Source organism: Rhodopirellula europaea 6C (genome assembly GCF_000338295.1).
GTDB lineage: Bacteria > Planctomycetota > Planctomycetia > Pirellulales > Pirellulaceae > Rhodopirellula > Rhodopirellula europaea.
Genome location: NZ_ANMO01000133.1, coordinates 1 through 57,671 on the forward strand (window position 1 = coordinate 1; position 57,671 = coordinate 57,671).

Annotated in this window: 45 protein-coding genes and 1 tRNA gene (1 of these 46 running past the window's edge); 23 read left to right on the top strand and 23 right to left on the bottom strand. The window is 55.6% G+C overall.

Features of this window, described 5'->3' with window-relative positions:
• Window positions 1–404, top strand: a 404-nt coding sequence (locus tag RE6C_RS14730; protein WP_008657738.1) for a CPBP family intramembrane glutamic endopeptidase, incomplete at its 5' end; no start/stop codon positions are given.
• Here the strand turns inward: RE6C_RS14730 and RE6C_RS14735 are convergent.
• Window positions 323–1,519, bottom strand: a complete 1,197-nt coding sequence (locus RE6C_RS14735) for an amidohydrolase family protein (protein ID WP_039962142.1) — start codon at window positions 1,517–1,519, stop codon at window positions 323–325. The two genes, RE6C_RS14730 and RE6C_RS14735, sit on opposite strands and share 82 nt — an antisense overlap.
• 29 nt (window positions 1,520–1,548) lie before the next feature.
• On the opposite strand from RE6C_RS14735, the gene RE6C_RS14740 reads away from it, so the two are divergent.
• Window positions 1,549–2,247, top strand: coding sequence for a DNA-3-methyladenine glycosylase (locus RE6C_RS14740; protein WP_008657740.1), 699 nt, complete (start codon window positions 1,549–1,551; stop codon window positions 2,245–2,247).
• A 95-nt stretch (window positions 2,248–2,342) separates the two neighbouring features.
• Complete coding sequence (locus RE6C_RS14745; RefSeq protein ID WP_008657741.1) at window positions 2,343–2,975, top strand: hypothetical protein; 633 nt, start codon at window positions 2,343–2,345, stop codon at window positions 2,973–2,975.
• Between the two features lie 84 nt (window positions 2,976–3,059).
• On the opposite strand, the gene RE6C_RS14750 is transcribed toward RE6C_RS14745, so the two are convergent.
• The 3 genes from RE6C_RS14750 to RE6C_RS14760 form a co-directional block, all read right to left on the bottom strand.
• On the bottom strand, window positions 3,060–4,295 hold the full coding sequence (locus RE6C_RS14750) for a DUF1559 domain-containing protein (protein WP_008657742.1): 1,236 nt from the start codon (window positions 4,293–4,295) through the stop codon (window positions 3,060–3,062).
• 258 nt (window positions 4,296–4,553) lie between these two features.
• A complete protein-coding gene (locus RE6C_RS14755; RefSeq protein WP_236618224.1) occupies window positions 4,554–4,730 on the bottom strand; it encodes a hypothetical protein in 177 nt (58 codons plus the stop codon).
• Window positions 4,731–4,839: 109 nt separating this feature from the next.
• Window positions 4,840–6,072, bottom strand: coding sequence for a DUF1559 domain-containing protein (locus RE6C_RS14760; protein ID WP_008657744.1), 1,233 nt, complete (start codon window positions 6,070–6,072; stop codon window positions 4,840–4,842).
• A gap of 756 nt (window positions 6,073–6,828) precedes the next feature.
• Between RE6C_RS14760 and RE6C_RS14775 the strand changes: the two genes are divergently transcribed.
• Window positions 6,829–9,384, top strand: coding sequence for a DEAD/DEAH box helicase (locus RE6C_RS14775; protein WP_008657745.1), 2,556 nt, complete (start codon window positions 6,829–6,831; stop codon window positions 9,382–9,384).
• Here the strand turns inward: RE6C_RS14775 and RE6C_RS14780 are convergent.
• The 9 genes from RE6C_RS14780 to RE6C_RS14820 form a co-directional block, all read right to left on the bottom strand.
• Entirely contained in the window at window positions 9,371–10,150 is a 780-nt protein-coding gene (locus tag RE6C_RS14780; RefSeq protein ID WP_008657746.1) for a hydroxypyruvate isomerase family protein, read from the bottom strand. The two genes, RE6C_RS14775 and RE6C_RS14780, sit on opposite strands and share 14 nt — an antisense overlap.
• Entirely contained in the window at window positions 10,147–11,244 is a 1,098-nt protein-coding gene (locus RE6C_RS14785; protein ID WP_144054776.1) for a hypothetical protein, read from the bottom strand. Before RE6C_RS14785 ends, RE6C_RS14780 begins: the two co-directional genes overlap by 4 nt.
• Window positions 11,241–13,664, bottom strand: a complete 2,424-nt coding sequence (locus RE6C_RS14790; protein ID WP_008657748.1) for an Ig-like domain-containing protein — start codon at window positions 13,662–13,664, stop codon at window positions 11,241–11,243. The genes RE6C_RS14785 and RE6C_RS14790 overlap by 4 nt, the downstream gene beginning before the upstream one ends.
• The gene (locus tag RE6C_RS14795; RefSeq protein WP_008657749.1) at window positions 13,661–17,692 is read right to left on the bottom strand and encodes a membrane protein; all 4,032 of its coding nucleotides are present in this window, start codon (window positions 17,690–17,692) and stop codon (window positions 13,661–13,663) included. The genes RE6C_RS14790 and RE6C_RS14795 overlap by 4 nt, the downstream gene beginning before the upstream one ends.
• The gene (locus RE6C_RS14800; protein WP_008657750.1) at window positions 17,673–19,787 is read right to left on the bottom strand and encodes a BatA domain-containing protein; all 2,115 of its coding nucleotides are present in this window, start codon (window positions 19,785–19,787) and stop codon (window positions 17,673–17,675) included. Before RE6C_RS14800 ends, RE6C_RS14795 begins: the two co-directional genes overlap by 20 nt.
• Complete coding sequence (locus tag RE6C_RS14805) at window positions 19,784–20,842, bottom strand: DUF58 domain-containing protein (RefSeq protein WP_039962136.1); 1,059 nt, start codon at window positions 20,840–20,842, stop codon at window positions 19,784–19,786. The genes RE6C_RS14800 and RE6C_RS14805 overlap by 4 nt, the downstream gene beginning before the upstream one ends.
• A gap of 1 nt (window position 20,843) precedes the next feature.
• A complete protein-coding gene (locus tag RE6C_RS14810; protein WP_008657753.1) occupies window positions 20,844–21,839 on the bottom strand; it encodes an AAA family ATPase in 996 nt (331 codons plus the stop codon).
• A gap of 74 nt (window positions 21,840–21,913) precedes the next feature.
• Window positions 21,914–22,951 carry a DUF4159 domain-containing protein gene (locus RE6C_RS14815; protein WP_008657755.1) on the bottom strand — a complete coding sequence of 346 codons (1,038 nt, stop codon included), beginning with the start codon at window positions 22,949–22,951 and terminating at the stop codon, window positions 21,914–21,916.
• A 143-nt stretch (window positions 22,952–23,094) separates the two neighbouring features.
• A complete protein-coding gene (locus tag RE6C_RS14820) occupies window positions 23,095–25,821 on the bottom strand; it encodes a tetratricopeptide repeat protein (RefSeq protein WP_236618226.1) in 2,727 nt (908 codons plus the stop codon).
• A 238-nt stretch (window positions 25,822–26,059) separates the two neighbouring features.
• Between RE6C_RS14820 and RE6C_RS14825 the strand changes: the two genes are divergently transcribed.
• From RE6C_RS14825 to RE6C_RS14845, 5 genes are read left to right on the top strand one after another with little or no spacing between them, the layout of a single operon-like run.
• Complete coding sequence (locus RE6C_RS14825) at window positions 26,060–26,758, top strand: AIM24 family protein (protein ID WP_173401794.1); 699 nt, start codon at window positions 26,060–26,062, stop codon at window positions 26,756–26,758.
• A gap of 8 nt (window positions 26,759–26,766) precedes the next feature.
• On the top strand, window positions 26,767–27,525 hold the full coding sequence (locus RE6C_RS14830; protein ID WP_236618227.1) for an exodeoxyribonuclease III: 759 nt from the start codon (window positions 26,767–26,769) through the stop codon (window positions 27,523–27,525).
• Between the two features lie 17 nt (window positions 27,526–27,542).
• A complete protein-coding gene (locus RE6C_RS14835) occupies window positions 27,543–28,223 on the top strand; it encodes a hypothetical protein (protein ID WP_236618228.1) in 681 nt (226 codons plus the stop codon).
• Between the two features lie 38 nt (window positions 28,224–28,261).
• The gene (locus RE6C_RS14840; RefSeq protein WP_008657760.1) at window positions 28,262–29,356 is read left to right on the top strand and encodes an AAA family ATPase; all 1,095 of its coding nucleotides are present in this window, start codon (window positions 28,262–28,264) and stop codon (window positions 29,354–29,356) included.
• Complete coding sequence (locus RE6C_RS14845; protein ID WP_008657762.1) at window positions 29,353–30,810, top strand: DUF2201 family putative metallopeptidase; 1,458 nt, start codon at window positions 29,353–29,355, stop codon at window positions 30,808–30,810. The genes RE6C_RS14840 and RE6C_RS14845 overlap by 4 nt, the downstream gene beginning before the upstream one ends.
• A 61-nt stretch (window positions 30,811–30,871) precedes the next feature.
• On the opposite strand, the gene RE6C_RS14850 is transcribed toward RE6C_RS14845, so the two are convergent.
• Window positions 30,872–31,291: an RrF2 family transcriptional regulator gene (locus RE6C_RS14850; protein WP_007327055.1), complete on the bottom strand. Its 420-nt coding sequence runs from the start codon at window positions 31,289–31,291 to the stop codon at window positions 30,872–30,874.
• A gap of 111 nt (window positions 31,292–31,402) precedes the next feature.
• Here RE6C_RS14850 and RE6C_RS14855 point away from each other — a divergent pair, with 111 nt between their 5' ends.
• Window positions 31,403–32,740, top strand: a complete 1,338-nt coding sequence (locus RE6C_RS14855) for a hypothetical protein (protein ID WP_008657765.1) — start codon at window positions 31,403–31,405, stop codon at window positions 32,738–32,740.
• Between the two features lie 136 nt (window positions 32,741–32,876).
• Here RE6C_RS14855 and RE6C_RS14860 read toward each other — a convergent pair.
• A tRNA-Glu gene (locus RE6C_RS14860) sits at window positions 32,877–32,949 on the bottom strand.
• 164 nt (window positions 32,950–33,113) lie between these two features.
• Window positions 33,114–33,326 carry a carbon storage regulator CsrA gene (csrA, locus tag RE6C_RS14865; protein WP_007327053.1) on the bottom strand — a complete coding sequence of 71 codons (213 nt, stop codon included), beginning with the start codon at window positions 33,324–33,326 and terminating at the stop codon, window positions 33,114–33,116.
• Between the two features lie 281 nt (window positions 33,327–33,607).
• Here csrA and RE6C_RS14870 point away from each other — a divergent pair, with 281 nt between their 5' ends.
• The 4 genes from RE6C_RS14870 to RE6C_RS14890 all read left to right on the top strand — a co-directional run bounded on the left by RE6C_RS14870 (window position 33,608) and on the right by RE6C_RS14890 (window position 36,777).
• The gene (locus RE6C_RS14870) at window positions 33,608–33,997 is read left to right on the top strand and encodes a hypothetical protein (protein WP_236618229.1); all 390 of its coding nucleotides are present in this window, start codon (window positions 33,608–33,610) and stop codon (window positions 33,995–33,997) included.
• A 260-nt stretch (window positions 33,998–34,257) separates the two neighbouring features.
• Window positions 34,258–34,473, top strand: coding sequence for a hypothetical protein (locus tag RE6C_RS14880; protein WP_008657771.1), 216 nt, complete (start codon window positions 34,258–34,260; stop codon window positions 34,471–34,473).
• A 257-nt stretch (window positions 34,474–34,730) separates the two neighbouring features.
• Entirely contained in the window at window positions 34,731–36,470 is a 1,740-nt protein-coding gene (locus tag RE6C_RS14885; RefSeq protein WP_008657772.1) for a TlpA family protein disulfide reductase, read from the top strand.
• Between the two features lie 79 nt (window positions 36,471–36,549).
• A complete protein-coding gene (locus RE6C_RS14890) occupies window positions 36,550–36,777 on the top strand; it encodes a hypothetical protein (protein WP_007327047.1) in 228 nt (75 codons plus the stop codon).
• Window positions 36,778–36,864: 87 nt separating this feature from the next.
• On the opposite strand, the gene RE6C_RS14895 is transcribed toward RE6C_RS14890, so the two are convergent.
• Window positions 36,865–38,184 (bottom strand): replication-associated recombination protein A, encoded by a 1,320-nt coding sequence (locus RE6C_RS14895; RefSeq protein WP_008657773.1) that lies wholly within the window; start codon window positions 38,182–38,184, stop codon window positions 36,865–36,867.
• Between the two features lie 64 nt (window positions 38,185–38,248).
• On the opposite strand from RE6C_RS14895, the gene RE6C_RS14900 reads away from it, so the two are divergent.
• On the top strand, window positions 38,249–38,716 hold the full coding sequence (locus RE6C_RS14900) for a DUF1499 domain-containing protein (RefSeq protein ID WP_008657774.1): 468 nt from the start codon (window positions 38,249–38,251) through the stop codon (window positions 38,714–38,716).
• A 182-nt stretch (window positions 38,717–38,898) separates the two neighbouring features.
• Here RE6C_RS14900 and ilvE read toward each other — a convergent pair whose 3' ends face one another.
• The 4 genes from ilvE to RE6C_RS14920 all read right to left on the bottom strand — a co-directional run bounded on the left by ilvE (window position 38,899) and on the right by RE6C_RS14920 (window position 43,120).
• Complete coding sequence (gene ilvE / locus RE6C_RS14905; protein WP_008657775.1) at window positions 38,899–39,756, bottom strand: branched-chain-amino-acid transaminase; 858 nt, start codon at window positions 39,754–39,756, stop codon at window positions 38,899–38,901.
• 79 nt (window positions 39,757–39,835) lie between these two features.
• On the bottom strand, window positions 39,836–40,669 hold the full coding sequence (locus RE6C_RS14910) for an enoyl-ACP reductase (RefSeq protein ID WP_008657776.1): 834 nt from the start codon (window positions 40,667–40,669) through the stop codon (window positions 39,836–39,838).
• Window positions 40,666–41,181, bottom strand: a complete 516-nt coding sequence (locus RE6C_RS14915; protein ID WP_008657777.1) for a 3-hydroxyacyl-ACP dehydratase FabZ family protein — start codon at window positions 41,179–41,181, stop codon at window positions 40,666–40,668. The genes RE6C_RS14910 and RE6C_RS14915 overlap by 4 nt, the downstream gene beginning before the upstream one ends.
• A 361-nt stretch (window positions 41,182–41,542) precedes the next feature.
• Complete coding sequence (locus tag RE6C_RS14920; RefSeq protein WP_008657779.1) at window positions 41,543–43,120, bottom strand: lipopolysaccharide biosynthesis protein; 1,578 nt, start codon at window positions 43,118–43,120, stop codon at window positions 41,543–41,545.
• Window positions 43,121–43,419: 299 nt separating this feature from the next.
• Between RE6C_RS14920 and RE6C_RS14925 the strand changes: the two genes are divergently transcribed.
• From RE6C_RS14925 to RE6C_RS14935, 3 genes are all read left to right on the top strand, one after another.
• Window positions 43,420–43,875 carry a GntR family transcriptional regulator gene (locus RE6C_RS14925; protein ID WP_008657781.1) on the top strand — a complete coding sequence of 152 codons (456 nt, stop codon included), beginning with the start codon at window positions 43,420–43,422 and terminating at the stop codon, window positions 43,873–43,875.
• A gap of 127 nt (window positions 43,876–44,002) precedes the next feature.
• Window positions 44,003–44,920, top strand: coding sequence for an ABC transporter ATP-binding protein (locus RE6C_RS14930; protein WP_039962148.1), 918 nt, complete (start codon window positions 44,003–44,005; stop codon window positions 44,918–44,920).
• Between the two features lie 70 nt (window positions 44,921–44,990).
• Window positions 44,991–47,645: an ABC transporter permease gene (locus RE6C_RS14935; protein WP_236618232.1), complete on the top strand. Its 2,655-nt coding sequence runs from the start codon at window positions 44,991–44,993 to the stop codon at window positions 47,643–47,645.
• Between the two features lie 138 nt (window positions 47,646–47,783).
• On the opposite strand, the gene RE6C_RS14940 is transcribed toward RE6C_RS14935, so the two are convergent.
• The gene (locus RE6C_RS14940) at window positions 47,784–48,731 is read right to left on the bottom strand and encodes a DUF6263 family protein (protein WP_008657785.1); all 948 of its coding nucleotides are present in this window, start codon (window positions 48,729–48,731) and stop codon (window positions 47,784–47,786) included.
• A gap of 279 nt (window positions 48,732–49,010) precedes the next feature.
• On the opposite strand from RE6C_RS14940, the gene RE6C_RS14945 reads away from it, so the two are divergent.
• The 5 genes from RE6C_RS14945 to RE6C_RS14965 all read left to right on the top strand — a co-directional run bounded on the left by RE6C_RS14945 (window position 49,011) and on the right by RE6C_RS14965 (window position 56,300).
• Window positions 49,011–50,177, top strand: a complete 1,167-nt coding sequence (locus RE6C_RS14945; RefSeq protein WP_008657787.1) for a DUF1559 family PulG-like putative transporter — start codon at window positions 49,011–49,013, stop codon at window positions 50,175–50,177.
• Between the two features lie 522 nt (window positions 50,178–50,699).
• Complete coding sequence (locus RE6C_RS14950; RefSeq protein ID WP_008657790.1) at window positions 50,700–51,971, top strand: DUF1559 domain-containing protein; 1,272 nt, start codon at window positions 50,700–50,702, stop codon at window positions 51,969–51,971.
• A gap of 211 nt (window positions 51,972–52,182) precedes the next feature.
• Window positions 52,183–53,370, top strand: a complete 1,188-nt coding sequence (locus tag RE6C_RS14955; RefSeq protein ID WP_008657792.1) for a DUF1573 domain-containing protein — start codon at window positions 52,183–52,185, stop codon at window positions 53,368–53,370.
• Window positions 53,363–55,567, top strand: coding sequence for a DUF1559 domain-containing protein (locus RE6C_RS14960; protein ID WP_008657794.1), 2,205 nt, complete (start codon window positions 53,363–53,365; stop codon window positions 55,565–55,567). The genes RE6C_RS14955 and RE6C_RS14960 overlap by 8 nt, the downstream gene beginning before the upstream one ends.
• Window positions 55,548–56,300 carry a PEP-CTERM sorting domain-containing protein gene (locus tag RE6C_RS14965; protein WP_236618233.1) on the top strand — a complete coding sequence of 251 codons (753 nt, stop codon included), beginning with the start codon at window positions 55,548–55,550 and terminating at the stop codon, window positions 56,298–56,300. Before RE6C_RS14960 ends, RE6C_RS14965 begins: the two co-directional genes overlap by 20 nt.
• Window positions 56,301–56,366: 66 nt before the next feature.
• Here the strand turns inward: RE6C_RS14965 and RE6C_RS14970 are convergent, their stop codons facing one another.
• Window positions 56,367–57,671 carry the 3' portion of a PQQ-binding-like beta-propeller repeat protein gene (locus tag RE6C_RS14970; RefSeq protein WP_236618234.1) on the bottom strand. 72 nt of this gene lie beyond the right edge of the window, so only the last 1,305 of its 1,377 coding nucleotides appear in the window; its start codon lies beyond the right edge, outside the window — the gene reads right to left on this strand; its stop codon occupies window positions 56,367–56,369.

The following is a 57,671-nucleotide window of genomic DNA, read 5'->3' on the forward strand; positions in this document are numbered from 1 at the left end:
CCGGAGACGCCGCGTCGCTCGCCCCCGATTTAGAAGCCCCGTCGCGATGGTGGGCGTATGGCGGATGGCTGGGAAGTTTGCCCAACTCGGTCACCGAATTCGCTTGGCCGGACGAAGGTCTGATGGCTTGGTGGTCTCGCGTCGGTGGATGGGAGTTGACCGCCGCCTGGCTGGTCTCCTCGTTCGCATTTGGGATGTTCCATCCGATCACCAAACTGTACATCGTCGTCACCGCATTGATGGGTTTGTACTTTGGTGCCTTGTTGATCGTGACCGGCAATCTGCTGATCCCGATCACCGCTCACGCTCTTTATGACGCGGTTCAACTCTGGGGTGCTGGCCGAGCGGCGGAAGACACCGAAGACGTCGTCACGGATGAGGATGAGAAGTCCGACCAAAGCTGATCGACTCGGTTTGCTTTAGTTGCGACGGTGATGAAGTTGGCTGGCATTCCAGCGGCCAACCGTCCCTGAGTCGCGGATCGTCCCAAAGCGTCGGCACCGTTGGCGGTCGCCATGCGAAGCACGTCTGTTGGGTTCAAGTCAGGCCGATGCTTGAGTAGGTGCTGAACCTCGCCCCAAAGATCCAGATCAGGATTGCTGGCACGTGAATCGGTCCCGATCGCGACGTTGATTCCTGCGGCTAGCAATTCTGCAACGGGATGCTTGGAATGTTGGAAGAAATGATGCGTTCTCGGGCAGTACACGATGCTGCAGTTCGGGTGCGATTTGACTTGCTCGATTTCGGACTCGGTCAAATCATTTCCGTGCACAATCAACGCTCGAGGTGAGTCGGCGAGCAACTGAATCAGGTGCGAGATTGGATTCGCTTCCGTCCAGGGAAAGAACGCTTCGACCGGCAATCCCAGTGTTCGCAATGACTCGGCAAACGGGCCGGACCCGTTGCTCAGTAACTCCCGTTCGGCAGGTGATTCCGCGACGTGCATGGCGAGTGTCGTGTTGAGCTGCTTTGCAATTTCTACGCACCGCTCGATCAACGGCAGCGGTGTCGAGTACGGAGCATGCGGGCTGATGGCAACGACGTCGCATCGCGAATCAGGCGATGTGTTGTTGGCGAGATGTTGTTCGGCCTGCGCCATTCGTTCATCGCCTCGTTCCTGGCTGAGTCCCAGGACTTCCGCGAATGCGATCGTGTTGGGTGGGATTGTTTCCATCGGCGTGGTCACGATGTCTGCGATCAGTTGCGTGCCTGAGGCAATTGCTTCTCCGTGTCCTCTGAGAACGCTTTGTTGTCGCGTTTGGTGATCGACCATCCCTCGGGTCGTGATGACTTCGCGAATCCAGTCGGCCAATTCCATGCCGGCGTGTCCGACGGGTTTCGCAAGGTCGCTGAACTCCAGGTGCGTGTGAGCGTTGACCAAACCCGGCAGAATAGCGACGTCTCCAAGGTCGATCAGCTCTCCTTCGATCTTCGAATCCTGAAAGGATCCAATCGAAGCGATCACGCCCGAGTCAACGATCATCATCCCGTTGGGGATCGGAGCCTTATCGATGGGCATCAACCAACGCGCGCGATAAGTTTGTTTTGATGAATGATGCAAAACGAAATCAGTTCCGTGTGGATGACGAAGGAGATCGGCGGATCGATTGGGAATCGACGCAGTCGTTGCTGCCGCAGTTTTTTGACCGTCGACCTGCTGTCGTCGCTCGCCAGTTGTTGGGTTGCGGTTTCGCTCGACGAATCGAAGGAGTCTGGGTTGGGGGTTGGATCGTGGAAACTGAAGCCTACCTGTCCAGTCGCGACGCTGCGAGTCACAGTGCGCGAGGTGAGAAACCCGGGAATGCATCGATGTTCGGACGGCCGAGCACATTGTATGTCTATCCGATTCATGCCAAGCACTGCGTGAATCTGGTCGCCGAATCGGTCGGGCGCGGTTCGGCGGTTTTGATCCGGGCTCTTCAGCCGGTTTGGGGTATCGACCGAATGATCCACCATCGAGGCTTCGATCCATCGGAAACAACCGACGGCAGATCGCTGACGACGGGCCCCGGACGTTTGTGCCAATCCCTCGTGATTGACCGGTCGTGCGACGGAGTGGATCCGATTCTCGATCGGAACTGGCGTGTTTTCGCGGGGCCCAAAATTTTGCGCAGCCGTGTAACCACCACGACTCGGATCGGAATTTCCCAGTCCGCTGAATTGCCACTGCGTTTTTTCGTGGATGGGAATCGCTTCGTTAGCGGTTTGGTTCGGCAGCATCGCCGGCCTCGACGGGATTCGCTCTGACGAGAATTCGTTACACTGCCAGCGACCAATCGGGAGTCGATTCACGGCCTCGGTTGGTTTGAAACCTCCAGCTTGTCCACGACTTCGATTGCAGAATGTCCTCCAACGCCACCACCGAAGAACACGTCCTCGTCATTCCCGCGACCTTGATCGAAGCGATTGGGCACCTGGAAGGGTTTGACCGCAATGTGGACCGATTTCTGCAACCTATTCTTGCCAGCGACGAATTGTCTTATCGTCCGCGCGGTGCGATGGAGCTCGATCCAAGCTTCAAGCAATTGATTCCCTACGTGGTGATGCAGTGGACAGACCCGGCTGACGGGGAGGTCAAATGGTTTCAATACACTCGCGGTGGCGGTTCGGGTGAAAAACGTCTGCACGCCAAACGCAGCATCGGTGTCGGCGGCCACATCAGTCAGGAAGACGCCGGCGGCGAAGAAGACCCGTACACCGTCGGCATGCGTCGTGAATTAGAAGAGGAAGTCACGATTGGAGCACCCTATGTGGATCAGCGAGAAGGTTTGCTATATGACCCGAGCAACGAAGTTGGCCGAGTGCACCTAGGAGTCGTCCACCGCTTCATATTGGAACAACCGCTCGTTTCCAGCAACGAACCCGAACTCGCCGAAGGCCAGTTCGTGTCCGTGAAACAACTTCGCGAAGAACGCGAACACCTGGAAACCTGGAGCCAGCTCACATTGGACGCCCTGTTTCCTGAGTCGGTTTGAATCGAACGTTCCAAAAAAACTGCCGCCATGAGTGACTCACAGCGGCAGTTAGCTAATCTTGCAACGGAACTGAACGAGAATTGATTAGAACTCGCCGTCGATCACTTCTTTCGCAGCGCGTGAGCCAAGCGATCCCCATAGTCCGTAAGGACTGGGGCTACCCGGTGGTGGCGACCCAGCTCGGTTCGATACTTGCGGTGCATTTTTGTTACCAGCTTCAATCGAATCGGTGACGAATTTGACTGCTCCGTCTCCCATCAACACATGCACTCCACCCTGGTGTTGGCTCGAAGGAGGTGTAACGACATCGCGGTGGTCTCGGCCGTCGGAACAGAGTTCGCGGTTGGGCGATAGCACAGTGGTCATCTGCGAATATGGTGGCATATAATCATGCCAGCGAAAGCCTCGGCCCCAAACGGCCTGTTTGGTCAGCCCATCCGGCGACCAGAATTGCGGACGCTCTGGATCAACATATGGCTCGGCGTAGGACGGATCCAGTCGACACTGGTTTTTTTCGTTTGGCGCCGCGTGAGCTCCAGTGTTGGTCGGAACCGTCGTGCGTTTATCATTGTTGCCTAAATCGGTAGTGATTTCCCCGCACATAATCGTGTTGGAGAGGCCATCAAGTGTATCTCGGAATTGAACCGCTCGGCCATTAACGAACATTCCACGCTGGGCTGAATTGGATGCATTCACATGCGCCGTGTCAGCTTGGTACGGCAATGTCGCTCCAGATGCTACCTCGTCCACGTCGAGGTATGAGTCTCGGGAATAGACCGCTGAGTCTCCCATGCAAGCCGCGTAGTTTGTGCGTCCAAGTGATGGCAAGCCGCGACCTGGGTCACTTGGGCAGCGGAATGATGGTATTTCGGTAGCCCATGGTGGATACTGAACGCGGTCTGGGTGAGGCCCCATGGGTTGCCAAGGTGGATTCTTGGTGGAACCATCCGAATTCACGCTGAGAGGATTGGATATCTGTTCCCAGAGGCCCTGCTGTTCCAAAAACGGCAAGGTGCCAACCAGGAATGACAATCGCTTGTTAGACGAGATTTCGCGACCTGGATTAGTGTCCCACGGGTCTCGCCCGCCCACGGCATAGGTTCCTGATGCATGGACAGGGAGATTGTTGTAAGCCGAATGATAGTTGTGGATAGCCAGGCCGATTTGCTTGAAATTATTGCTGCAGCTCATGCGCCTGGCGGCTTCACGAGCAGCTTGTACAGCGGGCAATAAGAGGCCCACGAGCACGCCGATAATCGCAATCACGACGAGGAGTTCCACCAATGTGAAACCTCGTCTCTGTTGTCTGTTCCTGCGCATCTTTGCCTTCCTAATTTGGGTGGCGAGAAATATAGAACTGCGGTCCAGCAAGCGAATTGCCGCTGGACTGCATGGTTGTGTTGCAGGTGCTGATTGTCACTCTGCACGGATAAGTCCAGTGAAGTCGATGGTCTTTGTGATTCTCGTCCGTTCGATCGCCAAATCTGCTTTGGACTGGCAGGTATGGCATTCGAACCGGAGCGTTTGAATACAAGACGAGCGGCCAGATAATGCTGGCTGCTCGTTTCCGTCTCATCGCTACTTCGTTCCTTCATATCCTTCTGACATTGCGTCGGCCTCCGCGAGTGCGGCTTCGTATTCCGCCAACTTTTCCGCGTCCGTGTTGTCGACAATGTTGCTGTTGCTCCCAGAGTCGCATCCGAGTGGTGCGACGAACAAGCAAAACATTCCGAAGGTAAGCATCCAGGTCTTCATTAATTCATCCAATGGTAAGAAATTAGTCAAAACAAAAGGAAAAACTGCACTCCCTTCGAAAACGAAAGGAATGCAGTTGAAAGGTCAGTCATATTGCAAAAGTGCGAAATCAGAATTCGCCGTCAATCACTTCCTTCGCTGAACGCGATCCGAGGGCTCCCCAAATACCGTATGGGCTTTTACTTCCGGCGGCAGGTGAGCCAGCGCGGTCCGACACCTGAGGTGCGTTCTTGTTGCCTGCTTCGATTGAATCGGTAATGAACTTGACAGCACCATCACCCATCAAAACGTGAACACCGCCTTGGTGGCGACTTGAAGGTGGCGACACCACATCGCGGTGGTCGGTTCCTTCTGAACAAAGTTGTGCGTTGGGGGCCAAGATCGTCGTCATCTGGCTGTACGGAGGCATGTAATCGTGCCAACGGTAGCCACGTCCCCACACCACTTGCTTCGTTACCGCACTGGTCCAAAACTGAGGGCGTTCTGGATCAATGTAGGGTTCAGCATAAGACGGATTGAGTCGACACTGATTCTTTTCGTTTGGTGCAGCGTGCGCGCCTACGTTGGTGGCAACTGTGGTTCGTTTGTCATTGTCACCAAGGTCAGTGGCAATTTCGCCGCACATGATTGTGTTGGACAAGCCGTCCAGTGTGTCGCGAAACTTCATGTGACGTCCTGTGACAAACATCCCTCGGTGTGATGCGCTGGACGCAGAGGCATGAGCAGTGTCTGAGATGTACGGTAGCCTGCCGCCTTCACTCACTTCGTCGACGTCAAGGTACGAGTCGCGAGAGTAGACAGCCGAGTCACCATGGCAAGCGGCGTAGTTCGTTCGTCCGAGCGACGGCAAACCGGAGCCCGGATCGCTTGGGCATCGCAATGTTGGAAGTTCGGTCGCCCATGGTGGATATTGCACCCGGTCGGGGTGAGGTCCCATGGCCTGCCAAGCTGGACTTCGAACGGTTCCGTCCGAGTTGATGCTCAAGGGGTTCGAGATCTGCTCCCAAAGGCCCTGTTGTTCCAGGAATGGCAACATGCCAACTAGGTACGACAGACGGTAGTTGGAGGAGACGTCTCCATTTGGGTTGCCATCCCAAGGATCACGTCCGCCGACGGCATACGTTCCTGAACCCTGCACTGGCAGGTTGTTGTAAGCTGAGTGGTAGTTGTGAGCAGCCAAGCCAATTTGCTTGAAATTATTACTGCAACTCATCCGACGGGCTGCTTCACGGGCGGCCTGCACTGCGGGAAGCAATAATCCGACGAGCACGCCGATGATTGCGATGACCACAAGCAATTCCACCAAGGTGAAACCGCGAGACGGCGAGAAACGTTTGTGCATCAGTACCTCAATTGAGTCTTAAATGAACCTCTTTGCCCGTAATAGCCAAACTCGACATGAGATCTGGGCGGGCTGCAACTTGGGCGTTTCGGTGCGTTGGACCGCGTCTTTCATCTTCGATTGCGACGAATTCCGAGTCTTATCTCCGATTATCGGTTCCGAAATCCACGAAAAAAGCTCCAAGTCCATTGATTAACACACGCTCAAAATGAAAGTATCGCGATAAATTGAAATACCAAGATTATTTCCAATCGGATGGGTGGATGCCGACGCTGGCGAGAGGCTGCCGTCGCTCGTTATGGTGCTGTTGGCGGTTGAGGGGATCAGAAGCAACGTTCGCGGAAACCGGATAGAGATTCTGGTTTTCCTCCTATTGCAAAATCTGCAATTCAATTACTCTTCTGGGCCACAGAAGTCGGCGGCGTGCAAATTGACGTCGCGAATCGGCTTTTCTGCGACAGGTCTTCAGTGTGATCCGCTCGGTATCGACCCGAGTGGCTACCCAGTCCGTTGAGCGTCTTGATTGATCGCTTGAGACGGATTCTTTCTGGTGAATGAGAAGCGGCGTCGTGGTTGTGTCGGAATGCAAAGGTTCGAGAGTCCAGGAGGACTGAATTGAACCGCAGACAACCAGGTACAGGGCTCTGAACGAGTCCTCTGGTTTGGCATTCCATCCTTACCAATTCTGCCGCGACCATGACCGCCTGCGATACGCAGCGTGAGTGCGGCTACCTTTTTAACCGCACGAGTTTTTTGATGTCTGATCATCCCGCTTCTAACGAAACGTTGGTCGATCCCACGTCCGAGTCGAATTCGCAAGAACAAGCGCAGGACACATTTGAAATGTCGACAACCGAGTCGGTTGTTGATCCAACGGCACAGTGGGCAGCTCACTATGCCAACCCAGTGATTGACCCAAGCGAAATTCCATCGCCGGCTGTCGACGAATCTTTGCTGTTCTACCAAGCCGACTGCACCGATGAAGCTGCCGACGTGGCGGTCGAGACGCAACCAGAACCAGTCGCTGAGCAGGTTATCTCGGAAGTGAACGCCGTGGCCGCTCCTGAAGTGCCCGCTGAGCCCGCACAGGTTGTTCCCGAGCAGTCCGCACCCGAAGAGCAACCAGTCGAACCCAATCCAGTCGCTCCGCCAGTCGAAATGGTTGCTGAGCTTGTGAGCGAACCGGCACCGGCCAAAGAATTAGCTCCCTCTTCGAAGCCTGAAGTGATCGCCGAAGCACAGCCAGTCGCTCAACCAGAGTCAGCTGTCCAACCTGAGCCAGTTGTGAGCGAAGAGCCTGTCTCACAACGAGTGGTTGCGGAGCAAGCTGAACCCGTTCGCGAACAACCCGCCAAGTCCGCTCAAGATCAATCAGCCCAAGCGGCTGAGCCAGCGAAGGCGGCTCCGGAATCGAACGAACCGGCGGAGCCTTTGTTCCGAGACCTGGATCTGCGAGAAGAAGTTCAAAAAGCGGTTGCCGCATCGGGATACGACAAACCAACTCCGATCCAAGCCGAAATCATTCCATATATGTTGGATGGTCGCGACGTTCTTGCTCAGTCACAAACTGGCACCGGCAAAACAGCAGCCTTCGCGTTGCCGATCTTGTCGCGAGTCGATGTTCGCAACCGTCGCCCGCAAGTCCTGGTGCTGGCACCGACTCGTGAATTGGCGATCCAAGTGGCTCGATCATTCACCAAGTACGGTGCTGATCTGAGTGGTTTTCAGGTCGCTGCTATCTACGGCGGTCAAGACTACGAACCCCAACTGAAGCAGCTCCGTCGTGGCGTTCAAGTCGTTGTCGGAACACCCGGCCGAGTGATCGATCACGTCAAACGCGGTACCTTGGACCTCGGTTCGCTCGATTGCCTCGTGCTCGACGAAGCCGATGAAATGCTCAACATGGGATTCTTGGAGGACGTTCAGTTTGTCCTCGAAAAGACGCCAGAAGGACGTCAGGTAGCGTTGTTCTCGGCAACGTTGCCAAAGCCAATTCGCAAGATCGCTGACGAGTACCTGAACGACCCAGCTCGGATCACGATCAAATCAAAAACGATCACCGCTGCTTCAGTTCGCCAGCGTGCGTTGTTTGTTTCGCCTCGCGACAAGATTGACGCGTTGACTCGTATCCTGGAAGTGGAAGAAACCGATGGAGTGATTGTCTTCACCAAGACAAAGGACTCCACGCTGAGCGTTGCCGAAAAACTGAGCCAGCAAGGGTTTTCCGCCATCGCTCTAAACGGCGACATGCCACAAAAAGTTCGCGAGCGGACAATCGACCAACTGAAACGCGGGCAACTCGACGTTTTGGTTGCGACTGATGTGGCGGCTCGAGGTTTGGACGTGCCACGGATCAGTCACGTGTTCAACTTTGATTTGCCGCACGACAGCGAATCGTATGTGCACCGCATCGGTCGTACCGGCCGGGCAGGACGCAGCGGGCAAGCGATCATCTTCTTGACCAACGCTCAGCGTCGTCAGCTTCGCTTCATTGAGAACACGACCAAGCAGCCTATCGAAATCATCGATATTCCAACGGTTGCCGACATCAACGAGGCTCGCGTGCGGCGTTTCAAGCAACGCATCACTGATGTTTCCGCTGATCAAGACCTGACCATCTACAAGGACATGATCGCTCAATATGCCGAAGAATCCGGCAAACCGATGGAGATGATCGCAGCCGCATTGGCCGAAATGAGCCAGAACGGACGTCCGTTCTTGTTGAAGGAACGTCCGAAGAAGCAACGCGAACGTTCCGAGCGAGATAATTCTCGTGGGCGTGATTCGTTCGGTTCGAACGATCGCGGTAACCGTGGATCCTTCGGTGATGATCGACCTCGTCGCCCCAAAGGTCGTCCACTCACACCCGTCAAAGAAGGCATGACTCGCTATCGCCTCGATGTTGGTTGGCAAGACGGAGTCAAACCCGGCAACATTGTTGGTGCGGTTGCCAATGAAGCTGGTATCGATGGCGAATACATCGGGCCAATCAACATTCGCGATTCGCACACCTTGATCGACCTGCCCGAAGGCATGCCCTCGGACATCTATCAAACGCTTCGCAAGACTTGGGTTGCCGGCAAACGGTTGAACCTTGAAGAAGCCGGTGACGTCGTCGATGACTTCGAAGGCGATGGCCGTCGCGGTAACTTCCGCAAGGAAGGTTTCCGCAAAGGCAAGTTCTCCGGCAACGGTGGTTCGGGCGGCAAGAGCTTCAGTGGCGGAAAGCGTTCGTTCGGCAACAAGTCTCGCAACAACGGAAGCACCGCACCAACCGCGAAACGTGGCAAGAAGAAGTTCAAACCTTCTTGATCCACGACGCCGCTTCGCGAAGCCCCGCGGCGGCATCGTTGACCGGCCAATACTCCAGCCCAACGTGGCCGGAGTAGCCGGTGTCGGCGATCGCCGCGAAGATGGACGGGTAATGCAATTCGCCTCGATCGAGTTCATGCCGACCGGGGTTGCCGGCGGCATGACAGTGAGCGATCGCATCAACGTTCTTCGTCAAATTGGCGATCACATGGCCTTCGCTGATCTGCTGGTGATAGATGTCAAACGTCACCTTCACGTTGGGACTGTTGACCTCTTGGATGATTGAGAACGCTTCGTCACTGCGGACCAAGTAGTAGCCAGCATGATCGATCAGCTCGTTGAGAGGTTCGATTGCCAGCACAACGCCGGAATCTTCCAGCATTGGTGCGGCTTCTTTCAAACCCGCCACCATGCAATCTCGTTGCTCGGCCCGGTCGACACCCGGTCGCGCATCGCCGACTTGCGAGATCAGCACGGGGCAATTCAGTTGCCCGGCCGCGGTGATGGATTCCTTCAAGCCAGCCAGGTATTCAGCTCGCACGTCGGGATCCACCAGACTGATGAACTTCGTGCAGACGGCGGCGACTTGAAGCTGCAACTCTTCGCGTGCTTGATTGATAGCGTCCAGGTCTTTGTCCCACCACTTCCAAAATTCGAAGGCGGGATAGCCACACTCAGCGACCAGCTTCATCGCATCAACGGTGGACAGGTTTTCGAGAACAGCGTCGACGCAGACAGAAGCTTTCAATCGAGCGGGTGAATTCATGGAGGCGAGTTGCTTTCAACTTCGTGGTAGAGTTCGGCGAGCGGGACCAAGATTTTCTCGAGGTGGTCCGCCCATTGGTTGTCAGGAAACGCGGCGGGATCAGAAAGCCGTTGCATACGAAGCGTATCCAGCTGGTCTTCCAATTCATCGCGGCGTTTGAGTTGATCGTCGGTCCAATTCAATGAGTTGGCAACCGGGGCGATCGTCATTCGGCCCGCCTGTTTCCCATCGAGCTTTGCCAACTGTTCCGGTGTGAGTACTTTCCTGCGAAGGTCGTCCGCCTTCGTGCCCAAGCCATCGCCGTTGTCATCCATCAACGCGTGTTCCGTCGCGATCCGGTCTTCCGTTTCGTAGAAAAGCTCGACATCCTTGCTGGCTCTGACAAACGCTTCGCGAATCGAAACAGCGTCATCGTGATCGAGATCGGAATCAATCGCCGCAAGAGCTTCTGCGAAGTACTGGCCGAACCTCGCGAAATTTTGTTCGTTGCCGCTCTTGGTTGCGGTGACGATGATTCGGTTGGGGCCGGACAATGCGTTGATGAACGGACCGCTCGATGAAGCGTTGTTGACGACCACAACGGGACGCTTGAAACCGGCCAACCAGTTCTTCATTTGGCCCGCGGAAACATCCGGACCTCGCAGGTTGAACTTGGCGACGCTACGGGCAAAGGTTCCGTGACCAATGAGCGAAATCCAAAGCGGTCGAGGGGAATCCGTTTCCAAATCTTGCAAGGCTTGCTCCAGCAATTGCAAATCACTCTGTTCGTTGTTCGAAGACGCCTCGCCAATTCGAATCGTGTTCAGCTTTGCCGTTTTCCCAAGTTTCGTCCACGTGTCGGACCACTCACGGAAGACGGGCTCATACGATTCTTCGCCCGCCGCGCCGACAACGACAATCAAATCGCCGCGAATGAGTTCGCTTTCTTTTGAATCAGCCGATTCGGGTTGTTGGCTTGCTTCGGATGAGGCGGTTACTTCGGCTGACGATGTGTCTTGTCCCCAGCCCAAAGTTGACGTGGGCAAGCACAATGCGGTCGCAATGCCAAGTTTGGCCCAGTGTTTTCCACGAAGCATATTTGATCGGTTGCTCATGCGAGTCCCTTCCATCTTCGAAGTCCCCATTCGCCGCACAGGCAGGCCATCGCGAGTAGCATCACCCATGTTTGGTGCCAAAGAGGATAGACCCAAGTCTCGGTCACCGGTATTTCTCGATTGGGAAGGTCGCTGACAAAGTCACCCAGGTTCGACACTCGCAGGACTTCACCACCGGTGGATTCAGCCAAGTTGTCCAGCCAGCTTATGTTCCACGACAATCGCTGGGTTTCTTCCATGCCGGGATCGCTGACCCAGCCGCCTTCGTCGTTTCCGATGAAGCTTTGGTCGGCTGCTTTCGCATCGGCTGAAACCGTGAACCGACCGGAGTCACGCGAGACAAACGTTGCGGCGTAGGTTCCAAGTTCGTTTGCATCGGGACGAGCGGTAAGCGGGATTGAAACGCCATCTTCACCAGTCACGTTGAGCGTCACCGTTGCATTTTCCATCGGCAGATACGATTCGTCTCGCACCAAGACTCGCAGGTTGGTGGATCCGGTCGAGCCATCTGGTTCGATGGTCAGTTCCACGCGGCGAGGGACTTCGCCCACCAACCAACGTGCCATTTGACGCCATGCCTGAGCAGGATCGTCGCTGACTTCGCTCGTGTTGTCGTATTGGTTTTTCCGCATCGACCATCGCCAGTAGTCGCCGATTGGCATGGCCGCCGTTCGGCCCTTTCCGAATCGCTGGGTGATGAATGCGGGTGCGGGGCGGCCAGAACTTGTTTCCAATTGAGCCAGTTCGATGGCTCCGGGTTTGATGTCGCCGACTTCATGAGTCACGCGGAAAGGTGGCATCTTCGACAGTCGCAGCTTTTCAGCGGCTTCCGTCTCGCGTAGTCGTTGCCAAGGCTGCAGCATGCCTTCGCGGGTGATGGACCATTTGCCACCGGGAGCTGGTCGGTCGGACCGATTGCGTGGTGCGTAGACGGGGGACAGTTCGCCCAGAGGTGTCTTCCCGAAGGAATCATCGTTGAATGATTCTTGGCCGCCCAACATCAGCAACCCGCCGCCTCGCAGACTCACGAATTGTCGCAGAAGCAACATTTGATCTTGTGTGAAAAACTCTGGTTCGATGTCGTCCAGAATGATTCCGTGATAGGCGAACAATTCCTCCGACGTTTCGGGAAATCCTTGGCTGAGCTCTTCGGATTCTTTGACGCCCAATCGGATCATGACCGCTTCATCGTATTGCTCTCGGGTCTCTTCCTCGTCCTCGCCCAAGCCAGCGAACAACGGATTGCTGCTGTTGACGCCTTTGTCACGGAAACTGAATTTTGGCTCCTTGTCCGCGATTCGAAGCAGTCCCACGAGTTGCGTTTCAGCGTCGCTCTGCAGTGCACGCCGAAGGAATTTGAATTCCCAGTTGGGACGTCCGGCCAGGTAAAGGATTCGGAACGGGCCACGCCGAGGTTGAACGTCGATCCAACGTTGGTTGTTTCGCAACGTGGCTTCATCGCCCGAAGACCCTTCCAGCCACGCGCTGCCTTCGTCGATTTGAGAACGGATGGATTTACGTTGAGACGGAGTGAAGGCCAACACTCGATAGAATTGGGTTCCTGATTGTTCGGGGCGGAAACGAAACGTAACCGATTGCAGTTCGCCTTCCTTTTCAATCGTGACGGTCTTCTCTTCGACGGAAGTCCCTGATGCGTTGAGCAACTGAACGACTACCTCTTGGTCTTTCAGTCCAGTCGCCATCACATCAGCGCGAACGGTCATCGGCGACGTCTCAAAATCGCTTTGAGTCACGCTGACTCGTTCCAATCGCAAGTCGGTCGGTGTGGTCGGAGCATCCGGCAGCACGGGGAAGATCGGGAACGGGAAATCGGTGCTGGCGATTTGTTCCACCGAGGGATCGGTGAGATTGCCGTCGCTGAACAGCAACGCACCAGCCACAGGACGTCCTTTCAGTCGTTGCGACAGAGCATCGATTGATGTTTGCATGGATGATTGCATGCCATTGAACTCGATCGTGTCGATGTCGGCCAAGCGGCTCAATCGTGAATCTGCACCGAACAAGCGGACGTCAAAAGTCTGTTCCAATTGAACTCGCCAGTCGGAGTCGGCGGCCAATGTGTTGGCAAAGTTCTGGCCTCGTGAAAGCTCTTCGTCCGCGTCTTGAAGCTGCATGCTCTGGCTGGTGTCAACCAAGATCGGAAACAAGTTGGCCTGCGGTCGAGGACGTTCGCCTCGCCACATTGGCTGAAGCAAACACAGCAGCATCAATGCAACCGCGATCAGCTTCAGCGTTGCCGCGAGCACGCGAATTGGGGTGGATGCGCGAGATCGGGTGTAGGACCAGCCAATCGCAGCGGCGAGCACGACCGCGAGGATCGCGGCGGGGACGATCCACTCCGGTGCACCCCACACCAAATGCTGGGTCCAGTTGTCAGATGAATCCAAAGCGTCGTTCAAAGCCCGCTCCCGATTCGTTCGTAGTAACGTCGCACGGCTTCGGAGTATTGATCCGGAACCGGATCACGATCGATCGGAACGAGCGATTGTTTCTTGGCACTGCGACGCATGTATTCTTCGGCGAGATCGCGTTTGAGTTCTCGCATCGGCTCAACAATCATTTCCTCGACCAAATCCCATTGAGGCGGTTTGGATTCGCGGCGAATCTCTTCACGCATGTCGCGGGCTCGTTCCCGAATCCGTGTGGCTCGAGAACGCAGTTCGGGATCGGAAACCATCTGTTCGATGTCTCTCAAACCATCGGACCATTCACGAAACCCTTCGCCGGTCAGCGGTGAAGTGAAGTTGCTGGGAGAGGACGATGGAGCTTCGGCGGCCGTCGGATTGGCACCGCCGGATTGACCCGCGGTGGGCGACATGGAGGGAGACTGTGACTGGCCTTCTTGTGGTTGGCCTTGCTGCGGTTGTGAGGCGGGGCGAAGACCGGGAGGTCCTTGCGGACGCTCGGTGGATTCTTGCGGTTCGGTGTTCTCGGATGGTTCACCTGGAGTCGGCTCGGACGAAGATTCTCCATCTTGAGCTTGTCCGCCCTGCCCTGCCCCACCCTGCCCCGGCGAGGTGGACTGGGAAGGCGAATTTGATGGTTGGCCACCTTCCGATTCGCCAGGCGATTGCTCTCCTGGTGATTGGTTGCTTGGTGTTTCTGAGTTACTTGCTTCTCCACCGGCAGTTGGCTCGCCTGGCTCTTGTTCATCCTGCGGCTGACCGGGGCCACCTCGGCCCGGTTGGCCTTCCTCGCTGGTTTGTTGTTGTCCGGGTTGTTGCTGGCCGGATTGCCCTGGCTCTTGACCTTGGCCTGGCTGGTTCTCAGCGCGTTGTCCCTGCTGGGGTTCTTCTTCTCCGGGCTGGCGTTCCGATGGCTCTGAGGTTCCGCCCTGCCCTTCCCCGTTGGGATCATCCCCGCGTGCTTGCTGGATTTCGTCTTCCACGGCGGATTCCAATTGCTCGGCCAAATTCGCCGCGCGTTGCAAGCCTTCCGCTTCGTTGCCCAGCACGCTTTCGGCGGCGGATTCGATTTTCTCGCTCAATTCCTCGATCGCTTCGCCCGCTTGTCCCGCCATTTGCTGAGACTGCGCATCAAAGCCACGCTGGAGAAGTTGGCTGGCGGCATCGAGTCGTTCTTGCGTCCGGCGTTGTTGTGTTTCGCGAAACGCGTCGTACAAGTTTTGCGCGAGCAACGACTCGGACTCTTCGGCTTCTTGGACGACCTCTTCGATGTCCTCCATCAATTCACCCAGTGACTCACGCTGCGCGGTCAGAGCGTCCTTGAGTTCTTCGCGGTTGCCGCTGGATCGCAAACCGGGCGATTCGCTGGGAGCGTCCATCTCCGACAACTGTTCCTCGAGTTCCTCTTGTTCCGTGTTCAATTCGCGAGCGCGGTCCCGCATTGACTGCATCGCTTCGTTGAACTGGCCGGCGGCCTGTTCGCGAATTTCTTCGCGGACGGATTCGAGTTCGCGCTCGGCACGTTTGCCGCTGGACAAAGCCGTAGCCGCATCTTGCTGTTCCATCGCTTCGCCAGCCTCGCGAATGTTTTCACGTGTCTGTTCGAGTTGTTCGCTGGCTTCCTGCATGTTGGATGCGTTCTCGGGTGAGTTCATGCGTTCCATCAGTTCATCAGTTTGACGAAGCATGTCCTGCTGTTGCTCGCGAAGACGTTCGAGTTGCCGGCGGAGTTCTTCCTTTTCTTCTTCGTCGTCCGCCAATTGCATCGCGGATTGAAGCTGAGCCAGTTCCTCATTGAGGTCTTGTTGGCGACGGGCGAGTTCACTCAACCGGCTAAGGACTTGACGCGTCTCACGTTGAGCTTGCTGCTCCGGCGTCATCTGAGCTTGCTGCTGCGTTTCGTAGCGGTCCTCTTCTTGGTCCAGTTCCAATTCGTCGAGTTGTTGTTGTTTGCTTTGTTGTCCCGCGGAGCCTTGGCTGGGTTGCTGCTGTTGTGAACGCGTGACTTCGAATTCACTGGCTCGCATCCGAAGCAGACCGGCGTAAGCGGATTGTTCCGCGACCACGGCAGCAGACAATGGTTCACGGTCGCTTGTCTCGATCGCTCTGTTCAATTCCGTAACGGCGGACTGCATCGATCGTCGGACGTTGGCTGCATGCTGCTTGGCTTCGTCTTCGGTGAGCTCTTGAGCCAGTTCGTCCAATTGAGCGATGAGGTCTTGTTGCGAGTCAGCGATCACACGAACGTCCGCTGTCGTTTGCTCGTTCCAGCGAACGGTCGATTGCAGTAGTTTCCAGGTGGCCTGGATGATTTGCTTTTGCGTTTCAATCAGCTCTTCGGCTTGTTGTTCTTGTTCGCTTGGCTCAGACGGTTCGGAAGGTTGGCTGGCTTGGGGATCGCCCTCACGAAAGATATCTTCGAAACGTCGGACTTCGGCAAAGTACAGATCACTCTGTGTGCGACGGACTTCGGTCTCAGAGGATTCACCAGCGACCTTGTCCTCGGCCCAAAAGGAATACGACAGCAGATCGTCGGGTTTGGCCTCGAGCGATTCCATGTCGACCATGTGCTGGATCGTTTGCTTTTGATTGGCAGCGATGTTTTCGGCCAACACAATGTCCTGCGGCGGTTTGCCGGCGAACGTCAGCGAAACGCCCGCGCGGGAGAGCCCGTGGTCGTCTCGGACTTCCGCGGCGATGAGAAACTCTTCCAATGCCGAGACGGAGACGTCGCCGCCAACCGTGGGGCGAATCTTTGCCGACTGATTGGGCAGCATTCGGACAATGAACTGAGTCGATAGCTGATTCGACCGGTCTTTGTCGTCCTTCAGTTCCACGTCGAATCGTTGGCTTTCCTCCACTTGGATTGCGACCGACCACCACAAAGGACGCTCAGTATCTTGGGTCAACTCCAACGGAGATGCGTCTTCGTAGTGCTCTTCGTTTTTCTTGTATGGCTTGGGCAAGAGTCGGGCTGACGTGATTGGTTTGTTGACTCGAACCCACCATGTGACTTCGCTGCCCTTGGCCACCGAGACTCGCACGGTGTCTTCGATGCGGCGGTTCTCGAGCCCGGTGAACTCGGGGTAGTCGATCTCTGCATCGCTTCGCGTGACGGCCGGATATTCGAACACTTCGACCCGGTATTCTTCGCTTGACCAGTGAGGCAGTGCGACTCGGTAGGTGAAGGACTCATCGACTTCAGGAACCAAACCGCCCCAGATCGGGTCAGCCATGCTTCGCCGCATTGGCAGTCGTGCAACACGCGGTTCAGCTTGGTCCTCTGCGATCGTTTCGGCGTCTGTCGCATTCGCGACTGGTTGATTGTCGATTGCCGTGAGGACGAGTTCGGGTTCCACCGCGGATTGACGATCGATCCAATCGGCTTGGAATTCCGCCGTCACCAATAAGTTCGTGCCGCGTTCAATTTCGGTGCTGCCGGGTTGGATCACCACGTCAGGTTTGGGTAGCACAACGGATGACGCTTTGGCCGATGAGTCTGGTTCGGCCAGGAGAAAGAAAGCCGCCAAGGTGAGCGTCGCCAGCGTTCCCGACAATCCAAACAGTCGGTTGACCCACAGCCAACGTGACGACACGACATCTGGCCAATCGTTGCGACGGGCGTGTTCGCGTGCCTCTCGCATCACACGTTGATTCAGATAGTTGTCGGGCTGCTTGGCAACCGAATCATCGACGGCGGTGATCAGACGCTGGTCCAGATCCGGGTATCGGTTTTCGATCTTTCGAGCGACGGATTGGACGTTTCGAATGCGCAAGCGAGCGGCAATCAAGCAAACCAACATCGCGATCACCAACGTCGACACGATCGCGACAGACGTGGAAAGCGATGAGGTCGAGAGCGTCATCGACGATAGGAATGCAAACGTTCGCTGTGTCCACACCAGCCAAAGGAGGACGATCAGCGCGATGGCCCACGCCAGCCAGCCGAGTGATTGCCAAAAACGCAGTCGTCGCATTCGACGGATCACGGGATCGATGCAATCAAGCAATTCGTTTCGCATAGCGTCCTCCCCAGAGGGTTTCGATCACCAACATTCCAATCGCAGCGAGCAACAACCATTGCCACAAACGTTGGTTGCTTTCCAATTCGCGATCTCGAAGTTGCAGAGTCGCTTGAGTCAGTTTTTCTGCCGTGGCGGCTTCACCCAGTCCGATGCCCAAACGTTCGAGCGTGTCTTCGTCCATCGCGTCGGTTTGGCTCTCGGACTCGGCCAGGTTGCTCGCGAATGTGATGAGTTCTTCGCCCGGCATTTTTAATTGATGAACGCCGGGACGATCGATGAAGTCAGCGTCAGAGGCTTGTTCGTAAGGCGATGACGCACCGTCCGAGCGAACCAGTTCAGCATCTTCGGTTGGCGGCCACGGAAGCGGCGTTCCCACCACGTGTCCGGCCACGTACCTCGCCGTTCCTTCGTTGCCAGAGAACATCTGAGCGATCAACGGAATGAACTTGGTCGACAACGCCAATTGGCTCGACGATGGTTGCCAACCCGTAGTCAGCAACCAAACGTTGCCTGATTGGGCCAGTGCCGGAGCTCCTGAATCGAACGTTGCCAGGATGTTCCAACCGGCTTCTTCGAGTCCGGAAACGTTTTGGTAATTCCAAAATTGGATTTTGCTGAAATCGTTGAATTGTGGGTCTGCCATCGACGCGAATAGGGGCGATGAGAAATCAACTCGCGACCACATGGCGTAGTCGTCGACGGATGCTTCTTTGGCAGAGAGCGACTTGTCGTTGGTGATGGTTTCAATGCAGGCCAATACATCGGACGCATCGTCGGAAGCATCCATCACGAACAACACCCGGCCACCCGCTTCCGTGTAGGTTTGAATCGCGTTCGTGAACGCATCGTTGTTGGCGACGTCGCTGACCACAACCAACGGGCATTCACGCGGATCCAAGTCCGTTGGCAACTGAGCGACCGTGACGGTTTCCATCGAGACCGTTCGGGTTGCGTTGTCCAGAGGAACGCGTTCCAGATAATAAAACAAACTTTCGCGAGGATCGTCTGGAGTGCCGCCGACATGTAGCAGTCGATACGAGCGTTTCTCGGGAGCGACCCAGTGGATGGTGTTGTCAAAGGGCGAGTTGTCACCGGACAGCACCATCGCGGTGACTGAATCCGCCGGTTGATCGAGACGGACAATCTGGGTCGCGTCGGCTTCGACCTGAATCGTCTGATTGTCACTCGCGTCCTTCCATTGCAACTTCAGATCGAACTGGGAAGCGAGTTTGGAATTAACGACACGGACCGGCAGTTTACGATTGGCATCGGAGGCGGATGATTCTTGCAAGTTCTCCAGGGTTTGATCATTCATCATGATCGCGGTGGCATTGCCTTGTTCTTTCGGCACCACACGCCGGATGTCCAAGGTGACTTGTTCCGGCCAGGTGTTTTGCTGCAGTGCCTCGATTTTGGATCCGTCTTGCAGATCGGAAATCAAAACGATGCTGGCGGGACCGGGTAGCTGCCCTCGTGTGATCGCTTCACCATCGGCTGATCCGTCTTCACCCGGCGTCCGTGACTCGGTTGGCCACTGTGCCCAATCGGCGGCTTCGCGAAGCGCGGATCCGAGATCGGTGGCTCGCCATGTGGGTTGGATTTCCGTGAGAGCTTGCAGAGCGAGAGCGTTTTGGCGTTCATCGGACGTTGCCGCGAGCGACGTTTCCCAGATGCGATCGACTTTGTTGTCGAAGACAAACACCGCGAATTGATCTTGCGCCGAAAGGTCGGTGAGGACCGCTTCAGCCTTTTTGATCGCTTGTTCCCACAGGTCTTCTCGTTGCATGCTGGCACTGCGGTCAACCAACACCGCGATTCGCCGGACGGGTGTGTTATTGAACTGGTCGTCGGCACCACGCAGAAACGGTCGAGCAAAGGCGGCAGCCAACAATAGCAACGACAGTGCTCGAAGGAGCAGCAATGGCCACTGGTCCAAGCGGCTGCGACGGGTCAGTCGCGGCGGGACTTCTCGCAGGAACATCACCGAGCTGAATGGCACGGCGCCCTTGGGATGCTGCCGAATCAGGTGGAACAGGATTGGCGCGGCGACGGCCAGTGCACCGGCCAGGAAAAACGGGGCGAGCATGCTCATCCGGAGGTTCCTCCTGAACTCAGCATGCCTGATCGACTAGCACCTACCGCTCGCCTTTGATGAGCGGAAACGAAATCAGACAACGCTTCCTGCAGCGGTCGATCGGTCGTGCTGGTGTAGATCGCGGCTCCGACGGCGTTGCAAATCGATTCGATCTGCTCGGCGTGTTCTTGGAAGGCGGACTGATAGGCTTTGCGAGTCGCATCGGGATCAACTTGGATCTTGCGTCCCGTTTCCATGTCCACCATGACCTTGGATTCGTCCACCGAAAGATTCACTTCGTTTGGATCCAGAATTCTCAGCACGATCACTTCATGTTGTCGCGAACGCAGCAGTGCGAGTGAACGTTGCAGGTCCTCGGTCGGCGATAGCATGTCGCTGATCAGCACCACCAAACCGCGGCGGCGCGTGATTGCGGCAATTTGAGAGATCGGTCCGTTGACGTCGGTTCCGGATCCCGAGGTTGGGCGAGCCAAGCAGGCGAGGATCTGACGCAGGTGGCCGGCTCGACTGCGAGCCGGAACAACATCCGCGATCGCTTCGTCGAACGTCATCAGTCCAACATGGTCGCGTTGCAAGGTAAGGAAGTAAGCAAGTGTCGCAGCCAACGTTCTCGCGTATTCCATTTTGGTGTATTCGAGCGACCCGTAACCCATCGACTGGCTTTGGTCGACCAACAAGTAGCAGCGTCGGTTGGTTTCGTCCTCGAACTTCTTGATGTAATAGCGGTCCGTGCGAGCGAACAGTTTCCAGTCCAGTCCTCGTGGATCATCACCAGGCGAATAGGCTCGGTATTCGCTGAATTCGACCGAGGCCCCGTGAAGAGGACTTCGGTGCAGTCCGCCAAAGAAACCTTCCACGACGAGCTTGGATCGTAGTTGCAGGTTCTTGATCCGCATCAGCGCATGCGGGTCCATGGAGGCAGCGGTTTCACCGGTGCCGTCCGCCGACGAAGCGGTCGCTCGCGAGGGCTTGGATAAGTTGCCCTGGAAAGTGCCCGTGCTGCCGTTGGTAGCTTTGCCCGACGAGCGAGATTGACGTTGAAACCAGCTCAAATCAGACTTCCGTGGGGATTTCTTGAAGAAGTCGTGTGACCAAGTTCTCAACGTTGAAACCTTCGGCCTCGGCTCGATAACTCAGCAGGACTCGGTGTCGAAGCGTTGGGTGAGCAAGAGCCTGGATGTCTTCGGTTCGGACGTGAGCGTGGCCGTTGAGCAATGCTCTCGCCTTGGCACCGAGCACCAATGTTTGGGCGGCCCGCAGACCCGCACCCCAGGAAGCGTATTGGTTAACGAAGTCTGGCGTTCCATCACGACCAGGCCGAGTCGCGGCGACCAAACGCACGGCGTAAGCGGCGATTGATTCCGCGATCGGAACGCGTCGAACCGCGGCGTGGAATCTCGCGACGTCTTCGCCGGTGAAGATCGGCTCGATCGGTTCCGGCTTGGTCGACGTGGTTTGCATGACCACGGCCAACTCGTCCTTGGGCGGCAAGTAGTCGATCAAAACATTGAACAAGAAACGATCGAGTTGGGCTTCGGGAAGCGGGTAGGTGCCTTCCATCTCAATCGGGTTTTGCGTCGCCAAGACGAAGAACGGTTCTTCCAGTTCAAAACGTTGGCCGCCCGCGGTGACTTGATGTTCCTGCATCGCCTCGAGCAGCGCGGCTTGTGTCTTGGGCGGTGTTCGGTTGATCTCATCGGCCAAGATCACGTTGGCGAAGATCGGTCCTTTGACGAACTGCAGTTGCCGGTGACCATCGGCGGATTGTTCCAGGATCTCAGTCCCGGTGATGTCGGCTGGCATCAAGTCGGGGGTGAACTGAATTCGTTGGAAATTCAAATGAAAGATTTTCGCGACGCTGCTGACCAGCAAAGTTTTTGCGAGCCCCGGTGCACCGGTGATCAAGCAGTGGCCGCCGGCGAACAAACAGATCAGAAGTTGCTCGATGACTTCTTCTTGGCCGATGATGACCTTGGATAGTTCTCGGACAATTCGCTCTCGTCCGTCGCGAATTTGCTCCACCACTTGGGCTTCGTCTTCGTGGGTCATGGTATCCGTTGTCATGAAGTGCAATCGGGTTGGAGGAGCGTCGGAACCGTCGGTGGTTGATACAAAGGAATGACTCAGTGGGTCATCGCATAGGTCACGATGTTGATGCCCATCGGATAGGCTTTCTTGACCGAGAACTCATCGAAGTACCATTGGTCTTCGCCTTCTCGTTCCCAGCCGTCGCCCAAGTCGGTGTTGTGGCAGATGAAAACCATGATGCGGTCTTCGTCATCGGTGATGGCGCGATAGTGAGGGACACTGGTGTCGCTTCCGTCACGCGACCATTCCCACGAACCGACACTGCCATCGGCGCGGCGTCTGGCGGAGTTGATCGCGGGGACCTGAGGTTTTTCTTTGAGTGGGTAAACGATTTGAAAGATCTCGTGTTCCAGAGGGACCTCAAATGGATCGCGATCGGGGAACACGCGTTTGAGTTCGCTCCGCATGTTTTCGTATTGGGAGTCGCCCCAGAAGTCATCCACCATCAGGAAGCCACCGTTGAGGCAATACTTGCGGAGTGCTTTCACTTCTTCGTCAGAGAAGACGAGACCACCGGGTTCGATGATGTAGATGAATGGGTAGTCGAACAGTTCTTCGTCGGTCAGTCGCAGGACAACCGGATCCGGATTGACCTTCATGGAGGTGAGTTGTTGCAATCGAAGTGAGAAGTTGAGATCACTGTCGGGATAGTCGGTCCAGCAGCCTCCGCCACCTCGCCCACGTCCGCCGTAGGAATCGTATTCGATTCGAACGAACGTGAAGCAGTCCTTGGGGAATCGCGGATCGACTTCCCAAGTCGGGACACCATTGCGGTCGGCGGGAAGAGATCGGTTGCGGCGCCCCCAGTAACCTCGTTGGGCAAACGCAGCCCCGCCCATCAAGACAATCAACGCGGCCAAAATCCAGCGACGATGGCCGAACGGTTTGTGAGAAAAGGTTAGAGGGGTGGATTGCTGGCGGGTTTGCGTCTTGTCACCGACCGTGAACGCAGTTGTCACCTCTCCCCCAATTTCATTGGGGGAGAGGTCGAGCACGCCCTTCAGGCGTTGCTCGGGTGAGGGGGCGTCCGAGCGACATGGGACGTTCTGTGGCGTAGCGATTTCGACCGCCATGTGATCCGCCCCCTCACCCGGACGACGGCTGAACGCCGCGTCCGATCTCTCCCCCGACGATGGTCGGGGGAGAGGTGAATGGGAATGGACGCTGCCCCGAGCAAGTGCTCGCAAGATGCCCATTAGGTTGAGGTTTTTAGGAGTCATAGAGCTTCCTCCTCTTCGACGGTTGGCACATTCTCGGCATCATTCTGTTCCGCGTCCGCCGGATTCTCTTCCGATGTCACGTGGTGCAGTTTCCACAGCAAGCGGTGAGCATCTCGGTAGCGGGGGGCCAATTCCAACGCCATCAGTGCATGGTGTTTCGCGGGGAAGGACTCGTTTTGTTCGTCGTAGGCATTGGCCAGACGGAAGTGCAACGCCGCGGGATCCACCGGATCCAATGCAAGTAACGCCGACAAAGCTTCCACCGCCAAATCGTGGCGATCGAGTTTTTCGGCGGCGGTCGCGGATGCGAGATGGAATTCGGGCAGCAAGGGCTGGATCGCGAGCGCCTGCTGCGAGGCGTCCAGAACGTTTTCCCATTGCTCTTCAGATTGGCCAATATTGATCCAACGCCGCAAAGCCGGCAAAGCATCGCTGGATTGTGCCAAATTGTCTTGAATCGCTCGGATTTCTTGGCGGTCATGGCCTAATTCACGGTGGGCTCGGGCCAGCCATTCCAGCGGACCGCCGCGTTCGCCAGTGAGCACGCCCAATTGCTGCATTCGACAAAGCGGGATGAGAGCCTGTTCCCACTGCTCTCCTTCGATGGCGCTTTTCGCCAGTTCTCGCAGGCCCCAGTAGTTGGTCGGGTTCGCTCGAATCCAACCTTTCCAAGTCGCCAAATCACCGCTTTCGGGCAGCGTGTCGCGTGACCAATCGACCAGGCTTCCGAATTGGTTGGCTCGTTTTTTCGCGTAAGTATCGAACTGAGCGTCGAGTCGTTGCAGCGATCCAGTGTGCCGGGTCAAGGCATCGTTGATCGGGATGCCCGCCGACAAATCATCAAGCACTGCCAGCAGAGCGTCATGACCATGTTGTTCGATCAGAAACTCGATCACCAAAGACGATTCGTAGTAAGCGAATTGCAACGCGATCGCGGATGGCGGCGAAAGGAACGCCGCGCTCAAGTCGCTGACCGGAGTCAGATCGTCCGAGAGCAGCATCGATCGGTATTGAGGCGACATCTTCTCGCCCCACGACGGATTGCGTTGGCGTTCTTCGTAGACCGAGATGCCTTCGCTGAGCCAACGTGGCATTCGGTTGTTGGTTTTCTCCAGCGTGACCACGTGACAGAACTCGTGCCACAAAACGCTTTTCCAGTTCGATGGCCGTTCGCCTTGGGACGCGGGGCTGTTCGCCGTGATGACTCGGCCGAAACAAACGCCCAAGTACCCTGCCCCACCCGGCAGACCAAACGTGCGAATGGCAAAGTCGTTTTGGTGCGGGAAGATCTCGACCAAGATCGGTTTGTCCGGCATCACGTCGTACTTCTCGCACAAGACTTGCTTGGCATCCAAAAGCAAGTCCATCACGGCATCGCCATAAAGCTTGGCTTCTATCGCGTCCATTCGGACTTGGATGCCGTCTTGCTTCAGCACAGTGAACTTCGCGGTGCGGTCGCGTAGCGTCATCAAGTTGTACGCAACCACATTGTATGGATCTGCTTTGGCCACCTCCCCCGCGATTTCCCAACCGATCTCTTCCTCGCCCAGTCGCAGCATGTCTTGCGCGAGTTGAAAGCTGGCGGCCAAGTGCAACGGATCGGAGTCGAGTGCCAGGTTTTGATACGCGGCACCTTCGGCAAAACGATACTTCTCAGAAAGCTTTCGACCGATCAGGTGATCGACGTTTGGGTTTTGTTCCCAGGTCGACAAGGCCGCGGCACGCATCAATTTTTCGACGTCGTATTCGCCTCTTAAGTGCGAGATGACCGCCATCAATGCCCATGCCGATGGTTCATGTGGATTGATCTGAAGCATTTGGTTCGCGATGTCTTTGGCCTCGTCGTATCGTTCGCGATCGATTGCTCGTTCGGCCAACCATTGCAGCGAAGGCAGATGTTGTGAGTTGATGCGAAGTGCGATTGCAATTTGTTCGCCAGCGGCCTGGCCATCGCTAGATTCCAACGCCTTGGCCAACAAATGATGCAGGTCGGGAGTTTCTTCCTCCAATTTCAATGCTTCTTGAAGCGTGTTCGCAGCGACCTGGAAATCACCTTTTCGAATCGCCAGTTCGGCGGTGGCCAAATAGGCGTCCAGGTATTCCGGGTCGCGGTCACGCACCCGGTCATAGAACATTTCCAAAACCTCGCGAGCGTCTTCGCCACGTCCCGTTAGAAAGCGACCCGCGGCGATCAGGTTGTCGCGAGTGATGTATCCCGCGAAAGCACGTTGCATTTGTGCGAACAAGTCCGCTTCTGCCGTGCCGACTTCATCGTGCAAGCCATTGAACCGCAAAACATCCAGTCCCATGTACCGCAGTGCGATGCTGGTCGGGTATCGCTTCAGGGCTTCACGATAGGTTTGCAGAGCGTCGGCGTAGTCACCTTGAGTGAGTTGGCACTGGATCAACAACCGCGGCCAACGTTCGCTCCAGACGCCTCGCTCGACTTCCGCTGCGGCAGTCGTTGCGGCGGCGTCGTACTGGCCGTTTCGAAATTGCTGCACCGCGTCGTCGTAACTGGCCGCGAAAACGGACGCGGGTGTGAGAGATGCTGCAAACAAAATGCAAACGACGAGCAGACAATTGGCTGTCGCAGAAACGGCCCGGCGGAATCGGCCATTTGGCGAATGAGAACGATGGCCGAGGGCGATCACTTCGAGAAGCTGATCGTCGCGTTGGTTGTCAACAAGGAAGCGAGATGCATTCACTAGGACAGGTCTCATGCTTTGGTGCGTGGTTGGGAACGCAGGCGGGAGAGATCGCATTTGGAAATCATCGGTAGGATGATTCTACGCTCTCAGCAACCCGCTCGCACGGATGAAACCCTCCGAGACGCAACCGGTTCCGCTGGAATCGCTACACTGCCGTTGGTGTGGCACCTTCTCGACGCGTTCAATGGCGTTGTGGGCGTGCAGTCCGACGCTGTTCTCTTTTTATCACCATGACCTGAAGGATCTCACGATGAGTGAAAGACGCTATTCCCTCGACCGCTTCTTGGAAAAAACGCGGGACAAAGACCTCAATCAGGGACTGTTTGAACTGGAATCGGACCGAATGTTGGACATCAACCTCAACGGCGAGGTGTGGACAAAGATGGGTTCGATGATCGCCTACACGGGCAATGTGAAGTTCGAGCGGGAAGGAATTCTGTCGCAGGGATTGGGCAATCTGCTGAAGAAAGCGGTCTCCGGCGAAGGCACGGCGCTCACGAAAGTCAGTGGCAAAGGCTCCGTTTTCTGCGCCGACAGCGGAAAGAAAATCACCATCCTCGAGCTGCAAAACGAAGCGATCTGCGTCAACGGAAACGACCTCCTCGCGTTCGAAATGTCATTGAACTACAACATCAAAATGATGAAGAAGATGACCGCGATGTTGGCCGGTGGGTTGTTCAACATCCGCTTGGAAGGCACGGGCATGGTCGCGATCACCAGTCACTACGATCCGATCACGTTGCCGGTCACACCTCATCAACCTGTCGTGACGGACCCGAATGCAACCGTGCTGTGGTCCGGGCAACTGGAACCTCAACTCAAGACCGATGTGCAGTTCAAGACAATGCTCGGTCGCGGTTCAGGGGAATCGTTGCAGTTTCTTTTCCAAGGACATGGCTTCGTGGTGGTTCAGCCTTACGAAGAAGTTGTGTTCCAAAACCAAAGTTGATTGAAACGTTGAAACTGATTTCATGGAACGTCAACGGCATCCGTGCCTCGATGGACAAAGGTTTTCGTGACTTTGTCGAGAGTGAACAGCCCGATGTGCTGTGTTTGCAAGAGACGAAAGCGGAGCCCGAGCAAGTCGATTTGTCTTGGGCGGATGAACTTGGATACCACCAGGTTTGGAACACTGCGACCAAACGTGGGTATTCAGGCGTTTCCACTTGGAGTCGCGTGAAGCCATCGAAAGTCACCAAGGGGTTGAACATCGAAGAGCACGACAACGAAGGCCGCGTGCTGACGACAACCTTCGATGACTTTCATCTGGTCAACGTGTACACGCCGAACTCACAGCGAGGCTTGGCTCGGTTGGATTACCGAATGCAGTGGGACGAAGCGTTTCTGGACTACGTCAAAAAATTGAATCGTCGCAAACCGGTTTTGTTTTGCGGCGACGTGAACTGCGCCCACAAGGAGATCGATTTGGCAAATCCGAAGGCCAATCGCAAGAACGCGGGCTTCAGCGATCAAGAGCGCGCGGGCTTGGACGCCATCACTGAGGCAGGGTTCATTGACTCGTTCCGGCAATTCCACGATGGCCCGGGCCACTATTCTTGGTGGACGTATCGAAGCGACGCTCGAGCCCGAAACATTGGGTGGCGTTTGGATTACTTTTGGGTTGCGAAGAAGTTTTGGGATCGTGTGGCCGATGCACAGATTCGCTGCGAAATTCACGGTTCGGACCATTGCCCCGTTGAGTTGACCCTGACGTGAAGTTGCCGCTGCCCTCCGTGCGAAAGCTCTTTCGAGAGCACTTCTCGGGTGAGTCACCGATTCAAATCGATCCAGGACAACGCGCGGCGCTGATCAAAGAGTGGCGAGCAAAGTTGGAAAAAATCGAGGGCGTGCGGTTGACCAATCACCCCGGCGATCGAGATTCGCGATCGCCGACTTGGGTGCGGTTCACGATCCCAGACCCAAATGCATCGCAGACGTATTATCGGTCCGACGAACTACGTTTGGAACGCAACGACCAAGGTGAACTCGAATGCGTGTTTGGAAAGTTTGATCGCGAAATCGCTGGCCCAATTAGTGACTTTGGCGAGGTGGAAAGCTTGGTGGCGGAAGTTCTCCGACGGTACGTCAAGCGGCACGCGGGTGAAGCAAAGCGTGCAAAAGTCCGTTCGATGAAGTCCAAGGCGATCGTCGCTCGCGTCAAGGCACTGGCCAAAGAAGAACAATTTGACTTCGCGACCAGCATGGACACGCAAAAACTGCGTCTGTTTGTGAAGTTATCGAGTCAACACATGATCGAGATCCACATCCCGTTCACGCGATTCGAGAAGGTTTTGCCGCAACTGCAAGAAACGATCCGGACGCTTCGGTCCCTGTACGACGACGGTTTGCGGTTCAAGATGATCGGATTTATGCAGGCCGATTGGCGAACCGAATGGATTCGGTACGAAGAGTGATTTTTGATTTTGATTTCCACGTTGATTGAGACATTCCTTTGGCTGTTCGAGTTGATGTTCACGAGTTGATTCAGTTGCTCGAAATCACTCCGCCTGATCAAAACATCATGTTGGTGGGGCGGCATGGAATCGGGAAATCACAAATCATCGCCGAGCACTTTTCGTCTCGCGGAATGCGCGTGGTGCCGTTCTTCCTGGGGCAAATGAGCGATCCGGGCGATTTGATTGGATTGCTTCACAAGGACGAGAAGTCTGGCCGAAGCGAGTTTCTGCCTCCGTTTTGGTGGCCAACGGGTGAGGAACCGATTGTGCTTTTCTTGGATGAACTCAACCGGGCTCGACCAGAAATCCTGCAATCGGTGATGGAACTCGCGCTGAACAAGACACTTGCGGGAAAACGCTTGCCAGAAGGCAGTGTGATCATCTCGGCGGTCAACGAAGGCGATGAGTATCAGCTGACCGATCTCGACCCCGCTCTCGTTTCGCGGTTCAACCTGTATCAGTTCGCTCCGACGGTCGACGATTGGTTGTTGTGGGCTGATCAACACAAAGTGGATGACCGAGTGACCGGATTTGTCCAGCAGCAGCCTCAGTATCTGGATGGCGAAGGGATCTCGCCCGCGGCGGAGGATGTGGATTCGATGTCGGGATTGGTTAAAACACCCGACCGCCGTGGATGGGCTCGCGTGTCCAATATTCTCCAAGGCGTCGAAACGATCGAACCGGTGCACGTTAAGCTGATTGCCGGTGTGGTGGGATCACCCGCGGCAATGGCGTTCCGCAGAAGCCTTGCCTCGCGATTGCAGGTGTCGCCCGATCAAGTGTTGTTGCGGTTTAGCAAGCACCGGAAAGCGATCGAGAAGATGGCTCTGGGTGAACTGCTGATGCTGAACGAACAATTGCTCGTTCACTTGGTGGGCGATCCTTACGACGATGCGGATCGAACGAGGGCTCTGAAAGGAATGCTGAGCTACCTGAAGCTGCTTCGCAAACGAAAGTTGGATGAAGCGGTCGCCCATTTGGTTTCCATGACGGATCAGCCGAAGTACGAACCGGCGATGGAGTTCTTTGCGGAGTCAATGGAGCTGACGACCTTGCTGACCGAATACGTCGACGGAATCCGAATTCAGTGAGCGACGCAGCGGCCTCCGGCAAAACCGAATCGAAACGAGATGCGAAGGCGCGGGAGCGAATCACTCGCATCGTTGAGAGTTGGTATCTCGTTGATCCGTTATTGTTTGCCGCTTGGACGCTGCACGAAGTCGTGGCCAAACCCGAGATCGCGACGCTGCGAGTGGCTCACGGTCGCGTTGAGTTCAATCCCGCGTTTATCTCGTCGCTCAAGCAAGACGAACTTGGCGATGTGCTTCGGTTCGAAGCGATGCGAATTCTGTTGGGGCATCCTTATGCCAGACGCCAACCCAAAACCGAACTGTCGTATTCGGCCAGCAACCTGACTGTGCAAGAATGCTTGCGCAGCAAGTTGCCGATGCCGCGACCACGGGAAGTCTTGGGCAGCGATACGCACGATCATCAGTACTTTGAATATTACTATCGGCAGCTCGCCGAACGGGAAGGCGATCGACCTGATCCGCCGGAGGATGCAACTCCGGAACCGGAGCAGCCGGAGGATTCAAAACCCGGGGAGGAGACGGGCGATACGGATGAAGTCCCGGGCGACGAATCAGGTGATGCTGGCGATTCGGGAAGCGATGCGGCGGCCGAGCGGAAGGACGAAACCGGTGCTGAGTCGTCGGTAGAAGCTGAAGGCTCCGCGGCCGAATCGAATGAGCCCACGCCCGATTCGCCTTCGATGGAAGACGCTGCGGACTCATCAGCGGGCAGTGACCTGGAGTCGTATGTTGATCCAAGCCAAACGGGTTCGGAAAACGCGGACCAGTGGGATGCGGATGATTTGCTGCACGAAGAGATCAAATCCGCCGTGGCCGACGCAGCCGAGAATGGTGGTTGGGGAACCTTGCCTGGGCATGCTCAAGAACGTTTGCTGGCAACGCTTCGGCCGCCATTGGACTACCGGTCAATCCTGCGGCAGTTCCGTCAAAGTGTTCTGTCGGTCGATCGCCGACTGACTCGAATGCGTCCAAGTCGCCGCTACGGATTCGCCCAGATGGGCAGCCGATATGACTTCACCACGCGGTTGCTTTTCGCGGTGGATGTCTCGGGCTCGATGAGCCACCGTGATTTGCAAAATGGATTCTCGATCATCAATCGGTTTTTCCAGTATGGAATTCGCTCGATCGATGTGGTTTGGTTTGATACGAAGGTTCGCTGCGAACCGCTGACGTTTCGGTCGGCGCGACGCGACATCAGCGTCACCGGTCGAGGCGGCACCGACTTGGGTTGCGTGACTCAGTTCATCGATGAGCATCGCGGCTACGACGGAATGGTCGTGTTCACCGACGGTGATTCGCCCCATCCCAAGCGGCCAACCAATCGGCACACACGGATCCTTTGGTTGTTCAACACCCAGGCGGCTTTCAGGAAGTCCGCTGCGGATTTGAAACCGCTCGGCCACGTCGCTTTCTTAAAGCCTTCACGACTCGGCTCGCCGGTTCATTCGACCTAGGTTTGCTGGCGAAGTGCGATCGCAGGGTGCAAGCCAAGCATGAATGTGAATTCGCCCGATTTCAACTTTCGCAGAGTGGCAGGATGGGATTGGTTGAGTTGACCAAGTCATCGATCGTGACGCCGCGGAAAGCTTCTTCGGTCGCGGCGTAGACACGATCGAGTTCTGCATGCAGCGGGCAAAGATCGGTGTGAGACTTCAGGCCGAGTGGGCACTTTCGAATTCGCTCGACCGGAGCAACCGTGTTGACGACGTCCAAGATCGTCAACGTGTCCGTCGGAACGCACAGCTCGTAACCGCCGCCGGGACCCGGGCGTGAGCGGACCAAGCCTGCTGCACCGAGGTCTTGCAGTACGCGCGTGAGGTATCGCCGAGGCACCTTGGTTTGCTCGGCCAAGTGATCCGCCGGGACTGGTTTTCCGACCTGGCTGCCCATGCAGGCGATGGCGCGAAGAGCGTATTCGGCGGTTTTGGAAAGCATAGTTGTTTGCTGTGAATTTGAAATCTACATGTTGAAATGCAGATATTGATTCTGTACAGTCAGGTGTACGAATAAGAGTTTAAGCTGGAACCCACGTACGAGCAATCTTCTATGGTCTCGCTGCATTCAAATGGTGCCGCTCCATCCGCCCTTGGCCGGTCAATTACCGCAGCAAAATTGCGGGTGATCAGTGGCGGGCTGTTTTGCTTGGTCTTTTGGATGGCGTCCTCGGCATCGGCACAGCCTGATTTTGAGCGTCCACCGATTGATTACCTCAATGCTGAGGTAAATGATCCCGTCGCCAGGCTAGCAAAACGCATCGAAGCGGGCGAAGTGGCACTGAACAGCGATCCAAGGTTTGGGTATTTGCCGTCAGTTCTCGAGGCCCTTGATGTGCCACTGAGTTCGCAGACGTTGGTGTTTTCGAAGACCAGTCTGCAGTTGCATCGAATCTCGCCCCGGCGTCCACGAGCGTTGTATTTCAACGACGACGTCTACGTTGGTTATTGCCAGCACGGTGATGTTTTGGAGTTCGCTTCCACCGATGCCAAGCAAGGTGCGATCTTTTACACCTTGTCCCAGTCCAAAGAAAAAGAACCCGAGTTCGTCCGGGACCGTGGCGGGTGTCTGTCTTGTCACGCGTCGTCGCGAACTCAGAACGTTCCTGGGTTTTTGATTCGCAGTGTTTTCGCCGATGCGGCGGGGCGTCCCAAACTCGGTAGCGGGACGTTCACGACGGATCACACCAGCCCGTTCGACGAACGTTGGGGTGGATGGTATGTCACCGGATCCCATGGCTCGATGCGCCACATGGGCAATGTGATTTGCTCCGATGAGGCTCATGAGTTGGACCGTGAAAGCGGAGCGAACCAGGACGATCTGGGGGAGTTTTTTCGCACGGATTCGTATCTGACGCCGCACAGCGATATCGTGGCGTTGATGGTGTTGGAGCATCAAACGCAAATGCACAACGCGATCACGGCGGCCAACTTCGAAACGCGGCAGGCTCTGCATCAGTCCTACCAAATGAATGAGTTGCTCGAACGCGAACCTGATTTCATCAGTGAGAGTGCGACGCGGCGGATTGACTCGTCCGCAGATCGAGTGCTGAAGTACCTGTTGATGTGTGACGAGTTCGCGTTGACCGATTCGGTTGCGGGGACCTCCACGTTCGCTAAAGAATTCGCGTCGATGGGCCCGCGAGATTCGGAGCAGCGGTCGCTACGTGATCTTGATTTGGAAACACGCCTGTTCCGATATCCGTGCAGCTATCTGATTTACTCCGACTCGTTCACGGAGTTGCCGAGCGAAGTGAAAGCTCGCGTGCTGGAGAAGCTGAAAAACATCCTGAGCGGCGACGATCAGTCGGAGACTTACCAGCATCTGAGCGACACGATGCGTCGTGAGATTCTAGAGATTCTCAAAGCGACCCATCCTGACTTTCAGTAGCTTGTGAAAGCGACGTGGCTGTGGCCGATCGCATCTTGGTTGGCCGCCGGTTGCCGAGGGTCCAGCGACGTCGGGCCGGCTTTCTGTCGGCGCAAAAAATAAGCCGCCAGCTTTTGCAAGCAGACGGCTTATTCAGTGACCCCTACGGGACTCGAACCCGTGTTACCGCCGTGAAAGGGCGATGTCCTAGACCGCTAGACGAAGGGGCCGGTCGGTTTGCCAACAAAAGCTGACGTGCCAACGAGGCGAGTATCAAACCAAGATCGCATGAAGGCGTCAAGGGATACGAGCGTCCGATTTGCTGTGCGACAACAAAAAAATTGTCAGGAGGCTGAATGTGCCTTCACGAACGTCCAGTGAGCGGGAAATTAACCTACGAAACGTCATTCGAATCTGCTGGTGCGTTCGCATCGAAGGCCTCGTTATTCCGCTGGATTGCGTCGTAGACTTCACGACGGTGAACTGGCACTTCGCGAGGAGCTTCCACGCCGAGGCGGACTTTATCTCCACGGATTTCCACCACAACGATTTTGATATCGTTATTGATGACGATGCTTTCGTTTTTCTTTCGCGAGAGTACCAACATGGCTCATTCCTTTTTGCGGCCGCCTGCCTCCTAGTTACAACTGCCTAGTCAACGACGAATAGTGGACAGGTTGTGGAAGGGAGTACGGACAGAGATCCTTGGTCCAACAACTCTAGGACAAAAAACGGTTCGGTCAAGGAAATCTGGGTTGACAAACAGTGAAAAATCTTTCGGTGGTCGCTTGTGAGAGGGGTTCAGATTGCAAAATACCCCGTTTTGCTAGCAAAAACGAAATTCGGCGTTCTAATTCATTCCCGACTCAATTGGCGATTTTCTATCCGATGACTGCAGCTTTTACGTTTCAGACTTACGTTTACGGACCTGATCGGGGGGCATTTGACGTGTCGATGGAGACCGTCGCAGGCCGATTTGAGGCACTGGAAGGACTGTTCTTTGAATGGGATGGTTCGTTTACCTGGGCCAATCAGTCACAAGGCTGGCAAATCGATGGCACCGTCTACGACAACGGTCAGGCCATTCAATACGTTGACTTGCATGGCCGTGGTTCATCCGAGGAAGGGCGCCGATTGTTGATGGAACGCCTGAGGTCGCTGTTTTCGGTGTTTGGAGAACTCTCCTCGCTCTCGTTGATGCGGATTCCCGATCGAACATGGCAAGATTTACAAGGTTTTGAAAAAGACGTCTGTTCGACCAACTCCGCTGAGCGTTGATTTATCAACGGCCAGAAAACGGGCGAATTCCGACGAATGCTGATTTGGTAGCATTTGCCGGCGATTTACACGGGAAATGCAAAACTTGTTGCGGTGCGGTTGAAACAGTTGGAACGTTTTTTCTGGTTTTCGGGCTTTTGGCATCCCGGTTGCATTAGCACCAATCCAGACGCCAATGCCTCGGATGGAGGCATCCAAATCGGTACCGGCGTCAACGTGGTACCGAGTCTTAAGAAAGCCCCGTTTCAGGAAGAATCGCAATGTTGACCGAAACCATGCCATCGCTCGAAAACGTCTCGATGATCTCAGCTGCATCGCAGAATGAGACAGCACCATCCGACGCCGAGATCACTCGCCGTGTCATGAAGATCCGCAGCAGCTGGAGTGTTGCAGAGCGTCTGCGTCGTCGTCGCGAAGCCGACGATCGCTTCGCCGACCTGCTCGATGCCTTGTCGGCCGACCACACCGCTGCCTGAGATGTAGATTTGTGCACGTCGCAAAATTGGCGACTGCACCAGACCGGTCCTCCGCGAAATGCGGCAGTCTGTTCCTGATTCAATTGGTGGCGTTTGCCCAAACGTCTGCGAAATGGGATCAACGAACGTGACCGGAAATGCCTTTTTCAAATCTCAGAATGTTGTTTATCCAATCCGACCGGAATTGAACGAACGGTATTCGAACTGGCTCCTTGGCCAGTAGAATATTGGTTTTCGTTCTTCAGGGATGTTATTGGATGATTCAAGCTCAAATTGCCATCGTGTTGGGCAAGCTTCCGAAAACCATCGGAGCGTGCGTCTTTGCGATCTTGTTGACCCAAGTTGTCGGAGGCTGCACTCGTCAGCCTTCTGCCGAGTCGACGGATTCTGCATCGGGGGCTCCATCTTCGGAGACCAACGAAGGTCAGTCCGAAGAGACGGATGAGTCGTCCCAGGATGACCTGATGCTTGTTGGAGACAGCAATGCTGCTTCGACGCCCGCATCACCAGCGATCAATGAGCCGACTGGCGCGACCGATCCGCAGCCAAACAAAGACAAATCAGCCTCGATTGACGTGCCGCAAAGCGTCACCTCTCAGCTGGATGGTCGACGGAAGCAACTCGCCCATGATTTGAAACCAGCGCAGCTCCGGACATTTCTCTCGGAAGCAGATATCGAGATGCGGATGATCACGCGTGGTGAGTCAGGCATCGAAGATAGTGCCACCGCATTCAACGAGCTGAAACGCATCGCGACTTGGAAACGAGAAGCCTCGCGTCGATTGATCGAACACGCGGACGCTACCGAAAAGGAAAAGGCGATTGGTCGCCAAGGTGAGCTGCAATCCCTTTCTCACTTGGCATCGTTGGGTGATCTGAAAGCGGCCGAGAGTCTGCAAACGCTGGCGGAGTCGTTGCAAGAGGACTCCGATCCGGACGTACGTTCAGACAGCCAGCTTGTGTTGATTGGTTTCGCGATCGAGGACCTGCGAAACGGAAAGGAAGGTGCTCCCAGTCGAGTGGTTTCTCAAATCGATCGATTGCTGCAATCCAGTTCCGCTCCCGACGCCGCGACGTTGATGGTGATGGGACAAGCCAAAGACGCGTTGCTGCAATTCGAACATGTTGAAGAAGCCGCACGGGTTCGTGCGATGATCCTAGAGGAATTCGTCGAGCCCGCTGAGGCGAACGCCGGCGAGTCCGGTGCGATGGAGGCATTGGTCGACATGGCCCGCCAAGTCGCTGGCCCCAATTTTCAGGTCAGCGAAGCGACATCGCGCGTTCAGCAGCTAATGCAAACCGTCATCAACGAGACGAATGAAGGCACCGATCCATCCAACTCCGCCGTGTCGACGAGTGATTGGAAAGCAGCGATCGAAGCCTTGGCCGATGAGCAACCCGATCTTCTGACGACTCAGTTTCTGGCGGGGGCAAGTTTGGAGGTGGAGACGGTCGGACGTGCGGATTTGTCCGAGGTGACCTATCAGGTTTTGGATGACAAGTTTGCCGCTATGCAAGACGATCGCGGGAGCGAGGCGAGGACCGCACTTCAGGCCCGTGACAATCGCGAAAAGATCATTGGCAAGACGTTTGATCCGGACCTGCTCAGCACAGACGGCGATGAGCTGTCGATGGAAGATTATCGCGGCAAAGTCGTTTTGATGCCGTTCTGGTCGGCCGCGTTCCCTGACTCGTTGTTGGTCGTCGACAACCTGCAAGCGATCGCTCGGCAGTACCCAGAAAACGTTGCAATCGTGGGAATGAACTTGGATGTTCAGTCGACAGACGTTCCCGCATTTGAATCTCGTAACAAAATTCCATTCCCGAGTTTTCGAAGTGTGACGGACCCGGAAGCTTCTGTTGCCAACTCCGTTGCCTACCGGTTTGGCGTGGTTTCTTTGCTGTTTGTGGCAGTGATCGACCAAGACGGCAAAGTGGCGGCCATCGAATTTTCTGGCCGAGATTTGACGCCGGTTGTCGAAAACCTTTTGCGTTGAATTAAGCTGGTTGGACGGACGAGCGCCGTGTGGCAATGAGAAACGACTCGTCTTTGTATCCGTCTGCTAGGTTGCGACCATGCAATTCATCGAACTCACCGGCAAATCGTTGTTGGACGTTATCAACGAAGGCGAAATCGACATGGGCCAGCTCCATGAAGCTGGCGTCAATGGTGACTCCATTTTACGAATCAACAAGTTCGGCGAAATCGAACTGAGAGATCGTCACGAATGGGTTTTGGTCGGCGGTCTGCTCGGGAATTTTGAGGACCGACTGCGAAGGATCACTCAGCTGGATTGGCTGTAGTGAAATCCTCACGAGATGGTTGATGCAGCGATTTAGCACTCGTCCATTCGTTGCGATGCTTGCCGAGTTCATGAGCCATGGTGTGAATCAATCGGCTTCCCTGCCCAACTGCTCGCGAATCTTTTGTAGCCGCGAGGCGAGTTCGGATTCGAATCCTCGCTCGACCGGTTCGTAGTAGCGGCGGTCGACGCCCAGGTAATCCAGCTTGGCCACACCTTCTTCGGTGTTGTGAGCAGATTTGTAACCGTCTCCATGACCGAGTTCTTCGGCTCCGGTGTAATGCCCACAACGAAGCATCTTCGGAACAGGAATGACCTGGCGATCTCGAACGTCCCGGCGAGCGGCGCTGATCGCGGAAGTCGTCGCGTTGCTTTTGGGAGCCAGGCTCAAGTAGGCCACCGTTTGGCTCAGCGTGAGTTGAGCTTCGGGAAGCCCGATCATCTCGCAAGCCTGCATGGCGCTGACTGCGATCATCAACGCTTGCGGGTCCGCATTGCCAATGTCTTCACTGGCCAAAATCACTAGTCGCCGGCAAAGGAAGCGAATGTCTTCACCGCCTTCGAGCATCCTCGCGAGCCAGTACAAGGACGCATCCACGTCGCTGCCTCGAATGCTTTTGATGAGTGCGCTGGCCAAATCATAGTGGTCGTCGCCGGTGGCATCGTAGCCAGCGATGCGGTTGGTCATGGATTCGGCAACGTCTTCTCGCGTGATCGATGCTTTAGGATCATCGTGGCTGTGCACCGCCACTTCGAGCGCCGTCAGGGCTTTGCGAGCGTCGCCATCTGAGGCCGATGAGAGATAGTCAATCGCGTCTTCGTCGATGGTAACATTCTGAGTTCCGAGCCCGCATTCTCGGTCTGTGATCGCCCGCTTCAGCAGACTGCGCATGTCATCGACGGAAACGGGTTCCAAGCCGAACAGTTGGCTTCGACTGATCAGAGCAGCGTTGACCGCGAAGTACGGATTGCTGGTTGTGGCACCGATCAGCGAGATGATGCCCGATTCCACATCGGCGAGCAGTGCGTCTTGCTGAGATTTGTTGAATCGATGAATCTCATCAATGAAAAGCAGTGGTCTGGGGTCGCCCGCCGACACGCGGTCGCGTGCTTTCGCAAGCACTTCGCGAACGTCTTTCACACCGCTGCTGATGGCATTGAGCGTGATCAGTTCGCTGTTCTGCTCCGACGCAATTAGGTGGGCAAGCGTGGTCTTGCCGGTTCCCGGCGGGCCGTGCAGCAGGATCGAGCCAACGCGACCACTGGCAATCAATCGCCGAAGTAGTTTCCCTTCGCCTAGGATGTGTTGTTGGCCGACAAACTCCGATAGCTTCTTGGGACGCATTCGTGCGGCCAAGGGCTGGGCAGCAAACAGATGGTCCGCTTCTTGATCGGCAAATAGATCCATGGTCGACATGACAATTCAAAGTGAACGGCGGGATGACCGCTCGCGAAAACGAACGAGAAGAGCAATGACAGGAACTGCAATCGCTGGAGTGGTAACGTTGGCGATTGTCGCACGTGTGGCGACTCTCGTCGACGATTGGGGACGAGATTGGACGACCAATCACGCCAAGTGGGATGATTCCGCCACGGACCCGCAAATGAGACCGATGCGATTGCATCAACGAATCGCGGACGTGCGAGCCGATCTGGAACGATGGGTGGAGTCCGAATCCATGTGGCAAATCGAATCGATGACCGATGACCCGATGGACACGTTGGCGACTGATCAAACGCAATCAATTCACTTGACCCGCCGGACAAAGTGGCTGCGATTTGTCGACGATGTCCACGTGCGTTTGACGGAGGACGTTTCATCCTCCGGTGACGTTTTCACGCGGGTCGGTGCGGAAAGTCAGTCTCGTGTCGGCAAAGGGGATCTCGGTCAAAACCCCCGCAACCTGAAGCATCTCCGCGAAGCCTTTTCAGCGGAGTGAGGGATGTGACCGTAGCGGAACTCGCCGAGAGTTTCGGCGATTGGGAGTTGGTTGGCCGAAACTCTTGGCGAGTTCCGCTACGGTTTTGACGACGTTCGCTGCAACGCTCAGTCGCTCGATCTGCTTTGGGGGCACGTCAAGTTGGGGGCCCGTCAAGCTGAGCGATGGGACCAGCGACTTCCTCAGCGAGCCACAAATTCTCGGAAGGCGGCGTTGAGTTTTTGGGTCGTCGGGCCGGGTTTGCCGTCGCCGATGACTCGGCCATCGAGTTTGACTGCGGGGATCACTTCAGCGGCGCTGCCGGTCAAGAAGCATTCATCAGCGACGAAGATGTCGTGACGCGTCATGGCTTCCTCCGCCACTTCGATCCCATTTTCGCGAGCGAGATCAATCACGGTGTTTCGGGTGATGCCTTCCAAAATTCCCGCGTCGATGGGTGGCGTGATCAAACGGTCGCCACGAACGATAAAGATGTTGTCGCCGGTGCACTCGGCAACTTCGCCCTTGGTGTTCAGCATCACCGCTTCAATGCACCCGGCCCGGATCGCTTCGATCTTGGCCATGATGTTGTTCAGGTAGTTCAACGACTTCACGCGGGGGCTGAGTGCGGCGGGGTGATTGCGGATGGTCGATGCGGTGATCAGTTCCAAACCTTCGGTGTAAAACTTCTCGGGGTACAACGAGATCGTGTCTGCGATGATGATCACTTGGGGATCTTCGCACGCGAACGGGTTGAGACCCAATTGGTTGCCGCCGCGGGTAACAAGCAAGCGAATGTAGCCTTCCGTCAAACCGTTTTTGGCAACGGTTTCGTTCACGGCGGTCGTCAGTGCATCGATCGCGATTGGGATGTCTAGCATGATCGCACGAGCACTTTCGTAGAGCCGTGTCATGTGGTCTTCGAGTGCGAAAACTTTGCCCGAGTAAATTCGCATGCCTTCGAACACGCCGTCACCGTACAGCAGCCCGTGATCATAGACGCTGATCTTGGCGTCTTCGCGAGAGAAGTATTCACCGTTGATGTAGATGGCTTGGGTCATGCCCGAAAACTCAGAGATTGAAAGGTGCGATGGATATGTATTGTCGGCGAGTGGGCGAACTTAGCTTTAGAATCCGGTTTCAGTCGACCGATGCGTTGGTGACCGCTCCGACCACGTCGGCATCAAAATAGTTGATGGACATGCCCGCATCGACCACGATCGATTGAGCGGTGATTCCACTGCTGCGTGGCGACAGCAAAAAGGCTGCCGTCGATGCGACTTCGTTCGTCGAGACTGCTTCCCCTCGTGGGATGACTTTCTCGGCGTACAGGTACGAATCGACGTAACCGGGGATTCCCGCGGAAGCACTTGTTTTCAGCAACCCAGCTGCGACGGCGTTGAAACGCACTTGGCTGAATCGGCTGAACGATTTGGTCAGGAAGGCCAGCGATGATTCCAGGGCGGCTTTGATCGGTGCCATGAAGCCATAACTTTCGCTGGCCATCCGCGTGGTGCTGATTCCAATCGTTACAACGCTGGCGTCGTTGGCGAGCTGATCTTTGATCGCATTGCAAACCGCGACCAAAGAGAACGCCGAAATGTCGATCGCCTGCAAGAACTGGCGGCGGGTGGTTTCGTGGAACGGACGGATGCCATCGCTGTAGTCGGCAAAGGCAATCGAATGAACCACGCCGGCAAGCGTCACATTGTCTCGCTGGAGTTCCGCTGCCATCGCGTCGATGTCTTTTTGTTGTTCGACGTCGCAAACGATCAGTCGACGGTCAGCCAGCAACTTGGCCAAGCTCTCTCGGCGAGCTTCACTGCGAACGGCGTAGATGACTTCGCCGCCGGCCTGTTCGATTTGCTTGGCGATGGCGAACGCGACGCTCTTTTTGTTGGCGACACCCATGACCAGAAATGTCTTGCCAGCCATTCCCAAAAAGTCCATCGCCGGAGTTGGTTCCGTGCTCACGATTTTGCATCCGAGTCAGGGGATCCGGCTGGTTGAGTTTGGGTGATGCTGCATGCGAACTCGAGCCGCGTGGTGACCTTCCCGTTGAGCAGCATTTTGCCGGTGAGGAAAAACGCGTTGGAAAGTTGCTCTTTGAGCGTCACGTGAATGTCGACGGTGTCGCCCGGCCGCACCATGTTTTTGAATTTCACACTGTCCATTCGAGTCGCCACGGGGACGAATTCGCCCACCGCGGGAGTGTGCTCAGACAGGAGAATCGCTCCGGCTTGTAGGCAGCATTCGCACTGAATCACGCCGGGAACCAGCGGATAATCGGGGAAGTGTCCCTGCACGAAGAACTCGTCGGCCGAGAACGTTTTGCGGGCGTGCAGCGTGTTCTCGGTGATTTCCACCACTTCATCCAGCAACAGCATGGGAGCGCGGTGGGGGATTTTGGCCTCAATTTCTTGTGGGCCAAGATGCCGAGTTTCGGTGGAGTCGTTGGGTGTGTTCATCCCCGTATCAAACGCCATTTTTGGGGCGATCGTCAAGGCCGGCGAAAGAGGGTTTGTTCACGTTCGCGAAGGAACGTCCGCCTCATGTGCGATGATCGGCAATACCGAGCCAGTCGTGATTCGGGCTGACCGGGATACAAGTGCGAATTGTGCCGCGAAAGGTTCGCGTGGAATCGTCGCGGAATTCGGTGATCCATTTGCATCGCCCCGGACGGGGCCGCTATCAGAGATCGGTCTCGGGGCACGTGTATTTATTGCAAAAGTTAAATTGACAAATGCAAAGTGCAAAATGCTGTTGGGATGAACGGGCCGCAAGCAATTTAAAATTTACAATTGCCAATTTAACCTTTTCAATCGAATCGCAGCAAAGCTTTTGGGCTCAGCCCAGCGGCATCAGCTTCGAGCGAACCTTGTCAGGCAAGCTTTCTAGCCATCGTCGACGAGTCGCATCGTCATTCCAAGCCATCAGGCCGATTGTGGTGGCGAGCAGCAGTGCGACATAGGGCGAGACCAACAGACTGACTGGTAGCAGTGAAAGCACGACCAGCGTCATGTCGACTTTGTATCCGCAGCCGATCATGGCAAGCCAAACTCCGCTCATCACAACGCCGTGGGAACAAAGCGTCGCGATCACGGCACCTTGCAAGCCAAACATCGGTAGCAGCCAAGCATTGAGTGCAAGGTTGCTAAGCAGTCCAGCTGCCATGGCGACTGGAACCCACTTTCCTTTTTCAACTGTCCAAAGGTAGTTCTGTCCGACGGTCACGAGAGCCGCCCAAGTGCAAAAGCACAGAGCCATCGGCATCAGGGTCATTCCGTCGGTGTAGCGGCCTTGCAGGAGAACGTTAAAAATCCAAGGCCCCAGCAGAATGGCCACCGCACTGCCGCTGGTGAACACGATCGAAACCGCCAGCAATGCGTCTCGCAATCGAGTCTGCACTGCTTCAAAACGTTTTGCTTCCCAGTCCGCTGACAAATACGGCAGCATGACACCCCCGATCATCGTTCCTAGGCTGAGCAGCACCATTGGGATGATTCGGCCGGAGTGATACTGGCCAACCGCGGCTTGACCCGCGATTTCAGCTGACAGCGTATCGGTGGCGGGAATGAAATGCAGAATCATGTATCGATCGGAAAGCTCAAACAGATTGCCGATCAAGTTCATCAACCAAAGCGCCGTCGCGTAAGGTGCCAGTCGACGAATCATGTCCCACAGGCCGAATGGAACATCGTCGGACGGCAGCGTTTCGTCCGCCGCAGTTGGATTGGTTTGTTCTTCTGAGTCTTGGAGGATCTGAGCCGATTCCCAAGAACGAACGAGTGACCACAAGCCCGGGATCGATGCGACTAAACATGACGCGGCAAACATCCAGATAACGCCAGCAAACGAACCGCCCGCGAGCAGCCACGCGACACTCAGTAGCGTGAACCCAACGCCCTGCATGAATTGCATGCACGAGACCATTCGAACTTGCCGGAGTGAGCCGTTCAGGTCGCTGATGAAGTTGTAGACGATCATCCCGACGACCGCTCCCGCGACGCCATAGATCAGTCGGTTGTCTTGCGGTTGCAAGAAAACGATCCATCCGAACCAATCGGGAAACCACAACATGGTTGTGACGAAAATGGATGTGCATGCCAGCGTCCCAATCGCGATCCGGCGCACAAACGGTGTGAGCGAACGCTTGAGGCGAAAGTGTTCGGTGAATCTCGGCAGCACGCCGGGGATCCCCAACAGCATCACTGGGGTGATCAGAGTGATGAATCCAAACGCCATCGACCAACGTCCGACATCGGTGTCGTCCATCAACCGGCAGAACGCCATCCCGCGAATGAAGCCGATCCCTCGGCCAAGCACCGTCATCGCCAGCATCACAATCATGCCGATCGCGAGCGAATCGACACGAAAGGTGGAACGAGGCGTCGTCGATTGAGCGGCTGAGTCGGCGGTCGACATCGGCAATTGGCTTCGTGGTCAGTTGAACGAATTCAGGCGTCGCGAGCGGAGCAGATTCGCGTGGACGCTTTTTTGTAATGGGCGGTTTCGAAAGAGTGGCTCGTTGATCGGTGGCACCTTGTTCACTTCATTGGTGAACCCCAAAGATCGTCGAATCTCGCGGTCGACGAGTCCGGTTGAAACGGTCGTGTCGATTTTTTCGCTGTAAAACGTTGACTGGATCGCTCAGTGTGCTATCGTGATAGCACACAGGTGCGGGGTGGCTGTTGCTGCCTCGGACCCCTCCTTCGGAGATGCCCATGTTCTTTTCCATTGACGCGGCCAGTGACGTGCCGATCTACGAGCAGATCGTCCGTCAGGTCAAGCTGGCTGTTGCCGATGGCACGCTGGTTGGCGGCCAAATGCTTCCCAGTGTCCGTCAGCTTTCTCGCGAGATCGCGTTGAATCCCAACACGATTGCGCGAGCCTATCGCGAGCTGCAGACCCAAGAAATCCTCAAGCCGCTGCGTGGTCGCGGAATGGTGGTCCGGCGAGATGCGATCGAAGCCTGCACGTCCGCCCGAGATGATTTGGTCGGAGATGGGGTTCGCCGAGCTCTGGCCGATGCGATCGCCGGTGGAATGTCACCCGATCAGTTGCGGGCGCTCTTTGAGTCGGAGCTGGCGCGATTGAGTGCGCCCCCCGCGGAGTCCAACTCGGACGAACCAAGCCTTGAATCTGTTTCTTCCTCCAACAACGAGCCGAGCCATGAATGAATTGGATTCCATTGAGCGTGAGCCTAGTCCACGGGAAGCGTCTGGCATGGCCTCGGATCGTCCTGCATATGATTCGCACCTCGGTCGGACAGACGTCGAACCTGGAGGCATCATTCAAGTCAATCGTGTGAGCAAGCGGTTTCGGAACACGGTTGCGTTGGACAACGTCAGCTTGCACGTTCCGGCCGGGACGGTGTTCGCTTTGCTGGGTGAGAACGGTGCGGGCAAGACAACCTTGATTCGAATCTTGACCGGCTTTCAAAAACCAGATTCCGGATCAGCGGTGATCCTTGGGCATGATTGTGGTCAGCACTCCGAGGAGATCAGGCGAAAGATCGGCTACGTGTCCGACTCGCCGGCTCTTTATGAGTGGATGACACCGCCGGAGATTGGATGGTTCGTCAGTGCGTTCTACGACGAAGGTTTTGTCCCCCGGTATCGCGACTTGATCGAAGAGTTTCAGGTGCCACCGGCAACGAAGATCAAATCGATGAGCAAGGGCCAGCGAGCCAAAGTGGCTCTGGCTCTCGCGACGGCTCACGATCCGGAACTGCTGATTCTGGATGAACCGACCAGCGGTTTGGATCCAATGGTCCGTCGTCAGTTCTTGGAATCGATGGTCGACCGTGCCGCCGCTGGGCGAACAGTACTGCTATCGAGTCATCACATCAATGAAGTCGAACGAGTCGCAGACATGGTGGCGATGATTCATGGCGGTCAAGTCAAATTGGTTCAGTCGATGAACGACTTGAAGCTGCACACTCGAATTGTGACGGCGACGATGGATGATGCTCACGTCGAGTCACCGGAGTTGCCGGGGCGTGTGCTGAGCGAAACCAACAACGGTCGTCAAAGACGCTGGGTGATCACGGATTGGAACGACGCCGGGGGACTGCACTGGGGACCTGATGACGGTGTGCGGCAATTCCATGTCAGTGTACCAACGCTGGAAGAAGTCTTTGTTGCGGTTTGCGGTCAACCCATTCGGGATGAACCCTCGTTCTTCGATCGTCGTCAGGAGGTGAATGATGGCCACATCGCTTGATGCTTTTGCTTACCCGGCCGTTTCACGTCCACGATCAGCATTTCAGCATTTGGTTTGGAAAGACTTTCGGATGCTGCAGCCGCTGTTGTTGGCGGGTGTCATCGGCACGGCGGCGTTGTTCTTCCTGGCGGTCCTTCGTGCCGCGATCGATCCGGCCTCGGATCCGAGCCTGACGACGCTTTCCGTATTGTGGGTGTTGTTGCCAAACTTGGTGGCGCTCGGAATTCCACCAATCTCGCTGGGCACGGAGAACGAAGAACGAACCCTGGATTGGTTGCGGACGTTGCCGGTGACTTGGTCGCAAGTGTTGTTGTCCAAATTATTGGTCGGGTTCGCCGCCTGGGTGCTGGCGGTCTTGACCGCGTCGGCTTGTTTTGTGCTGTCGTGGTTGGTGTTGCGAGGAGGTTGGGATTGGTCTGCGATCGGACGGATCTCCGGTTCGGAATCGATCGTTGAACTGATGATCTACGGAGTGGGCTTGCTGATCTGTGGCTGGATCGCGGCGTTGATCGTTCGCAATCCGGTCGGTTCGGTGATGTTGGTGATCCCGTTGATCGTGGGCCTGACCTTGTTGTGGAACTACACGGTCGCTGGATTGGCCGGCACGCATGTCTATAACGGTGTCACGTTCGTGGAAGCGACCAGCGAACAGCGTGTTGTCATGTTCGGCTCGGCTGTTGCCTACCTCACCGCACTGGGGGCGGTGATGTCCGGTTTGGCTCAGCACCGGTTGGCGGGCGCAAGTGATCATCGCTGGCAGGTTCCGGCAGCCGCTCCGGCTTCGGCTTGGCAGCCAACCGTGGTTCAAGTGGCTTGGCATGCCAAACCGCGTCGGTTCCGCGCATTGTTGTGGCAACAGGTTCGGCAGACTCGTTTCATAATTGGTGCTGCGATCTTGTTTGCGTCGGTCACGGTGATCGTGACTTGGGTGGATGGGTTTCTTGAGGTTCAAGGGCCATTGGTCGCCTTGGGATGGCCAGCAGCTCATTTGATGTTGGGGGTTGCCACATTCCACGGGGATCGACGTGGAATGCGGCAAGGGTTCTTCGCCGACCGCGGGTGGTCACCCAACCTGATTTGGTTGACTCGATTGATCCCAACCGCCTTGGCATCGTCGTTCTTGATGGTTTTGTTTCCGTTCAGTGCTGGCCTCGATTGGTACATCGGAAGGCCATTCGGAACTGTGAACTTGTGGCAAGCCTTTGCATTCAGCGTGGTTGTGCAAACCCTTCTTTTCTTGATCGGTGTTTTGACGGGGCAATGGGGCCGCCGTCCATCGCTGGCGTTCTTTGGCGCACCCGTGGTGGCTCTGCTGTGGATGCTGCCCGCGTTTGGGCTGCTCGCGTTCTTCGGAGGTTACACCAGCCTGCTGTGGCTGGCCGCAGGCGTGTTGCTGTTCGCAACTCGGCGTTTGACGCCTTTTGTGATGGAAGGTGTCTCTTCGGCCGCCGTGTGGGGACGAGGGCTGGCCTATTGCTTGCTGGCTTTGGGGGCGATGTGCATGTGTCTCTTCATGCATCGCTGGTGGACGACGCCGCCAGAAATGCCTGCGTGGCGAAAAGAGATGCTGGCGGTCGTTCAGGATCCCGTCACGTCAAAAGTCCTCGAGTCGACAGTTGGTGTGATGCCAGGAACTCGGAACATTGATTTGAATGCGGATGTGTATTCCCTCGATTGGTTCGACGAGGGCAACGAAGACATGAAAAAGGTTTTGCTGATCTCTGAATTCCCCAATATTGGGTCTGCGGAAGCAGCAGGTATGCGATTCACTGTCCGATTGAATCCGAGCATCAATTGGTCCGGTTCGGCGAGGGTCGAAGCCATATACGGCAACCAACCGGAAAGATTTCGCGACCGGGCGCTCGCACTGGAGAAGGAGTTGGGGCCTGTGAAGATGATGGGCGAGTCGGTCTCGCAATCAGAGTTGTACAGTTTGTGCGTAAGCACACCTATTTCAATGAAGTCGGGCACCCGTACATTCCGTAGTGATGGAAGTTATTTCAATGCAGGTCAGTACCATCCTTTCGATTGGCGACCGCTTCGCCGCAAAGCTCTTGAGGTTGCTGCAAAGTGGTCAACGCTGTCTCGCGAGCAGGCACCGAAGTTCGGTGCCTTGGGGGAATTGCTCGAGAACGCTGAAGCCAACGAGTGGATCGTGATCGCTGGCTTGAGGCAGATTGCCTACGATCAAAACCTATTCAGCGGAATGGCTCCGCCTCAGTCCGAAGAGGATCAATTGGATCGCGAAGCATTCGTGCGAGTCGTCGATCAGCTTTGCACAAAAGAACTTCGTCGTGAGAGCCGCCAGCGATGTCTGGTCGCCGAATGGCAACGTTTTCGGACGGGAGAGTGGAGCGGCTGGTTCGACGAAGAGTGGGGAAACGAGAAGTCGTTCTTGGATGCTCCTTTGTCGGATCCGCTGTATCGATTGGGGATGGAGCAGAAGCGGTTCGAGAGACTGCTCGATCTCGCGGTTCGCAACACCCTGGATCAATTGGAAGATGGCTTGCCCAAGTGGGACGATCCTGCGCTGACCGAGCAACGGCTGCTTTGGGGTGACTTGTTGAAGGACCGTCGCAACGGCGAAAACTCGCTCGGTCACCAAGAAGTCGCATCACCGCCTCGAGCTCCCGTGTTTTATCGAGAGCAAGAGCTGTTGATCGACGAGCTTCGTCAAATGGCGGATCGCTTGCGTGAGCCGCCGGAGATGATCGAAGCAACGTAGGCCAGGTTTCACCTGGCACTCGAGCTGATGCTTTGGCACAAAGCGAGGCGAGTGGAATTGTAGCACGGCGGTCCCCGCCGTGATTCTCGGTGGCGACCACCGAGCTACAGGTTGGTTTTGCTCTTGCCAGGGCGGCGATCAGCGTTGGCTTTTCTTCTTCGACGCGACCGTCGTGGAGCTGTCTGCGGGCAGCAGTTCCTCAGTCATCTTGGCTCGGTATTCCATCATGCTGCCAGGACCTTGGAAGCCAACGACTGATTCGTCCCAGATCAGTTCTTTGCTGAGCAAGTAGCCGTTGTCGACATCGAAACGCAGCGTTCCGTTGCTGAGTTGCTGGATGACTTGTGCTCGCAAGGATTCTTCTTCGATCGGGGTCAAGGTTTCGCTTTTCACGCTCAGTGTTGCCACACCCGCTTTGACCTTCTTCAGCGTATAAAGCTGGCGGATTTTGATTTGCTTGACGAAGCCATCTTCGGTCCGGGCTTTGATTTCCGTCGGGACGGCCCATGATTCGCCAATCTTGACGGGTTTTTCAGGCAGTGCCAGCGCGAGCGTCCCCATGCCCAGCGAGGACTTGGAGCCGGCATGATCTTCCCGGCGGACTTCTTGGCCCTGCTTGTTGATCGTCACGGTTGCCAGCGGAGTCCCGATTTGCGAAGCGACAACACTGAAGATTTTCGGTGGTTCTTCGCCGGTTGTGCTGTCCCATTGAACTTCATCCGCATCGCCATTTTGCTGGGTCATGGCGACGGATTCAATCGAGTGATCAAACGTCATTTCGGAATCATTGGCTTCCGCGACGGTCCAAGCTCGATTGCTCTTGGTGTGAACATTCGCGATTTCTTCGGACCCATTGATGCGAGTCTTTGTTTTGGCAACGTGGGTGACTTCATAGCGAAGTGTTTGCCCGGGCTGAAGCGAGTGTTTCAGCGAGTAGGTTTCACCGGATGCATCTTCGGCTTGTTCCAGAACCGATTGTTCTTTTGCGTTGCCGATCGATTGGGGTACCAGAACGCTCTGTGTTCCCAGGCAGGCCAGTCCAATCAAAGCGAGGCGACGGGACGTGGAAGGGATTCGCAGCAACATCGTGGTGGGCTCCAGTCAGAGTTTTATCGGTGGGAAGGGTCCAACGGTGGTCGCCAATACCAAATCCCGTCGTTCGCCGCCAGTGGAATAGTTCGCAACCGAAGTGGATGAGTTTCGGCGTCGGTGAATTTCTGATGAAGGCCAGCCAATCCTTTTCGTGAAGGTTGTCGGTCGATTCTTTTTTGACGTTGAAGCCTCGCCGGACCATGCGAAAAGTGGAGCAGCGCGAGTATCCCTCTCTGGGTTCTTGTCTCATCCTCCTCCACGGTCTTCGTTCACATGTCCATCAACCGTCGCCAATTTGAATCTTCGCTCAAGCAGCCAATGGTTGTACGAGGCAACGCCGCATTCACGTTGATTGAAATGTTGGTGGTGATTTCGATCATCGGTGTGTTGGCAGCGTTGTTGCTTCCCGCTGTTTCGAAAGCACGTGAGGCCGCGCGAGCCGCTCAGTGTCAGAACAATCTGAAGCAATTCGGAGTTGGTTTGACCGGCCGTACCGTGAACGCGCCCAACGGTGAGTTTTGTTCAGGTGCGTTCGACTTCCGTCGTGATGGTGTGCCCACCGAAGTGGGATGGGTGGCGGATCTGGTGCGACGCGGCGTGTTGGTGAGCGAAATGCGGTGCACCAGCACGTCCGCTCAGGCGAGCAGCGCCGTCGAACACTTGCTCGTCGATAACGAATCGGATTGGGCGAGCAACGATTGCGTCGATCAACTGGGAACCGAGGAATACACCGACGAAATGGGCACGGTGATCAAGAATGTGGCTCGCCTGATCGAAGCGAGTCCAACGGATCGAGTCGAATACATCGAACGAAAAATGCTGGAAGACGGTTACAACACGAACTACGCCGCGTCGTGGTTCCTGGTCCGTAGTGAAGTGATTTTGGATGAAAATGGTCAGCCCAAACCTAGAGACTCTGCATGCACAACCAATGACTTGAAGTCGCTCAACGTGACCCGTGGTCCATTGACAACTCGTCTCTTGGACACCGCGAAGGCACCCAGCAGCACAGTTCCGCTTCTTTGTGATGCATCGCCCATTGGCCAGCTATCCGGCAACGTCGGCGAATTGACATCTGGAACGCCGTATGTGACTCCCATCGTCGGTGAGCCAATTCTGCACAAAGAGACCGACCCGAACTATCTGGAAGAGCCAGTGATCCCGGCGAGCACGCCACGCGAAGGCGTTTCAGGTTGGTTGCGAATTTGGAATCACGACACACGGCAAGATTACCGCGGGATGTCGAGTCACCATGGCGGTGTTTGTCACGTCTTGATGGCAGATGGAAGCGTGCGAGGGCTGTATGACGCCAATGGCGATGGCTTTATCAACAACGGATTTCCAAAGGACGCCAACTTCTGGACCGATGCCGAAGTCGAAGCCAGCGACCTCGAACTGGCAAGTTACTACTCGCTCAACAGCAAAGGTGAAGAGCTTTAATGGCTGGCTTTAGTCAGCTGGCACTTCGCGAAAAACGCAAAGCCTTTGTTTGTGAACCATTCAGAAAGAAGAGGCGTTCTTCGATTGAATTGCGAAGCTTGCGAGTAGGGATTGTGAAAGGTTCATGAATGCAAGTTGTGAAGCCTGTTGGTGCTATCGGCTTCTTGTAAAACACCAACCAAATGGATGTCTTGTCAGCCCCGTATCAGTTCAAAGGGATGCAAACAGCCGAAAACTTTTCGAACGAAAGGAGGTTCGCCATAGCCAGTGGCACTCGCCGCGGTAATTGAAAAAAGACGATCGGGCGTGATAGCAATCGCGCAATGGAATTGAAGCTTGGAAGAGATTCTGCTCGCTAGGTTTCGTTCCGAAGAAGAAGGAGTCGGTGACGCTCGACCAGCTGAGGTTTGCTGGAACAAACGTCGGCTTTTAACGGTCAAACGCCACCAAACTCACCACCTCCCATTTTAACACAAGGTCGAAGCCGTTCGGCTTTCGGCAACTAAAATCCCAGGAAAGACTATGAAGTCGCAATTTCGAAAATCAGGTTTCACCCTGATTGAGTTGTTGGTCGTGATCGCGATCATCGCTCTGTTGGCAGCGTTGTTGTTGCCAGCCATCACCAAGGCTCGCGAAGCTGCCCGTGCAGCCCAGTGCCAAGCCAACTTGAAGAACATCGGCATCGGCCTGTTCAAGTACAGCAACCGTGCTCCATCTGGTTCTTTCTGCAGCGGAGCGTCGGACTTCCGTCGCGATGGTTGCATGGACGAATACGGTTGGGTTGCTGACCTCGTCAACGTTGGCGACGGCAACATGAACGAGTCGTTGGACCCTTCGAACCCATTGAAGGGCTCGGAAAAACTGAATGACTTGTACGGGAAAGACACCACGGACGCCAAAGATGCCGCACCACTGGCTCGCCTGAGTGCTGGCCAGTGTGGTAAAGCTGATTGGCAAGGCGTTTCGGGCGATGGAAGCTCCACCACCTTTGGCGGAACGGCTCCAGAAACTGCTGTTCGTGCCGAGTTGATCGCTCGTTACTTTTTGACCAACGGTTACAACACCAACTATGCCGCTTCTTGGCACTTGGTCCGTGGAATGGTCAAAACCGAAGCTGATCCAAGCACCGGCGAATTGACCACTTGGTCCGGCGGTGGGTTCAAAGGTTTGGGTGGATCGACTGGTCCAATGAGCGTCGCCGACTTGGAGCGAAGCCGTATCAGCAGCAGCAACGTTGGCTTCATCGGCTGTGCAGCACCTGGTGACGTCGACGAAGCGATTCTCGCCGCGACTCTCGGTTACGACGGAACCGGCGTCTGGGGAACTGCCCTGAATCAAACCGAAGCTGTCGAGTACATCGCCAGCGGATCGTTGTTGACCGAAGCGTTCAACGACGGACCTGCCTACTGGAATGCGACTGCAGGAAACTTGGACTTGATTGGTAGCAACGAAACTCTGCTCGCGCAGATCAGCTGTGAACGTGGCGAACCCACCACAGCTGGGTGTGCTGCTCCAACCGGCCCAGGCGGCAACGGTGTTTACTTGCAAGACACCCGTGACTGGTACGCCGTTCACGCTGGTAGCTGCAATATTCTGATGGGCGACGGGCACGTCGAAATCTTCAACGATAGTAACGCTGATGGTTTCTTGAATCCTGGTTTCCCCGTCACCGGTTTGACCGCTGCTGAGATCTCAGGTGTTGGCTACGCCGACGACAAGTTGGAAATGCCTCGCGACAAATTCTTCGCCGGTATCTTCATCAACGATGGCTACTTCAAAGGCAACTTTGAGTGATCCATTTCGGGTTTGAACAATCCGATTCGTAAGTTGGAACCATTGCGAGTTCCATCCATTCAAGCCACGGTATCTTTCAATGGATGCCGTGGCCGTTTTACGCAAGGCATGCCACCGAATGAGCGCGAGTTCAGGAATGTTTGCGGACAAAGATGGCGAGCTTTGGCTTCCATTTTCGTTGATTCTCCTTTTCTTTGAAGAATAGAGTGTGATGAGCATCACAGGAAAGTTTTTGCTTGTGGGGATCCTGCTGGCGTCTGTCCTTGGCGGCCTTTCAACGGGATTGGCGACCATCGTGACTTACGCTCCGTATGGCGTCTCCAAAGCCGAACGCGCTGATTACGAGAAGAAGGTTTCGTTGATTAAACGCGAAGAGGCCTTGCGACAAGAAGCCCAGTCGATGGGATTGCCGCAAGCGGTTTTGCCATCTACCCGGTACGACTTCGGGCTGGTCGATCCGCACACAACCGCTTCGCACGCATTCGAGATTTGGAATCATGGGGCGGGACCACTGACGATTGACGTTGCAGAGACAACCTGCAAATGCACTGTTGGAAGTGCACAGAAAGGAACACTCGCACCGGGCGAAAAAACGAGTGTCACACTGACGTGGAACACAGGTCAGAAATCCGAACAATATGAACAGGCCGCGCGGGTCATTACCAACGACCCAACGCGAGAAGTGATCGACCTAACGGTTACCGGCGTGGTGAAGACCGAGCTCTTTGTGCCTGCCAAGGGTGTTTTCCACTCCGGTGATGCGGGTGAAGTCGTTGAGTCGACTCTTCTGATCTACAGCCAACAGCACGACGATATCGCAGTCGTCAGTGCCGAGTCCGATTTGGTCGGATTCGATTGGGAATCGAGTGTCGTTCCTTCCGACTCACAGCCGTCTTTGTCTGAACAGAAGCCGACCGTCATCAATCAAGTCAGACTCCGATGTCGAGCTCAGAAGCCAGGCCGTTTTCAAGGCGAAGTGAAGCTGCATTTGCTGGTCAATGGTGAGTCAGATGTGATCGAAAAAAGTGTCGAGCTAACTGGACGTGTGCACGCTCCCATCAGTTTTCACTCACCCATGCTCCATTCGCGAGATGGCCTTGAGCTGGGCACACTCGGGAACGACCAAGAGCACGAGTTTCATTTGATTGTTCGCAAGCACTTCAGCGAAGAGCGTGCTCTCAGCGTTCTGGATGTCAGTCCAAAATCACTCGATGTATCCATTGAACCTACCAGTCGTTCTGGCGACTATCGACTGACCATTCGCATTCCCAAAGGGATCCCATCCACCATCTTCAATTTGGATCAGAAGCGAGGGTACATCCAAATCGGTGATCCCGAAAACGAAGACTTTTCGAATTGGTTTCCTTTGATCGGTGCGGTGGTTGCAAACGATGAGTGATAACACTTCAGGAAGTGGAATCGTCTTGCGGCCAGTTGGTCTTCGCAGCATCGTCGGGAAGATGGTGTCGCTCGTGTTGGGATGCCAATTGTTGTGCTGCGGGGGCTGTGGTCCCAGCAAAGAAGAGTTGATGATGCGGGCTGCACAGCGCGCTCGTCCGAAAAGTTCGGACGAAAAAGAGGAGTCCGCGAAGGCACAAACTCAGCCAGTCAGCACGGCAATCGCATCAAAGGTGGTCGACGCCAAAGCAGGGGTAAAGGAGACGGCGAACGCCGCTACAACATCGGCGGTGCAGAAGGCAGCCAAAGACAGTGATGCAAACAGTCCGGAAGAAACAATCGGAGACTGGAAGCCAGTCTCTGATCGAAAGCCCACGATTTCGCTGAGTGAGCCGGAGCGTCATGCAAAGGCAGTCGAGAATCTCAATCGATTGACCGAAGCCCTGATGGCATACAAAGAAGACAAAGGACATTACCCGCCGTCGGCGCAAGCGAAGGCTGGGATCAAGACATTGTCTTGGAGAGTTTTGATTTTGCCTTATCTCGGTCATCAAGATCTATTTGAGAAGTTCGATCTCAACATGCCATGGAATCGTTCCCCAAACAAAGAGCTGATTGAGTTCATTCCGGATGAGTTGGTTTCTCCAGAGCGATTTGACAGCAAAACGAATTGGATGTTGCCGGCTCATCGAAACTACATGTTCGGGGACAACCGTTACCCGCGCGATCGCAATATTGAGGATGGGATTGAGAACACGCTGATGCTCGTGGAGGTCAATGATGATCTAGCAGTCGAATGGACTCGTCCGGTCGACTTCGAACCGGTGGATTTAGCTGCTTTGAAAGGATCGCTCGGTGATTTGCGATCGGGAGGTACATTGGTTGCTTGGGCGAATGGCTGGCCGTCGTATGTTGCCAATTCGGTGTCAACCAAACAATGGACCAACGCGTTCACGTATGAGTCAGGTGATGGGCAGCGGGCGGGGGCCATCCACAAAGAGCCCGATGCATTGCTTGCTGCACATAAACCATCCCGCAGCGAGACGAAGGTAGAAGCGAAGGTTTCTGGCCGAGTTGAAGCATCCAAGGTCGTCGAGAATACGGAGGTTGAGGCAGAGAGTTGGGGTGAAAATCGTTTGCCGGTCCCTCCATCTCCTGACTTAGCCACCTCCAATCAACGGATCGAGCAGTTGTTTGGGGAGCAGTTGGTTCGAGCGAAACAGAATCAGACGCAGGCGGAGCTGAGCAACGATTTCCTGAAGAAATCATTGGTGATGTCAGATGACGCCGCAGGTGCCTACGCCCTGCAGAACGCTGCGATTGATCTGGCGATCGACAGCGGCGACTTCATGCTTTTTCAAACGGTTTTGGATCAGCACGCGTCCACCTTTGAAGTCGATCTTTATCAGGTCAATCGAGATGGCCTATTGGAGTTTTCGCGTCGAAATGATGTTGACGAGGACACTGCGAGTCAGATGGCATTTGTCCGCCGAGCGTTGGTCGCAATTCAAGAAGGTTTGAAACGAAACGATTTTGAAGGAGTTGGCCGGATCGCTTCCGCTTTGCCACGAGTGGAGGAAGAGCGTCGAGGGTTTCGGCGAGCCAATGTCCGAGGTGGCAAACGTGACGCGTCCGCTGAAAAGCTTGTCCGGATCCTTCAGACACAGCTGTCTTCTGCGAACAAGCAATACGAGCAAGCCGCTGAGAAGGTGGCCGAGTATCGAAAGAATCCGAATGACGCGGAACTGGCATCAGCTCTCGGTCGGTTTTATTGCTTTCTGAAAGGCGATTGGGCAATGGGGTTGCCGCTGGTCATCAACGGAACAAGTGAAAAACTTTCCCGAGTTGCCAAGCGAGATCTGGAAGGTGCCAACGATGCCGAAGACTTCTTGGCACTAGGCGACATGTGGTGGGAATTGTCGGAAGGATTGCCAGCGGGGATTTATCGTCAAGGGACCCGTGACCGAGCGGGCTACTGGTACGAGCAGTCCTTGGAAGTGATGCCGGAATCCTTGGATCGCTTGCATGTGCAGGCCCGTGTGAAGGAATGGCAGTCGCAGGATCCCGGCAGTCCGCTCGCAACGATCCGAACGATCAATCGACAACTAGGTTTGGCGGAAAACGCAGATCTCGAGCAGGTTGTGGCTCGAAAGCGTACTCAAGTGAATGCACCAGGTGATGACTATGAAGACGGTTGATTGGTATGCGGCGAGCTACACAAGGTACAACGTGGCCCAGCCTATTTGTTTTATCCTGCTATTCATGGTATGTGCGAGTTCGGCTTCCGCAGCGTTGGTAACCAGTGTTGTGACCTTTGATGAATCGGATGATTTTTCTGTCTCCGATCCTCCTGCCACCAACCCCAGCGTGAACGGCGGTGACTTGTTTGTCATCGAAGGGATGCGTTTTTCAATTACAGGCGGTGACTTTCTCTATCCACAGAATCAGAGTGGGCTTTGGCCCTCGCAGGCGAGCGGTTCAACATCACTTGGATCCGCAGCATCGAGCAGTATTTCATTTTCGATGATGCTGGATGATCCTTATGTTGGGCAGACGTTCGATATGCATGAGATTACGCTTTATGGTTACGCTCAGCCTGGGACGGCTGCTCCGTCAACTTCGGTTGAATTCGTAGGAACCAAGTTGAATGGTGACATCGTTAGTGATATTACCGTGGATTTTGATCCAGGTTCTCGAGATGCATTTCTCTTTGACTTTGAAGATGATACGACTGTAGACTTCTCTGGGTTGGTCAGCTTGACTTGGGATCAGCGAACGACGAATCGCCAATTCCAATTCGACAATGTGACCTTCAGTACGGTCACCGCTGTTCCGGAGCCTGGGACGTTTCTCGCGATGATCGCTCTGACGACGATGGGCTTTGTGACTCGCGGTCGGCGATGGATTGATAAACGCCTCCAAGTGGTTTGATTCTGGAGAAGGCGGTTGGCAATGAGCAAAGGAAAGGTGTCGGATTGAAATGGTGGCCTATGCCACTTATTTTTCACTCGGTCCTAGATCGTAGACAGCAACTCGATCTTCATCTTTGAGCACGATGCCGTTCTCGATAATCGCTGGCGAACAGTAGCATTCGGCCTTCATGAGTGGCTGTTGGGTGAAAGAAAGCACTCGCGGTTCTTCGACGCTGCGTTGCAGTGAGGCCAAATGGCCGCGTTCTCCGAGAAAGAACATTGCATCGCCCGCGATCAGTCCCTGAGCGCGACGCAGAACGCTGTGGTACTTCCATTTCAATTCACCCGTGGTGAATTCGATGCAGCGCAGTTCAGCACCGCCCTGCCCCGCGGACGTGAACCCAAAGACATGGCCATCGGATAGCAGCAGATTGGTGTATTGGCTGTCGAGGAGTCGTCGGTTTTTCCAGCGTTCTTCGTAGGAACGATCCGGCAGGATTTGGAGGCACACCGCGCCCGGTCCGGGGCCGGTGACCATCAAAACATGGTCGTTCCAAACCAGCGGCGAGACCGAGTTGTAGCTCATGGGGGCACGGCTTCGATGGGGGATCTCCCAGTCAATTTCTCCGTTGGCGGGATCGAGGCAAACCAAGCCTTCAGCTGTCATGACAAAGGCGAATTCTTGCCCGAATAGTTGAGCCACCACGGGCGTGGTGTAGGCGGCTTTGTGATCCGTGCATGACCAAATGGTTTCACCGTCTCGGACATGGATGGCAATGATTCCCGCGTCATTGTTGGCTCCGCCCAAGGAAAGGATTAAGTGTTCCCCGTGCAGCAGCGGTGTCGCTCCGGATGGGAACAAATCCGGTTCCACCTGAAATTCGTCGTGAAGATCGCGGCGCCAGACTTCTTCGCCGGTGTCGAAGTCCAAAGAGACCAGCGTCCCTGAACCGCTGAAGTGATAGACGGCGCGACGCTCAAGGTCGATTAACGGAGTGCTGTAGGGGCCATCGCTGTATTCAAAGTCGCATTTGGCGTCAGTCTCCAGCGAGTGTTTCCATCGGACCGCTCCATCCTGGGCATCGTGACACTGAATCCACTCCAGGTCATCGACGCGATGGGAAAAGACGACGCGGTTTTCGGCGGTCACAGGAGATCCATATCCGGTGCCAACTTCCACGTCCCATCGAGGTGCGGGACCCTGATCGGGCCAAACCGCAGGGCTGGACGCTTGCGTCGCACCGGTTCGATGCGGGCCAAACAAAAACGGCCAGTCCGTCTGTGTTTGGAGATCATCACGCCTCACCGATTGCTGATAGTCGGCAACAATCATATCGCTGGGGCGGTCCGCCTGCGTTGGTTCTTCCAAGGGAACGTCGAAGGTTGGCTC

What these genes read in the sequence shown, in the direction of transcription:
- RE6C_RS14895 (WP_008657773.1), bottom strand. Translation starts at nt 38,184, where the DNA reads ATGGATCTATTTGCCGATCAAGAAGCGGACCATCTGTTTGCTGCCCAG.
- RE6C_RS14915 (WP_008657777.1), bottom strand. Translation starts at nt 41,181, where the DNA reads ATGGCGTTTGATACGGGGATGAACACACCCAACGACTCCACCGAAACT.
- RE6C_RS14955 (WP_008657792.1), top strand. Translation starts at nt 52,183, where the DNA reads ATGAGCATCACAGGAAAGTTTTTGCTTGTGGGGATCCTGCTGGCGTCT.
- RE6C_RS14960 (WP_008657794.1), top strand. Translation starts at nt 53,363, where the DNA reads ATGAGTGATAACACTTCAGGAAGTGGAATCGTCTTGCGGCCAGTTGGT.
- RE6C_RS14945 (WP_008657787.1), top strand. Translation starts at nt 49,011, where the DNA reads ATGTCCATCAACCGTCGCCAATTTGAATCTTCGCTCAAGCAGCCAATG.
- RE6C_RS14965 (WP_236618233.1), top strand. Translation starts at nt 55,548, where the DNA reads ATGACTATGAAGACGGTTGATTGGTATGCGGCGAGCTACACAAGGTAC.
- RE6C_RS14925 (WP_008657781.1), top strand. Translation starts at nt 43,420, where the DNA reads ATGTTCTTTTCCATTGACGCGGCCAGTGACGTGCCGATCTACGAGCAG.
- RE6C_RS14740 (WP_008657740.1), top strand. Translation starts at nt 1,549, where the DNA reads ATGAATGATGCAAAACGAAATCAGTTCCGTGTGGATGACGAAGGAGAT.
- RE6C_RS14760 (WP_008657744.1), bottom strand. Translation starts at nt 6,072, where the DNA reads ATGCACAAACGTTTCTCGCCGTCTCGCGGTTTCACCTTGGTGGAATTG.
- RE6C_RS14850 (WP_007327055.1), bottom strand. Translation starts at nt 31,291, where the DNA reads ATGCTTTCCAAAACCGCCGAATACGCTCTTCGCGCCATCGCCTGCATG.
- RE6C_RS14775 (WP_008657745.1), top strand. Translation starts at nt 6,829, where the DNA reads ATGTCTGATCATCCCGCTTCTAACGAAACGTTGGTCGATCCCACGTCC.
- ilvE (WP_008657775.1), bottom strand. Translation starts at nt 39,756, where the DNA reads ATGACCCAAGCCATCTACATCAACGGTGAATACTTCTCTCGCGAAGAC.
- RE6C_RS14870 (WP_236618229.1), top strand. Translation starts at nt 33,608, where the DNA reads ATGACTGCAGCTTTTACGTTTCAGACTTACGTTTACGGACCTGATCGG.
- csrA (WP_007327053.1), bottom strand. Translation starts at nt 33,326, where the DNA reads ATGTTGGTACTCTCGCGAAAGAAAAACGAAAGCATCGTCATCAATAAC.
- RE6C_RS14900 (WP_008657774.1), top strand. Translation starts at nt 38,249, where the DNA reads ATGACAGGAACTGCAATCGCTGGAGTGGTAACGTTGGCGATTGTCGCA.
- RE6C_RS14780 (WP_008657746.1), bottom strand. Translation starts at nt 10,150, where the DNA reads ATGAATTCACCCGCTCGATTGAAAGCTTCTGTCTGCGTCGACGCTGTT.
- RE6C_RS14815 (WP_008657755.1), bottom strand. Translation starts at nt 22,951, where the DNA reads ATGGCGGTCGAAATCGCTACGCCACAGAACGTCCCATGTCGCTCGGAC.
- RE6C_RS14820 (WP_236618226.1), bottom strand. Translation starts at nt 25,821, where the DNA reads ATGAGACCTGTCCTAGTGAATGCATCTCGCTTCCTTGTTGACAACCAA.
- RE6C_RS14800 (WP_008657750.1), bottom strand. Translation starts at nt 19,787, where the DNA reads ATGAGCATGCTCGCCCCGTTTTTCCTGGCCGGTGCACTGGCCGTCGCC.
- RE6C_RS14750 (WP_008657742.1), bottom strand. Translation starts at nt 4,295, where the DNA reads ATGCGCAGGAACAGACAACAGAGACGAGGTTTCACATTGGTGGAACTC.
- RE6C_RS14885 (WP_008657772.1), top strand. Translation starts at nt 34,731, where the DNA reads ATGATTCAAGCTCAAATTGCCATCGTGTTGGGCAAGCTTCCGAAAACC.
- RE6C_RS14735 (WP_039962142.1), bottom strand. Translation starts at nt 1,519, where the DNA reads ATGCCCATCGATAAGGCTCCGATCCCCAACGGGATGATGATCGTTGAC.
- RE6C_RS14920 (WP_008657779.1), bottom strand. Translation starts at nt 43,120, where the DNA reads ATGTCGACCGCCGACTCAGCCGCTCAATCGACGACGCCTCGTTCCACC.
- RE6C_RS14880 (WP_008657771.1), top strand. Translation starts at nt 34,258, where the DNA reads ATGTTGACCGAAACCATGCCATCGCTCGAAAACGTCTCGATGATCTCA.
- RE6C_RS14755 (WP_236618224.1), bottom strand. Translation starts at nt 4,730, where the DNA reads ATGAAGACCTGGATGCTTACCTTCGGAATGTTTTGCTTGTTCGTCGCA.
- RE6C_RS14745 (WP_008657741.1), top strand. Translation starts at nt 2,343, where the DNA reads ATGTCCTCCAACGCCACCACCGAAGAACACGTCCTCGTCATTCCCGCG.
- RE6C_RS14855 (WP_008657765.1), top strand. Translation starts at nt 31,403, where the DNA reads ATGGTCTCGCTGCATTCAAATGGTGCCGCTCCATCCGCCCTTGGCCGG.
- RE6C_RS14795 (WP_008657749.1), bottom strand. Translation starts at nt 17,692, where the DNA reads ATGCGAAACGAATTGCTTGATTGCATCGATCCCGTGATCCGTCGAATG.
- RE6C_RS14940 (WP_008657785.1), bottom strand. Translation starts at nt 48,731, where the DNA reads ATGTTGCTGCGAATCCCTTCCACGTCCCGTCGCCTCGCTTTGATTGGA.
- RE6C_RS14810 (WP_008657753.1), bottom strand. Translation starts at nt 21,839, where the DNA reads ATGACCCACGAAGACGAAGCCCAAGTGGTGGAGCAAATTCGCGACGGA.
- RE6C_RS14950 (WP_008657790.1), top strand. Translation starts at nt 50,700, where the DNA reads ATGAAGTCGCAATTTCGAAAATCAGGTTTCACCCTGATTGAGTTGTTG.
- RE6C_RS14825 (WP_173401794.1), top strand. Translation starts at nt 26,060, where the DNA reads ATGAGTGAAAGACGCTATTCCCTCGACCGCTTCTTGGAAAAAACGCGG.
- RE6C_RS14890 (WP_007327047.1), top strand. Translation starts at nt 36,550, where the DNA reads ATGCAATTCATCGAACTCACCGGCAAATCGTTGTTGGACGTTATCAAC.
- RE6C_RS14785 (WP_144054776.1), bottom strand. Translation starts at nt 11,244, where the DNA reads ATGAGCAACCGATCAAATATGCTTCGTGGAAAACACTGGGCCAAACTT.
- RE6C_RS14935 (WP_236618232.1), top strand. Translation starts at nt 44,991, where the DNA reads ATGCTGCAGCCGCTGTTGTTGGCGGGTGTCATCGGCACGGCGGCGTTG.